The organism is Marinomonas gallaica (assembly GCF_001639745.1).
Taxonomy (GTDB): domain Bacteria; phylum Pseudomonadota; class Gammaproteobacteria; order Pseudomonadales; family Marinomonadaceae; genus Marinomonas; species Marinomonas gallaica.
In genome coordinates this window covers 57,672-115,342 of record NZ_LTAX01000007.1, presented here as the reverse complement: position 1 = coordinate 115,342, position 57,671 = coordinate 57,672, and the positions used below count along the sequence as shown (strand labels likewise).

Below are 57,671 nucleotides of genomic sequence, written 5' to 3'. Positions count from 1 at the left end.
CCGGCAAAACACTTTGACCAGAGGCAAGCATCAATTTATCTTCAGTTGCTTTAGGCGAAGCTGGTGTAGAGTTCGCTTTTGCCTGAGTATTCATTTGCTCTTTGGACACAATCTCATCAAGGCGCCCAGCTTGCTTTAAAGCCATCCAAGCCGAATGTTGACGTTCAAACTCTTTCTCTGAAGTAGCGCGATTAAATAAGGCTATTTGCTCTTGCGTCGGTAGGCGTAAAACCGCCCCCTCGCGCAATAGATTAATATTGTTTGCATAAAAAGCGTCTTGGTTTAACGCCTGGATCGCCATCATTGTCTGATAAATCGTCAACTGATTATTAGGACGATTAGAACCAGCAATGGACCAAAGGGTGTTACCCTTTTCAACGTTCAGCTCACCTTTTGCTGTAAGCGCTTTAGCTTGAGACGTTTCGCGGCGAAATACTTGATCTTTTGAAGAGGGTGCTTGAGGTGTAACAGATTGAACGACTTCAGGCTGGGATTTTTCCACCAGCGCAGGTTGGTTTAGCGGCGTTCGATATTCGCGAACCACTTGGCCGTTTGGCCAGCGCGCCGCCAACACAAAGTTGAGCTGATTAACCGTTAACGGAGCGTCCGTTTGAATCACTACCGCTAACTGACCATTCTCCCGAACCACATTGAAGTCGAGCTGGGATAATGTACTCGTCAGCGCAATACCAGCTTGTCGGAACTCACTTTCGGAGCCGAGACGAACATTAACGTCACTGGGAGTAAGACCATTAACGTCAGTTAACTGTATGCGCCCACGAAAAGGCTCATCCACCTGAGACTGGGAAGTTAGTTCGCCCAGCTCTAACGCATATCCATTGGACATGTATAGCGCGCTGGATACAGCCAAACTAATCAGCGTTTTTCTGAGCATAAGCTTCCCTTTCTTGTTAAAAACTGACGACAAGTATCGGTCAAGTATCTAATACAGGTCATGATTTATCAATAGCTTTAGAATCAATGGTTTGGCTAATATCAGACTTTCTTAACATTCTGGCATCTTATTGATAAAGTCAGGGCGATATATAAAGCCCTGAACGCAGTCTACACTGAGCATCCTAGCCATTTCTAAATCTGCTTGAGTCTCAACCCCTTCAAGTATAATCTTTTTATTTGTCGTCCGTGCAAACTCAATCATTTGGCGCACAAACTTCATAAACACCTCATTATGCGCCATTCGTAGCACACAACGATCTAGCTTTACCCATTTAACTAACTGCAAAACCGACACTGAAATCATTGAATGGGGATGACACAGATCATCTAAAGCCGTATCGATACCAAGTGCATCAAATGCTTCGATCATCGATAAGCTCATAATGGCATCATTTATCTCTGAGTTTTCAATTAACTCGACCACCACATTGCCCTCCTCTTGACCGCGAATCAGTTGGACAAACGGATTATTATAGACTTCAACATCGGTCGCAAAAAAAGCATCCTGGTCTAAATTTACGAACAAGGTTTCGGGCGGGCGATACTCAAGTTGCAGCTGCTTTTGCGCATACTCAACTTGAAACAGCGTAATAGGGTTTTCATGCAGAGAAGCGTAAACTAAATCGGGACGTATCGCCTCCCCCTCTGAACTGTAAAAGCGCGATAACGCTTCGTAAGCAATGATGTCATTTGTTGACAGATCTACGATTGGCTGATATTCCACACCAAATCGCTTAGATTGAATAATTTCCAATAATACGGATCGACTAAGCGCTCCCTGATTCAAACTCAATGATTTGGCTCCCTATGCTCACATAAAAGCAAAACATAGTAATGAGAATCAATATCATAATCAATGGAAAAGCATAAAAAAGCCCCGCGAAACGCGAGGCCTTTAAAGCATATAAATGCTTTTAAATCAAGAGGTTAATGTGTCCTTTCGGATCACATCATCCCTCCCATTCCACCCATGCCACCCATATCAGGCATAGCAGGAGCGCCTTCTTGAGGAAGGTCAGCAATCATTGCTTCAGTCGTGATCATTAGACCCGCAACCGATGCAGCCGCTTGAAGAGCAGAACGAGTTACTTTAGCTGGGTCAAGGATGCCCATCTCGATCATGTCGCCGTATTCGCCAGTCGCAGCGTTGTAACCGTAGTTACCTTCGCCTTGCTTAACTTTATCTACAACAACAGACGCTTCGTCACCTGCGTTAGATACGATCTGACGCATTGGCGCTTCCATCGCACGTAGTGCTAATGTAATACCAACGTTTTGATCTTCGTTATCGCCACGAAGTTCGCCAAGCTTAGACAATGCGCGAACCAATGCAACACCACCGCCCGCAACAACACCTTCTTCAACCGCTGCACGTGTCGCATGAAGAGCATCGTCTACACGAGCTTTCTTCTCTTTCATTGCCACTTCAGTCGCTGCACCGATCTTGATTACGCCAACACCACCAGCAAGCTTCGCAACGCGCTCTTGTAGCTTTTCTTTGTCGTAATCAGATGTTGAGTTCGCCATTTCAGCGCGGATCTGCTCAACACGAGCATTGATAGAAGCATTGTTACCTGCGCCATCAACGATCGTTGTATTTTCTTTAGTCAAGGTTACACGCTTAGCTGTACCAAGTTGCTCAACTGTTGTGCTCTCCAAAGATAGACCAACTTCTTCAGAAATGACGGTTGCACCAGATAGAATCGCGATGTCTTGTAACATTGCTTTACGACGATCACCGAAACCAGGCGCTTTAGCTGCCGCAACTTTCACAACACCACGCATAGAGTTAACAACAAGTGTTGCCAACGCTTCGCCTTCAACGTCTTCTGCAATAATCAACAGAGGACGAGATGCTTTTGCTGCAGCTTCTAGAGTCGGAAGCAAATCACGGATGTTTGAAATCTTCTTGTCTACCAAAAGGATGAATGGGTTTTCTAGTTCCGCACTCATTGTCTCTTGGTTATTGATGAAGTAAGGAGATAGGTAGCCACGATCAAACTGCATACCTTCAACCACTGCTAGCTCATCTTCAAAACCTGAGCCTTCTTCAACAGTGATAACGCCTTCTTTACCAACACGCTCCATTGCTTCAGCAATGATCTTACCTACTGAATGATCAGAGTTAGCAGAAATAGTACCTACTTGCTCAATCGCACGAGTATCAGAACAAGGCGTAGAAAGCGCAGCGATTTCTTCTACTACGGCATTTGCAGCTTTATCGATACCGCGTTTAAGATCCATTGGGTTACGACCCGCAGCTACCGCTTTAAGACCTTCAGTTACGAAAGCTTGAGCAAGTACTGTCGCTGTTGTCGTACCATCACCTGCAACATCGTTTGCTTGGGAAGAGACTTCTTTAACCATTTGAGCACCCATGTTCTCAAAACGGTCTTCAAGCTCGATCTCTTTGGCTACGGTTACACCATCTTTTGTTACTAGTGGCGCACCGAAAGATTTTTCGATTACAACGTTACGGCCTTTTGGACCTAGCGTTACTTTTACAGCATCAGCAAGGACGTTAACGCCTTTAAGCATTTTTTGGCGAGCGCTGTCTGAGAATTTTACTTCTTTAGCCATTTTCTCTAATCCTAAATTTTATTAATTTTGCTAATCGTTGATTAATCAGAAACAAGACTTAGGCTTCAATTACGCCGTAGATTTCATCTTCTTTCATGATCAGTAACTCTTCTCCGTTTAGCTTAACGGATTGACCTGAATACTGGCCAAACAACACAGTGTCACCAACCTTAACTGCCAATGCTTGCACATCGCCATTAGATTGAATACGACCCGTGCCCACAGCCAAAACTTCACCCTGAGTAGGTTTTTCTGCAGCAGAACCTGGCAGAACGATACCAGACGCAGTTGTTGTTTCTTCTTCTTTACGGCGAACAACGACGCGATCGTGCAAAGGACGAATATTCATTGATCTATATCTCCAAAGTTAATCAATACCAGGACTCCCCTGGCCGGATTAGCCCCACTCTTCTGGTGGGATTCGTTATCGAGTTCGTTAATGTGGTTGCCTAGGAATATTTCAAGGGCCATCAAAAACTATTTTTTCTCGATATGATCGTTTTTTTCTGATCCTGAATCGTTTTTCTCTGACTCTGGCCGGTAATCACCCTCAATAATATTTCCTTGAGTAAAATTACCATTCGCATCACGTTGGCTCCATTGAGCACGCATATTCATACGATTTTTAAGGAAATCTAACGACACTCTAGCAGCAACTGCCTGACGAAACGGCGTAATCAATAGCAATGCACCAAGCGCATCCGTTACAAAGCCTGGAATTAAAAGACAAACACCAGCAAACGCCAACATAATACCTTCGGCCATTTCTGAGGCAGGTAACTCACCACGACGCATCTTCTCTTGAGCCTTCATGGACGTTGCGAAGCCTTGGCGACGGATCAATGTCACACCGATGATGGCGGTTAGAAACACCAAGGCAATCGTTGTAAAACTACCGATTTTAGATCCAACCTGGATCAAAACGCTTAGTTCAACAATAGGAACTAGAATAAACAGCAATAATGCAAAACGCATGTTAACCTTCTTTTCTCTGTTTGTATGATAACTATCTAGGGGTGTTTTTTGGCGAATCAAGAGACCGAAGCATTTAAAGTTCAAGTTCTATTTATTCTTGCACACTTACCCAGCGGAGATGTCATTTCATACGGTGAATTGGCAAAGCAAGCAGGCAATACGCGATACGCGCGCCTTGTAGCTCGAATTTTAAAACACCTCCCTGGCGACACTACCATTCCTTGGCATAGAGTCATTAACAGCAAACAACGCATAAGCTTCAATGAAGGCTCTGATGCATATTTACGTCAAAAGTCTCGTCTTGAAGATGAAGGCTGGGAGGTCTCTGGACAGCGACTCATACAAAAAGAGGCACATTAAGCGCCTCTTTTCTCATTTCGAAACTGTCAAGCTAGTCTCGGAAGTTGTTAAACTGAACTGGCAATTCCAAATCCGCGCCACGCAGTAACTGCATCACTTGCTGCAATTCATCGCGTTTCTTACCCGTTACACGCAATTGCTCGCCTTGAATTTGTGTCTGCACTTTAATTTTGCTGTCTTTAATAATCTTAACGATTTTCTTCGCTTCCGCTTGATCAACACCTTCTTTAAGCTTGATCTCTTGTGTAGCGCGTAAGTTACCTTCAACGATAGGGCCACGTTCTAAGGTTTTTAGATCGATACCACGATTAACCAACTTTTGGCTTAAAATATCCATCATTTGGTTTAACTGCATTTCAGCCTTTGCCTCAAGCACAACAGCTTGCTTATCTTTGATCGTGAAACTTGCATCAACACCCTTAAAGTCGTAGCGTGTTATTACTTCACGATTAGATTGGTCTACGGCATTCGTTACTTCATGCCAATTTAATTCAGAAACAATGTCAAAAGATGGCATAATGGCCTCCTCCATTCGATATTTACTCTTTGGGGCGGCATAATAGCAGGCTTACTATTAAAAAACTTCTAGTACGAGGCTTAAATGACAAAAGATGCGTGGTTAGTTGTCGGTAATGGAGCGATCGGCTTACTTTGGGCGAGCAAGTTACGCCAACATGGAGAACAGGTGACTGTGTTGTGCCGCAGCGACATCCCTAATAGCCCGCTTAACGTCGAGGACATAGATGAAGAAGGCAATACTCGCAACACACAAAGCGATATCGAATTTGTCAGCCTTGATCAACTAGAAGGAAAATACACCAAGACTTTGCTTTGCACTAAAGCCTTTGATCTGGTGGCTGCCTACCTTGATGTGCGCAAGCACACAAAAAAACGTGGTTTAATTGCAACGCTTTGCAATGGCTTGGGTGCACAACAGGATTTGATCCCTCATCTTAAGAAGCAACAAAACTTATGGGCAGGTATCACGAGTGAAGGCGCTCTAAAACTCGACAGCAATCGAGTTAAAAAAACAGGCGATGGGGACAGCTTTTTCGGTCTATTAAAAGAACAAGACGATAATATGTTCGGTACAGACTTTCCTTTTCCAGACGTGCAAAGCCGAAACATCGAACGCCGATTGATTGAAAAGCTCGCCGTAAATGCAGTCATTAACCCACTCACTGCTATTTTCTCCATCAGAAACGGAGAAGTACTGGAAGCACCTATTCGACCCATTTTTGATGCTGCTGTGGATGAGCTAGCAAACGCCATGCACTGTGAAGAGTTTCGTTTCAAGCCGCTGGTTGAAGACATTACAGCTGAACATCTACATAGACGTATCGCAAATGTCGCTCGACTCACATCGATGAATTGCTCCTCAATGTATGAAGACATTCGCAATATTCGCCAAACTGAGAATGAATACATTTCTGGTTTTTTCCATCGTGAGACACCAAGAAGCGCCACTCCGATTCAAGATGCTTTTTACGCTGCTTTAAACGATACCGCTCATTTAGAAGACCACAAAAAAAAGCTCCTAAGTCAATTTTAGGAGCTTTAAATCAAAACTGATAACGCTGTCTAACTTATTTCTTCAACGTAATTTTATCTTTACCAAGGTTGATCTTCTGCTCTTTGTATAAAGCACCCAGTGCTTTTTTGAAGGTCGCCTTACTTACTTTAAACTCTTTGAAGATCGCGTCAGGTGCACTTTTATCAGTCAAATGCATTTCACCTTCATTTTGTTCTAAGTGCTCGATAATCTGGTCTAAGATGGTAACAACCTTCTTGTAACCCGTTTGCTGCAAACTTAGATCAATCTTACCATCTTCACGCACGCGTTTAATGTAAGCTTTCATGTGGTCGCCTTTATATACACGACCAACAAGATCTTGAAAGAATAAAACCCCCCAGTAGCGGCTATCCACAATACATTTATAGCCAATGTCCGTGCGATCACCCACGATAATATCTACTTGCTCACCAGTACGGTATTCTGGCTCTTGACGATTCAGTAGAGGGTCGACTTTTGTTGTGGCAACGATGCGATTCGTAATTTGGTCCAAGTACACAAACAGTAAATGAACCTGCCCTTCTTCAACTCGGGTTTTCTGCTGACTAAATGGTACTAAAAGATCTTTCGCCAACCCCCAATCAAAGAAAGCCCCCACTTGGTTAACCGCTAAAGCACGCAATGCTGCGAACTCACCGACTTGAACCTTAGGGATTAACGTTGTAGCAATCAGCTCATCCTCAGAATCCAAGTAAATAAAAACATCCACCTCCTCTCCAATACGAAGACCATTAGGTACATAGCGTTTTGGCAACAAGATTTCACCTAACTGCTCAGCATCGAGATAGACACCGAAATCTTTCTCTTTAACTACGCGCAAGCGATTCATGCGTCCGATATTGGTTGGCATATTGACTCCAAGGGGTTGAGTAAGGTCGCGCACTATACACGCGCGCTGGTAAAATTTAAATGTCTCTTATGACTGAACCATGCACTGCTGCATTAGCTTCGCCAGTGCTTCACGCCCAGTCTCTTCCATCAGCTTAATATTTCGCTCAGGAATCTCGGCCGTATCACCATAAAACTCGATGGCTTTTTCCAAACTGGCTTCTCTTAGTATATGTAACATCGGATACGGTGAACGATTGGTGTAGTTTGATACATCATCGTCTTCTGCCCCTGCGAAACAATACTTAGGGTGAAAGGTAGCCAATTGATAAACACCTTCACACTCTTGCTCAAACATTAATTGCTCAGAATCATCAACAAAGTCTAAGTAACTCAAGAAATCCGTAAACAGCGATGGAAAGATCATCAATGTTGTTTCTGCTTCAGGATGCTGATCCAGCCAGTCAATTTCGGCCATTAACTCTGCCAAAGCAACATTAGGCTGGCGCGAACGAATCACAACATATCGCACTGTGCCGAGATCAACCTCACGTTTAGCGAATGGACAAACATTCATACCGACAATGAACGAGCGCACCCAACTCTGGGTTTGCTCAATAACTAATTCTTCGCTTAAGTGCATGGATACAAGCCTCTATAATTTCCGCTATTTTATTTCATTCCCTAAAATCGGTCTAATGACTATCACTATTTAGTGAAATTAAATGAAAGAAACCAACGGATTGAAACAGACAATGGTACAATCACGGCACAATTTACGTTTCATTTGAGAGCATACATGTCCTTTTCCGAATTAGATCTGGATTTTACCATCACGCAAGCCATTGAAGACATGGGGCTGAGTGAGCCAACACCGATACAAGAACACGCCATCCCATTGGCTATGGACGCACAGGATATCCTTGCTTGCGCCGAGACTGGTACAGGTAAAACCATCGCATTCGCTGCGCCCGTCGTACAACACATTTTAGATCGTGGCGAAGAGTCAAGCCTTGCACCTAAAGCACTGGTGCTTGCGCCAAGTCGTGAATTAGCGCGACAAATTTTCCAAGTATTTGAGCAATTACTTGTTCATACACGCATCAAACTGCAGTTAATTGTTGGTGGTACGCCTTACGGCATGCAACAGCAGCTACTCAGTGAACCTTGCGACATTCTTGTTGCAACACCAGGCCGTTTGGTTGAGCTTGACGAAAAAGGCTGGATGGATTTTAGCGATACATCAATGCTGGTCATTGATGAAGCGGACCGCATGCTAGACATGGGCTTCATTGATACCGTTCGCCACCTTTCAAAGCAACTGCCCGAGCATCAGACGCTCATGTTCTCTGCTACCATTGACGGTGAGAAAATGGGGCGTTTTGCTAAGTCTTTGCTACGTGAAGAGTCCGAGACAATTCAACTGACTGATTCACCACGTAATGTACCTAGCCAAATCAAACAAGTGGCTTTTCGTGTAGACGATGATGCCCACAAAGAAGCCATGTTGAAGCATCTTGTAAGCCAAGAGCGCGTCCAACAAGCGGTTATTTTTGTATCCAACCGTGACCATGTTGACGTTTGGGTACAACGCATCCGTAAGTGGGGCTTCCGCTGTGATGGCCTACACGGCGAAATGAAGCAAAGCGATCGCAATGACCACTTGAAGCAAATGAAGAAGGGTCGCCTGCAAGTTTTGGTCGCAACCGATGTTGCCGCACGAGGCATTGATCTTCCTGAAATCAATACAGTCATTAACGTACGCTTACCACGTCGAGCGGATTCCTATGTCCATCGTGCTGGCCGCGCGTCACGCGAAGGTAACCCAGGCGAGTGCTATTCATTAGTAGACATTCACGATTTACCGATGATGGAAAAAATCCAGCGTTACATGCAAGCGCCAATTTCTTTCAGCAAGATTGCCGGAATGGAGCCAAAAACCAAAATCCGGTCGCCAAGTTTAACCAAAGGTAAAAAGAAACCGAGTGCTAAAAAAGCACCCGTTTCAAAAAAGGTTAAGAAAAAGAAATAACGTTTTGACCTACTAATAAGCATTAAAAAAGGGAGCCGAGACTCCTTTTTTTAATGCTTAAACCAACCCACTAATTCAATCGAATTTCAATGTATGATGCTTACGACGCGCTTTTGCTTCTAAGTAATTACGGTTGTGCTGATTGACATGTACGGCCGTCGGCACCAACTCCGTGACATTGATCTCATTGTGCGTCAGCTGCTCAGCTTTATCGGGATTATTAGTAAGCAGACGCACCTTTTCGACGCCTAATGCTTGTAGCATACGCGCCGCAATAGAAAAATCCCGTCCGTCATCCGGTAAATGCAACATTTCATTGGCTTCATAAGTATCGTAACCCTGATCTTGTAACGCATAAGCTTCTAGCTTTGCATACAGACCAATGCCACGTCCTTCTTGGCGCAAATACAGAATGTAGCCACCTTCGACATTAATGCGATCAATCGCCTCATCCAATTGCTCACCACAGTCACAACGCCCAGAACCGAATACATCACCGGTCAAACATTCTGAGTGGAGGCGCACCAGTGGTATGTCATTTTTCTCTGTCGTTGTGCCTGCAAATGAAATAGCAATGTGCTCTTTACCGCTTTCATCGCCATTAAAAGAAATGAATTCGGCCATGACGTCGCCAGCTCGCACCGGAATCACTACTCGACGTTTAACCGTTAATTGATTCATTGATACTGCTCTCTTACAAAAATTATGCTCTATATGCGAGCATTATAAAGTGTTTTCAATCCCCTGAGTAAGGAAAACTAAATTAAGTGTCCTAATGGTAAAGAGGTATTCTCTTTTACGCTGCGCAACAGGAAGCTTGATTGCACACCGCTCACTCCAGGAATGCGAGTTAACTGCCCTAATAGAAAATCGTGGTAATCCTCCATATCCTCGACCACAACTTCAAGTAAATAATCACAATTTTGGCCAGTTACTAAGTTGCAAGTGCGTACTTCTGGGAAAGAATTAACCTGCTCTTCGAAAACACTGAAGCGATCAGGGGTATGCCGATCCATACTAATCTGAATGTAAGCCGTTAACTTTAGGCCCAGTTCGGAACGTTTTAACAAAGTAACCTTTCGATCTATTATGCCGCTCTCTTCCAGAGCCTTCACTCGACGTAGACAAGGCGAAGGCGAAAGTCCCACTCGATCGGCAAGATCTTGGTTAGTTAAGCTAGAATCTTGCTGCAACTCTTGCAAAATGCGCACATCAATTTTATCTAGATTCAATTTCATAAGCAGCCCCAACCTAAAAAACAACAATTTGAGCAATTTTATTCCAAAAACCCCTTTAATTAATAGTTAAAACGCAATCATTTTCCGATAGAATTTGGTTACACTGTTTGTGTCGAAAGATGCTAACCGCATCTCAATCTACATAGGCTACCCGCCTACTCATTTTATGGAAGGAAAAGAATATGAGTTCTTTTAATCACACTAAATATCGTCCGTTTACACCGGTTGCCTTAGAAAATCGTACTTGGCCAGACCAAGAAATCACCACTGCGCCACTTTGGGCAAGTGTAGACCTGCGTGACGGCAACCAAGCATTGGTTGAGCCGATGACAGTGGAACAAAAGAAAGAATTCTTCAAACTTCTTGTCGATGTAGGCTTTAAAGAAATCGAAGTAGGCTTCCCTGCGGCGTCACAATTAGACTTTGACTTTGTTCGCTGGTTGGTTGAAGAAGATCAAGTGCCTGATGATGTTTACATTCAAGTCTTGACTCAAGCACGCCCTGAGTTGATCGAGCGTACCTACGAATCTTTGAAAGGTGCCAAAAAAGCCGTAGTTCACGTATACAACTCAACATCTACCACTCAGCGTGAACAAGTATTCCGCCTAGACAAAGAAGGCATTAAGCAAATCGCCGTCAAAGGCGCCCAATGTGTTAAAGACCATGCGGAAAAAAACCCAGGTACAGAATGGGTCTTCCAATACTCACCAGAAAGCTTCACCGGCACTGAAACAGACTACGCAGTGGAAGTCTGTGATGCCGTTATTGATGTATGGCAACCGACGCCTGAGCGTAAGTGCATTATTAACTTACCTGCTACTGTTGAAGTGACGACGCCAAACCGCTTTGCAGACCAAATCGAATATTTCTGCCGTAATGTTAAAAACCGCGAAAGCATTATTGTTAGCTTGCACACACACAACGACCGTGGTTGTGGCGTTGCTGCAGCAGAGCTTGGCTTAATGGCCGGTGCTGATCGTATCGAGGGCACCTTGTTAGGCAATGGCGAACGTACCGGAAACATGGACGTTGTAACCATTGCAATGAACATGTATAGCCAAGGCGTTGATCCTAAATTGTCATTAGGTGACATGGACCGTATTGTCAGTGTGGTTCAGTCATGCACACAGCTTCCTGTTCATCCACGCCATCCTTACGCTGGCGAATTAGTGTTCACAGCCTTCTCAGGTTCTCACCAAGATGCCATTAAAAAGTGCTTGGCCAATCAAACTGACGACAAAGCTTGGGATGTTGCTTACTTGCCAATCGATCCTATGGACGTTGGTCGCAGCTATCAAGAAGTTATCCGCGTAAACAGCCAATCAGGTAAAGGCGGCGTTGCATTTGCTCTAGAACAAGAATACGGCTTAGCGTTACCACGTTGGTTGCAAGTCGAGCTTAGCCCTATCGTTCAACGCTTCTCTGAAGAAGACGGTGGTGTTGTAAAATCTGCTGACATGAAGCGCCTATTTGAAGAAAGCTTCATGACGGCAAGCGCGCCTTATGCTTTAGGAAACTACGAGCTAAGCAAAAAGGATCACGACTCCGTGACCGCTGAACTAACCCACAAAGATGGCTCTATCAGCATTGAGGGTGAAGGAAATGGCGCGTTGTCTGCTTTCACAACAGCGCTAAGCAATCACTTTGGCATTCGTGTAGACATCGTACAGTATCAAGAACACGCACTAACAAATGGCAGTGACTCTCAAGCGATTGCTTACATTCAAGCCAATATTGATGGCGACCGCTTCAATGGCGTTGCAATCGATAACGACATCGTTTCTGCTTCCATTCAAGCCGTGCTAGCAACCGTAAACCAAAAAGTTGACAGCACCAACGAGCAAGCAAACGTGGCATAACCCCCCGCCACGTGAGTTTGAAGCTGGGGGCAGCGACACAATCACTCTCCCAGAAATAAGAAAGCCGAGCATTATCCTGCTCGGCTTTTTTTTAGAAAGTTTTTCTACTCACGAGCCTGCGTAATTTAAAACAACTCGGTCTCTACCCTGATGCTTGGCTTGATATAATGCGAGGTCAGCACATTTAATTAACTCAAGCTGAGTCTCTTCGTTATGATAAGCACTCACACCCACACTTACAGTAAGATTGATCCACTGCGACTCATATGAATATTTATCCGCTGATAACAACATACGATAACGCTCACATGCGGTGACCGCCTCTTGCGCAGTTGTGTAAGGAAGGAACAAACCAAATTCCTCTCCTCCGATGCGGCCAAACACATCGCCCGCACGTTTAAACCGATTAAAACGCTTGGCTATTTCTTTTAAAACGACATCCCCACCTTCATGACCATAGGTATCATTAATCTGCTTAAAATGATCTATATCGAAGACAGCAACGCTTAAGCTTTGACCATAACGAAGAGATTTAGCCATCTCATCTGATAAATTTTTTTCAAACGCTCGTCTATTAGGCAGACCCGTAAGGTAGTCCGTTGTTGATAAAGCCTCTAAGCTTGTATTCGCTAAGACAAGACGTTTACGCATATCAGCTAAGCGCACCATTGCTAAAAGCTTCGCCGCTAATACTTTATGCTGAATCGGCTTGGTCAGATAGTCGTCCGCACCAGCCTCAATACAACGAAAAACATCTTCGTCTGAGTCAGATCCACTCAAGATAATAATAGGCACCCAATTCGCATCGTAGTTGCCCTGAAGGCCCCGAATTTCAACGACCGCCTCAACACCTGTTTTATAAGGCATATTTAAATCAACGACCAACAGGTCTAAGTCATCACCATGACTCTTAAAATAATCAACTAACTCCTCACCATTGCTCGTCTCCACCACATCGTGGCAAAGCTTTTCTAAGTGAAGCTTCAACAACAAACGATCTGATGGCGCATCTTCTGCGATCAGTATCTTCAAGAAAGCCTCCCTATCCTTTTTAGATGGGATTTGACGTTGGAAAGTTCCTGTTTGATTTGATCGACAAACAGAGCTGGCTGAGTTACTGCACCCGCTTTCGCTTGATGCTCAAGCTCCGTGGCTAAACGGCTCAACTCCATCGCTCCAACGTTGGCACTTACAGATTTAAGACTGTGCGCTGGTCGAAACATGTCTTCGACATTGTCATTTGCTAACGCACTTTCTAGTCCTAAAACGACTTCGTCTGCATCTAGCAAAAAAGCCATGACAATATCTTGAACTTGTTCCCCTAAGATTTCTTCAAGAGCGGACAACACACTTTCGTCCAAGGAAACATTATTATTAGGTGTTGCTAAGTCCATTTTTTTACTTCCGAATTCAGCTGACGTTTCATTTTTAACTAACCATGAAGAGATGCTACTGATTAATTCTTGAGCACGAAAAGGCTTAGAAATAAAGCCATCCCCACCAATCTCTTTAACTTCGGCGACTCTCTCCGGTTGGATGTCCGCCGTCAACACTAAAATAGGCACACGCTGACCTGTATCCACTTCTTTTTTTCGTATCTCTTTAATAGCGGTTATTCCGTCCATAACTGGCATGTGAAGATCCATTAAGATTAGATCAGGTTTCTTGTGTTGCCAACATTCAATGGCCTCAACACCATTCTCAGCAATCAAAACGTCTGCATTTATTTGTGAAAGCATACCCTTTACAACGGCTTGGTTAGCTTTCATATCTTCCACAACCAGAATAGAAGCTGACACTTGAACACTAGATTCTAGATTTGTACAAACACCACTGTGATATGAAGATTGCTTAATAAAGGATGAATTAACGCTAGGACTGCTCAAACCATTGAGCCCTCTTTTTAAGTCTTGGATACTTGCCGGCTTATTCAAACAAACGTTAATCCCCGTGCCATCTAAATCCTGATTTTCCAAGTTTCCTGCAGAGGATATCATTAGCACTTTAGGATAATGTTCTTCATCCAGCAGTTCTCGAACACAATGACAAAGTGCCAGACCATCCATATCGGGCATCAAGTAATCCAAAATAAGCACATCGTAAGGCGTATTTTGCTTTGCGGCATCGACAATGCGAGTTAAAGCTTTGCTTGAATTTTGTTCGTAGGATGCATATAAATCGAACTGCTCCAACTGATTTCTTAAAATAGAAAGATTCGTTGCATTATCATCAACGACCAAGATTTTGGCAAACTCTTGAGTGGCCTGGGACTCGCCCGATACGAGTTGATCTGAGACCTCAAGTGGTAAAGTAACGGTAAACGTTGACCCTTTACCTAATTGACTCTCTAAACGGATCTCACCTCCCATCAGTTCTGTTAATTGCTTAGTAATCGCCAGCCCTAGTCCTGTACCGCCGAATTTACGGGTTGTAGAATTATCCGCTTGAGTAAAAGGTTGAAAAAGCTGCTCTTGTGCCTTCTCTGAGATACCAATACCGGTATCTTCAACCTCAAGAGCCACCTGAATACCAGATGGCTCTCGTCGTTCTGACCGCACTGAGATCATCACCTGACCAGATTCCGTAAATTTGATCGCATTACCAACAAGGTTCATGAGTATCTGACGTATACGATAAGCATCACCCCGAACCGAGTACATTTTAGAAACATCAAAGTTCACAAGAAAATCAATGTTTTTCGCTTCCGCCTTAATTACTAAAAGTTTTGATAAATCATAAACTAGCTGTTCTAAATCGAAGTCAATAGTTTCAATGGTTAAGTGACCTGCCTCAATTTTTGAGAAGTCTAATATCTCATTAATCAGCTCTAGTAAGCTTTCACCAGAATTACGTATAATATCCAGTTGGCTATGCTGTTGCTTAGTTAATGCCGACCCTGACAAGATTTCAGCCATACCAAGTACGCCATTTAAAGGGGTTCGTATTTCGTGGGACATGGTGGCTAAGAAATTACTTTTTGCCTGGCTCGCTCGAATCGCTTCTTCCCGAGCATTTCTTAAAACAGTTTCAGTTTCATACTGTTTTGTAACATCTAAATTTGTGCCAAACAGATGCGACGGCCGACCTTCACTATCAAACGCGGCACGACCATTGGCTTTGATGTATCGAATGGATCCATCTGTCCTAATAATCCTAAATTTGACACTTAAGATTTGGTGAGCCTCAAGTGCTTTACTAGATGCTTGCTGTACATGCGGCAGATCTTCAGGGTGAATCAGTGACACCCAATCATCGTATATTTTTGGTTCATCGGTGTACTCCAATCCATACAGCTCGCACATACGTTTATCCAGCCATATGGTCTGGCTATTTACATCACGCTCCCAAACACCAATACCGGCGGCCTCTGTTGCTACGCTTAACCGCTCTTTCGCTCTGACGATGTCCTCTTCAATGGCAAGACGTGCAGTAATATCGCGAGCATGAATAATAAAGCCTTTTAAACGCCCTTCAGAATCAGTAATTTTACTGCGTACATTATCTGCGACAAACTCTGAACCATCTGCACGCTTGTATACCATCCTGTACTCTTCACGATCTGGCGTATTCGGCGAGTCATAAGCCAAACCTATGCGTTCGAACCCACCCTTATCAGCGTACAAAAAATCAGGTGTACGCCCAACCAATTCATCTTCTTGATAATTAAATAACTCTAATGTGTGTGGATTTGCCATGACGATGCGACGATTGATGTCTGATACCACAATCGCTTCTGGCGCATTCATAAAGAGAGATTTAAAAAGCTCCATCTGAGTACGCAATGCATCCTGTGCGCATTTCTGCTGAGTAATATCTTGAAATGTTAGAACACAACTGATGTCATCACCGAACTCTTGTTCGACAGGCGTACACGAAAACTTAACGGAAAACGCGGTGCCATCTCCGCGGTAAAAGTCGGCATTAATATTCAATAATCTTTCATCATTTTCTGCTGCACGGATAATACTGTTTTCAACCTGTGACGATACAGCAAGTGGCTCTTTGGAGGTACGAAGTAACCGAAGCACAGACTCGCCAATCATGCTATGCGCATCAACACCGATTAAGGTTGAAGTCGCAGCGTTTACAAAAGTAATACAGCCAGTCCGGTCAATTCCTACTATGCCATCGCTGACAGCCCCTAAAATCAACCTTTGTTTTTGCTCTGCCGCGACAATAGATTGCTTAGTCTCTTCTCGCGTCAGCTCATTGGCGACCCATTGCCCAAACAACTTAACCAATTCATATTCGTCCTCACTAAAGTCTTCATCTCTTGGCTCTAGTCCAGAGAAATTAAGCGTCCCCCACACCAGATCATTTACTTTTAATGAGACACCTAAATACGCTTCTAATTGAAAGTTTTGATAACAAGGATGAGTTGCTATATCACTTTTACCTGCGTGGTAAAAACCGGTTACTTGATCTCTATTTAAGGTATGCACGCAATAACAGTTACCTAAATCAAACAGAGTACCGGGTAAAGGCTCACCATTTGGCGACTGACTGTAAGCCACTCTATAGCTTTCACCCTCGACATCGCTCACAATGCCGACCGGTAAATTCAAGATCTCACAACCTAGAGACAATACTTCATTGATTTTTTCGGTAAGCGACAACTCAGTCTTTGAAGTCAGATCATGAAAACGTTTTAATGCTTGTGTAATACGTTTTAAGGGTGTTTGATCTAAGATACTCGCATAAATGCCTACAACTTCGTCATTTTCAAAGCGCGGCTCATAGTGACACACAATGTATCTATGAGCCTTAATACCAAAGCTGGATTCATGCAAAACCGATGTTTGCATCTCGATCGACTCGCCAGATAGAGCCTTACGAAGATAGGGTTCGATGTTACAAAACTGCTCTTCTCCAATAACTGAACTGACCAGCTTACCAACAATGTTGGATTTTGAGATTTTAAAAGTTTCTTGGTAGCGGTTATTGACATATTGATAACGTAAATCACGATCAATGTAGGACACTAATAAGGGTAAGCTGTCAGCAATATTGACTACTTCCTCGAATAAAGCATCCTGTTTTATCTCATCAGCCGTAGGAATAAGCGCTGTGATAACAGGTAAAGCATCCTGAACAAACTGTGATTCAACGTATAAAGGAACGCCTAAATAGGCAACTTCATTTAACTCATACCATTCAAGAGACATTAAAGATGGTGTTGAAAACGATTGAACGATACCTTCTTCAACGTACAAGCCTTCACCACTATTAAGCACCACAGACCAATGTGAGATAGCGCCGGTTCGTTCAAATAAACTGGCTAGCGAGTGAAGTTTTGAAAAGACACCTGAAAAAGAGTCTGTCCAAGCAATTTGTGCCGAACAAAGAGGTACGTTTTTTAAAGTCATATTTTTACTATGGCCCGATCGTTTAATTCAATACTTCTGTATTCACTTTTTACCGACATAGTACGACAACATCAAGGTTTTACGGCGTTCAAAAAACAAAAGGCACACAAATATGCATGCCTTTTATTTGCCTAACTGATGCGTTATCAGATCTAAAACGACTTCGTATGAGCCAATTTTAGAGACGACTAAACAACGATAGGCAAGATATCCTTACAAATAGCCTCGACAACAGATGAACTTCGTCCCGCGACAATGACACCCTCACGAATAGCTGGCTTATAGGTTCGACCATCTAACATGCGCACAATTCCGCCAGCCTCTTGATAAGCCAAAATACCGGCCGCATGATCCCATGCATTGGTTTTTGGACTCACTGAAAAGTCTACATTTCCTTTCAGGAGAGTACGGTATTCATGACAACAGCAACGAAGTGCAATAGTTCGCGCATACTTAGGTTGTAAATCTGCCGCCTTTAAGCGCTGCTCGGCGTTTTTAAACAAGAAAGGGGAAAAAAAGCCGACTAATTTGTTGTCCGTGGGCTGCTCTTCAATGCGGTATGGGCGAGGTGCCTCGCCCGGTCGAACAAACCAAGCGCCTTCTCCTTTCGAGGCTTCGACCCAATCATCGTTTACCACATCGTATAGCACCCCGAAAATCGTCTCGCCTTGATAAACAACCGCGATCAATACACCAAAAATTGACAATCCATTAGCAAAGTTCCACGTACCGTCAATTGGGTCAATGATAAATACCAACTCTTGTGAATCAAGAATGTCTAATACACTCTCATCTTCAGCAACTGACTCTTCGCCTACAATCTGAGCATTTGGCAATAAATTTTGGAAACGTTGTGTCATCGCTTTTTCAGCCGCCAAATCGGCGACGGTAACCAAATCATCAAAGCCAGACTTTGTAGAGATGGCATCGTCAGACAATTCACGGAACCGCGGCAATATTTCTGCTTGTGCCACGTCACGAATAATCTCAATGACAGCATCTTTAGTTTCTCTGGATAACACAACAATCTCCTTATCAGGCTTAAATTAAAATGCGGGTATAAACAATACAGCTCTTTAGTAAAAACTATATTACAGTCAGCGACCCGCGACCAAATAAACCACCATGACTATCATTAGTGCGCTAATTTAAGAACGACAACACCGCTGATAATCAATAAAATACCTAAGTATCGAATAAGCGACGCAGGATCGTTAAAAAACATCACACCAATCATAAACGTACCCGCTGCACCAATCCCTGTCCACACAGCGTAAGCCGTCCCCATTGGAATATCTCTTTGCGCTAGCCATAGCAATACGCCACTGGTGATTAAAAAGAATACAGCCATCAATAGACCCGGCCATTTAGTAGACGATTCTTGTGCGATCTTCATGCCTAATGGCCAACCAATCTCAGTCAATCCAGCCAACAATAAATATATCCATCCCATTATTCACCTCCACTTATAGAGTTGTAGCCAGCAAACATGCCGTATTGCCCTTTATAATATCTGGATATATGATGGTTTAAAGTTAGTTACTATCGATTAAATAGATATGCAAAATTTAGAACACATCCGTATGTTAGTGCTATCCGCCGACTTAGGGTCCTTTTCCGCCTGCGCTAGACGCTTAGGAAAAGCTCAATCAGCAGTCAGTCACGCCATTAGCTCTCTTGAGATCGACCTGGATGTCGAGCTGTTTGATCGTAGCACACGAAAACCCATGCTAACCCCTGCTGGCGAACGCCTTTACCGCAGCGCAAAAGCCTTACTAGCGCAATCGGAAGAGTTTGTACAAATGGCTAAGGCAATCAACCAACAAGAAGAAAGTAATTTACGGATTGTATTAGACGATGCTTTGATGACACCTGCCGTTGCCTCTGTCTTAGCCACTTTTTGTCATAAGTTCCCATATACGCAACTAGACATTCAAACTCACCCCTCACCCGACATCATTCCACTGCTACTTAATAATCAGGCTTCTTTTGGCATTATGGTGTCTGAAATCAGTGCCATCAAAGAAGTGGATTTCTGTTACATTGGCCAGATACCAATGGTTCCCATCTGTCACCCTGATCATGAACTGGCGCGACGAGAAGCTATTAACGAACCCGATTTATACCCCTATCGGCAAATTGCCATACGTGGCAGCCAACAATTGGAATCCCCCATGTTGATGAGTGTGACACCTAACGTATGGTGGTGTTCAAGCACGCTTAACGCACTCACATTAGTCAAACAAGGCATTGGCTGGAGTTATCTTCCGCTTTACTTAGCCCAACCCTATATTGATAAAAAAGAACTAATTAAGCTTGATGTCAGCTTTGATCATCAAACTTGGCAAGCCCCTATTGATATTGTATGGCCCAGAGGTCTTACTAAAGGCCCTGCATTAACTTGGCTACAAAATGAACTAAAACGCGTTATGCCAAAAGACCAATGCTTAAGTTAACCGATCCGATTTCTCACCTTCTTCTATCGCCGTATTTTTCTAATTATCTAACTCGTTAATTTTTATAGATTTCTAGAACGCTCAGAGAAGCAGCGCTCACTCTGACTCATATTTTCTATAGATGCCTGTTGACGAGCAGCAAAAGTTACCGGTAACATTCACCCAAGTTACCGGTAACATATCCTCGTCACTTGTGACTTTATCTTCCTTCAAAACAATAAATAGCGGGAAAACATCATGAGCAAATTTGCTAAGACGTTACTTACTGCCACGATTGCAGGCGCACTTTCAACATCTGCACTGGCTGCTGATTTCACCTTTAAATTCCAATCATCAGACCCATCTGGCGACAAAAATTTCCAAGTTCAGAAAGAGTGGACTGAGCGCGTGGAAGAAATGTCAGGCGGTCGCATCAAAATCAACCTATTACCTGTCGGCAGTGTGTTCAAACACACAGAAACATTAGACGGTATTAAAATGGGCATTCTTGATGGCCAAGTAACGGCAACTGAGTTTTTCTCGGGTAAAGATGCAGCGTTCGGTTTAATTGGCAATACCGTTGGTGCTTGGTCTGATACAAGCCAATTATTGCAATACATTAATTATGGCGGCGGCTACGAACTAATGAACGAACTGTACGCACCCTATGGTGTAAAGTTCATTGGTGGCTCAACGACGGGCGTAGAGTCCTTCGTTTCGCGCGTACCTTTAGACGGTGTTGATGACCTAAAAGGCCTTAAACTTCGCGCTCCTGAAGGTTTAGTGCAAAAAGTATTCGCGGCAGCCGGTGCAACACCCGTTAACTTACCAGGTTCTGAAGTTTTCACAGGTCTTAGCAAAGGCGTTATTGATGCCGCAGATTACACTGTATTTTCGACAAACCAAAAAGCGGGCATGAATGATATTGCTCCCCATCCCGTTCAGCCAGGTTTCCATTCATTACCATTGATTGATATCTCAATGAGTTTGAAAAAATGGAACAAGCTGCCTGAAGATCTGCAAGCCATCATGACCGTTTCAGTACGTGACTTCGCCAACGATATTACAACACAGCTTCGTATTGCGGATCAGAAAGCCGTTAAAGCGGCTCAAGAAGACCCAAATATCACTATTCATGATTGGTCTGCAGAAGAACGTAAAAAATTCCGAGCGATCGCTCGTACGCAATGGGAAGAGTTTGCAAAAGAGTCTCCAAATGCACAAAAAGTGTATGACTCTGTAACAACTTACCTAGAAGAAAACGGCCTTCTTTAACACCTAAGAAGCCTTGATGCCAAACAAAACAGGCGCTGGACAACCGGTCATAAGCCGATTTCCTAGCGCCTGTTTTAAACTGGACCCTACCCCATGAAGAAAAATACTCCTATTCCGCAGACAGAAGATCCAACAGAACAGCCGCGAAACCTATTAGATAAAGCCATCGTACGCCTTGGTAACGCCTTGAGCTTGCTGTTTTTATTTACCGTCGGCATCTCTTTTTACGAAGTTGTCATGCGCTATGTGTTTAATGCCCCGACCATGTGGGTCCACGAATCGGCTTCATTTATCGGTGGCTGTTTATTCGTATTTGGTGGCATCTATGCCCTAGCCACCAACAAACACGTGCGCGTCGTCCTCATTTACGATGCTGTTTCAGACCGCACCCGTCAATATTTGAATGTTTTCCATCATATTATGGGGCTTATTTTTGCAGGGTTACTTGCGTATGCGGCGTATCAAATGACCGAAAGTGCTATTTTTTCCCCTTTTGGTGACATTCATTTTGAAACATCCGGTTCTGCTTGGAACCCGCCATTCCCTGCCTACGTGAAAATCACCATATTCATAACTGTATGTGTGATGTGGGTTCAGTTTGCTCTGCACCTAATCCAAGAAATACTGAACCTAAGGAAGTCATAGCATGTTTGATTTATCCGCTTTGGGCATAGGCTACGGCAGCCTACTAATGCTAGTTTCCATGATCCTTCTGTTGCTTACAGGTATGCAGTTAGCCATGGTAACCGGGCTGGTGGCACTCATTTTTGCCGTCGGCTGGTTTGGAATTGATGCTCTACCGTTGGTCACTAGTCGCTTATACAGCTTTGTTGGCAGCTATGTCTTTTTGGCCGTACCCATGTTTGTGCTCATGGCCGCCTTACTCGACCGCTCTGGCATTGCCAGAGACTTATTCGATGCCATGAAAGTCGTCGGGCGCAAGGTGCGTGGCGGTGTCGCTGTCCAGACCTTAGTGGTCGCGATCATACTTGCCTCTATGTCAGGGGTAATCGGTGGTGAGACTGTCTTATTGGGCATTCTTGCACTGCCACAAATGCTACGCCTCGGTTACAACCGAAAATTGGCGATCGGTACGACCTGTGCTGGCGGTGCACTCGGTACCATGCTGCCACCCAGTATCGTGCTGATTATCTATGGCCTAACAGCAAGTGTGTCTATTGGCGATTTATTTAAGTCGGCTTTTTTACCCGCCTTGATCCTAGCCTTTTCCTATATGGCTTATGTACTCATCATCAGTCGTATGCACCCAGAATATGCACCTCTTCCGAGTGACGAAGAGCTGGCTCAAGACAAGAACACCAACTATTTCAAAGCGCTATTCTTTCCCATCCTTTCCGTAGCCGTTGTTTTAGGCAGTATCTATACCGGTATCGCATCGGTAACTGAAGCCTCAGCTCTGGGTGTCGTCGGAATTATTTTCAGCGCTTGGGTTCGTGGCGAATTAACATTCGACATGCTCAAGGAAAGTGCTAAAGCGACTATGAGCACCTGCGGCATGATCATCTGGATCGGCATCGGTGCAACAGCACTGGTCGGCGTATATAACCTTATGGGCGGTATTGATTTCGTTGAAGAGACGATTCTATCCCTATCTGGCGGCAGCGTTATGGGCACCGTGCTGATCATGATGGCGATCTTACTGGTACTAGGCATGTTCCTAGATTGGGTCGGCGTGGCACTGTTAACCATGCCAATCTTTGTGCCAATTATTACCAATCTTGGACTAGACCCCGTTTGGTTTGGTGTTGTGTTCTGTCTAAACATGCAGGTGTCTTTCCTATCACCACCGTTTGGTCCGGCAGCCTTCTATCTTAAATCGGTTGCGCCAAAAGACATTAGCTTAGGAGAAATTTTCAGCTCATTGCTGCCTTTCATCGCCCTTCAAGTGACGGTACTGGCCTTGGTAATTTTCTTCCCTCAGCTGGCAATCTGGTGGAAATAGAAACGCTTATATTTTGAACAGAACTACTTAATTGCAACATCTACAGATATCGCGAAGCACGACCAGGTGCTTCGCAGGAGAGGCACTAATATGATAAAGAAAATCATTGTGATGGGCGTTTCTGGATGCGGTAAGTCCTCTATGGGACAAAAACTCGCGGACCATTACGGTTTTCCTTTTTTCGATGGCGATGATTATCATTGTGAGAACAATGTTAAAAAGATGCGTCAAAGTATTCCGCTCACAGACGAGGATCGTTACGGCTGGTTAAACACGCTTAACCACATTCTACGTGATAACGATTCAGCGGTGGTGGCGTGCTCAAGTTTAAAGCCATCTTATCGTGATATTTTGCGCAACAATATAGACGACCTTGCCATTGTCTATCTACAAGGAGATTTCGACACCATTTGGCAGCGCCACCAGAAACGTGATGGTCACTACTTTAACGGAAAAAGTATGCTGGAAAGTCAGTTTGAAACCTTAGTAGAACCAGAGAACGAACCGGATGTGATTGCAATCGACATTCGCCATTCGCTGGATGATGTTTTTTCGAAAAGCGTCTCAGAGCTGGCATTACGATAACTTGATAGCTGATACTGCGAAACGCAAGTGTCAGCTAACTTCTTATTATTGTTTGTGTTTTTGGTATCTGGTCGATACGCTCCGAACTCTCTATGTGGTAATGTGACCGCTAACAATACTTTAAAAAAGACCTAACAGGATGAAGAAAAAGCGCCCTACACTTCAAGATGTGGCCGAACGAGTCGGCGTCACTAAAATGACCGTGAGCCGTTTTATCCGTAACCCAGATCAAGTATCTGACCCGCTACGCGATAAAATTCAACACGCATTGGACGACTTAGGCTACATCCCTAATCGCGCGCCAGACATTCTCTCTAAATCCAAAAGCCACGCCGTTGGTGTATTGCTACCGTCACTAACAAACCAAGTCTTTGCAGAAGTCATTCGTGGTATCGAAACCGTCCTAGAGCCCGAAGGCTACCAAACCATGCTCGCTCACTTTGGCTACAGCCAAGACCTAGAAGAGCAACGCATTGCAACACTGCTATCTTATAACGTTGATGCCTTAATCATTTCAGAAAGCCAGCACACACCCAAAGCCCAAAAGATGCTTGAGAACGCTGGTATTCCTGTCATTGAAATCATGGACTCCACATCGACAAGTCCGCTGCATATCATTGGCATCAACAACAGCGCAGCGGCTCGAGAGATGACGCAAACCATGATTGATCATGGTCACCGCAATATCGTCTACTTTGCTGCCCGAATGGATGAACGTACCTTGCAAAAAATTGCAGGTTACAAGCAAGCAATGGCGGCTAATAACCTTACCGCTGCGATCAAAGAAACCCGATCAGCCTCTTCATTCACACTAGGCGCAAAATTTCTCGAAGAAGTACTGTCTGAGTATCCCGATATTGATGGCATCTTTTGCACCAATGATGACCTAGCCATCGGCGCGTTGTATGCTTGCCAAAAGAAAGGTTTACGAGTACCCGAAGATATAGGTATTGCGGGGTTTCATGGTCATGATATCGCCAGGGCAATGGTGCCACTGCTAGCAACGGTCGTAACGCCGCGAGAGGAAATGGGACGCTTAGCCGCCCAACAATTACTTAAAAATATTCACGGAGAAGCGCGACACGCCTCGGTGATTGAATTGGCCTACGAAATTGAATGTGGCGAAAGCATCAAGAAAATTTAGATAAAGTGGAGCTAAGAAGGGATAAAAAAAGGGAAGTATGCGGGGTGTTGAAGAGTCGCGCATACTTCCCTTAAAGGGTGACGTTAATCACTTTCGGCATACTCAGTGTAAAAGGACACTTCGTCTGCGGTCACCTAGCAATCCCCCATTTATGAAAGCTAGATAACCATTTGAAAGCGATCGAAATAGATCACCATTCCATAGAGGACTTCGCATACAATATCGGGCAGAGCAAATATATGACGCGATGTCGAGAGTAATAATATGCGCTTGCTGCCCTTATAGTCTTGCTAAATACGCCTCTCTTATCACCATTTACGACATTCAAGGAAATAGCGTCATGAGATGGTTGGTTTAAACCCACGCTATACGCACATGGCTAACTCAATGTAATAATAGCAATAATGCGCTGATGCTAAAGAACGACAACACAGTCGTCACCAACAAGGTGCTTGAACAGAAGCTTCGTTGCCCGTATTCACCGCCTAAAATCGGGAAAATACTGAACATCGGCATAGCCGCAAAAACAAGTACCGAAACTTGAAGCTCACTAGGCATATCTTGAAAAGCCTGTAAGCTAATAAATACGACCATTGGAAAGAGCAACAGCTTAATACTAGCAACGATTCCGGTTCGAACTTTGCTGCCAGCAATAGCAACACCCACCAAAGAACCACCAATCACAACCAGTGCACTTGGCGCCGCAGCCATTGCAAGAAGCTCAAGCCCACCACCTATAAAATGTGGTAATCGCAGATCCAGCAGAGACAGCATAATCCCAGCGAACACGGACAAAATAATAGGATTGCTTGCAATACGCTTGAGAACTTTCACAAACACCTGCTTTCCAACACCAGGCTGATGGTTGTAAAAGGATTCAATGAGCATCAGCGCTAAAGGCAAAAAGATAATATTCTCCACGACCAATGCCATAGCAAACGCTTGGGCAGGCGCATTCTCTAAATATTGAAGCAGAATTGGAAAACCAATAAAGGAGCTGTTGGGCATCATCGCCCCCATGCTACTAACCGCCGCCACACTCCAGACTTCTTTTAACACGTAACGAACAATGACTAATGTTATGAAAAAAGCCACCAGTCCACCTAGTGCATACACAAACATATACGGCACGTTGACAACCGCCCTTAAATCGAGCGCAGATATCTTGGTAATCATCACCGATGGCAAGGCAAAATAAAGAACAAAACGACTCAACGCTGGCAGAGCCTCTTTAGGCAACAATCCAAACCGCGTGCCAGCGAAGCCTAATAGGATAAGAAAGAAGATAGGAGCGGTAATATTAAGCACAACGTCCAAAGCAGATCCTTACTTTTGAGAGGATGTAAAGATCCTAATATTACCCTAAACAACCATTTAGAAATATAAAGCAGCACTTCATAATTCAACACACTTATTCAAAATAACGTACTGGCCATAATACAAAAAGCCCCACTTCTTTCGAAGCAGGGCAATTCTTATTTGATAATATTTACTGGTATTTAGGAATGGATGCTATTAATCGTGTTTTTTACCATGACGAGGCTTGTCACTTTTACAGGCCTCTGATGCTTCTTTTTTCAATGCTGTAAATTGCTCTTTTTGCTCAGGTGTTAGCACACCAAACATCTCATGTTGATGCATCATGCGCTGCACCATCATTCTAGCTTGCTGATCCGCCATACTTTGAGCAAACTTCTCGGCCGCTTTTTTATCAAACTTATCCGCCATGACCAACTCATCTGCAGCTTGACGATGTGATGATCGAACACCTTCTTTTGATTCATGACGAGCTTTCATGTTTTTATGAACTGACATGCGCAATGCTTTCATTTGAGCTTGCTGTTTATCACTTAAATCGAGTTTCTGCATAAGGTGAGCATCAGACCCACAATGTTCGCGCCCTTCTTTATCATGATTTTTACCGCCAGCAAATGCGCTGGCCGTACCAAGCATTAAAGGAAGCGCCAAACCTACAACCATCATTTTTTTACGGATATTCATAATTTCTTTTCCTTCAATAAGATACTGTGTATAAGGCTGTCTTCACAGCACATGAATCTAGAATAAGTTCTTCAAGGTAAAGCAACGTCCGCACAACGTAAAAGATCGTAAAGACATGACGCTTGTTTATATTTATCAGTAAACTAACTAGATCTAAACCGTATTAATGGGTTAACAATAATCACGCATGGCCAACATTCTTCTTATCGATGACGACACCGAATTAACAGAACTGCTGTCTGAAGTTCTAACGTATGAAAACTTCACCGTTTCAGTCGCCAGCAACGGTGAAGAAGGCTTAGAAATGCTATCCAGTAAAATTGATATCATTTTACTGGATGTCATGATGCCAAAATTAAATGGTATCGATACGCTAAAGCGACTTCGTGAAACTTCAGGCACGCCAGTGTTGATGTTGACAGCCAAAGGAGAAGAAATTGATCGTGTAGTCGGTCTTGAATTGGGTGCAGATGACTATTTATCTAAGCCTTTTAGTGAACGTGAATTACTTGCCAGAATACGGGCTATCTTAAGGCGTTCACAAACTCATCAACAAGAGCCATCCTCGCCTGCAGCGGTAGAATACTTCGACATCAAGCTTTACCCAGGCAAGGTCGAGGCTTACTGTAGCGACACCCTATTGGAGCTGACCAGCACCGAATTCGCACTGCTACATCATTTCATTTTACATCCCGGCCAAATTCTTACCAAAGAAACACTAAGCCTCGATGTACTTGGAAAACGCCTTGCTCCATTTGATCGTGCTGTAGACATGCATGTGTCGAATCTTCGAAAAAAGCTACCAGATTGGAACAACGGCAAAGCACGCATTAAAACACTTAGAGGTCGAGGCTATCTCTTAACAGAAGGCGGTGAATGATGCGCTTACCAAAAATAACCAGTTTGTATGGCCGTATCTTCGCCATCTTTTGGTTCACCATGTTTCTAGTATTAATGGCGGTACTTTCATTACCGCACTTTGATCCAAGAAAAGTAAGCGATATACCTGCCCCCTATTATCAACGTTTACTTCAAGCGCGTGACAACATCCAGCGACACTTTGCCGATCAAAGCTCTATCGAATCCATCGTCTCACAACTTTCAAGCAATCGTCGCAATAACGAACATGATGATCGCCACAATTCTAACAAACGCCGCGATTCCGGTTTTGATTTTTTTATTACCGATGCAGATGGCAACATTTTATCGCTACAAGGCCGGCCAACCCCCGAAGAGCGCGCAGTCCGAAATCTAGTGACGAACATTGAAAACGTAAATATTCCGCAGCAAAAATTGTATGGTCGCTACATGCTATCTGGCCCCATTCCAATTCGACTCGCACAAACGGATTACTATTTGTATGTTGGTGTCAAATGGAGCCGCCCTCCAAGCTTTTTAATTCAACTGTTCGATCATCCATTTCAACTGTTGCTAGCCACCATGCTCATCAGCACACCTTTACTATTATGGCTGGCGTGGGCATTAAGCCAACCTGCTCGTCGCTTAGAACGTGCCGCGAAACGTGTTGCCCGAGGTGAGTTTGACATCGACCCGAGCCTAGAGAAAGGCACCTCAGAGTTCCGCCAAGCAGGTGCCAGCTTTAATCAAATGGTCAAAGCCGTTAATCAGATGATCTCACGTCAACAGCGCTTACTGTCAGACATCTCTCATGAGCTTCGATCTCCTTTGACTCGTTTACGTATGGCCAATTCATTAGCACAGCGCAAACAAGGCCAAAGTCCTGAGCTCACTCGAATCGATACCGAAACCCAGCGCCTAGAATCCATGATCAACAATCTGCTCGATTTATCTCGGATGCAGATTGACAGCCACATGAATCGCGAGCACCAGCCGTTAGCCAGCCTATGGGAAGCGCTACTCGAAGACACTCAGTACGAAGCCGAACAAATGGAGAAGTCGCTTACTTATAATACTATTCCAGATAGAGCATTATTGTGTCACCCGCAGCTCATGATGAGCGCACTAGAAAACATTGTTAGAAACGCCATCTATTACGGTAAAACAACAATCTTGATCAATATGAAGGTAGATTCGAACCGCTTAACGCTAACGGTTGAAGACGATGGTGACGGCGTACCAAAGGAGGAACGCGAAGCAATTTTCCGTCCTTTCTATCGCGTTTCTACAGCACGGGATGCTCATAGTGGAGGTCGCGGATTAGGGCTTGCTATTACTGAAAATGCCATTCGACAGCATAATGGCTCAATCGAAGCGTCACAAAGCGACTTAGGCGGCCTGAAGGTTACCGTCGAACTGCCAATAGAACAAAAAGATAAATAATATACTTTATTTATCTTTAGTCTATAGATTGGCACGTTTACCTCTGCTCTTGCCAATTCACCAAGTTTTCAAACGCCACACCGAAATAGAGCTCGTAACTGTTATGCTCTACATAACCGATATGCGGTGTGGCCGTCACATTATCCAGCATCAATAGAGGCTCGTTAACTAATCGGGCTGGCTCCTCATCAAACACATCAATCGCTGCATGGCGTCTGGGAGAATGTCGCAAAGCATCGAACAGCGCACCTGGCTCAATCAACTCGGCACGACTTGTATTTACCAACAGCGCATCTTGCTTCATCAACGCCAAATCCTCCGCTGTTACACACCCTCTTGAGCGCTCACTCAAACGTAAGTGAAGAGAGATAATATCAGCATCAGCAAAGAAGTCTGCTTTCGAAGAAGCGGCTAACAAACCATCCTTTATAGCCTGCTCTCGAGAAGGCTCGCCACCCCAAATCAACACCTGCATATCAAAGGCCTGCGCATAACGCGCAATTTGCTTACCGATTTTTCCGTAACCCCAGATACCCAGCGATAGACCTTTTAAGGTACGACCCAGACCGAGCCCATTAGAGCTTTGCCACAGATCTCTTCGTAAAGCATTGGCATACTGCGGGATATAGCGTGAAGCGGACATTATTAATCCCCAACACAACTCTGCTGGCGCAACAGGTGAACCAACGCCCTCTAATACTTCAACCCCATAACGCTGACATAAAGCCACATCGATATGATTAGACACCTTTCCGGTTTGACTGATCACTTTCAAGCTAGGTAACTTTTTCAACAATGACTCTGTGATGACTGTACGTTCACGAATTAATACAATTGCTTCCACATCCATCAGCTGACTTACTAAATATTCTTCCGAGTAGGACTGGTTCAAAACGATGACATCATGACCACCTAATAACTCAAAAACATTTAATTCTTTTACAACATTTTGATAATCATCCAATACAGCAATTTTCAAGTGACCTTCCCCTAATAAATGAAAACCTTTAAATGACTTAAATACCTCATTCAAGTCTAGCAAGAGTATCAGGTTTCCACCGTTTAGAAGACAGAATGCTGTTTTCGCTAACGTCAATGCACGACAGAACTCTTCGTCATCAGCTTTCAAATGATCGCACAGTCCATCATAGATGCCTTAAAAAGCATTCACTAAATGAGTGATAAACTCTCGCCTATCTACTAACAACATAAAAAGTTACCATTCTTAACCATTCTTCAATGGTTCTTTTTTACTGCACAATTATAATAGATAAGTCACTTCATACTGAAAGATACAATCATCACACTTCAAAACAAAAAGAAGTTACTTACATGCTTAGCATCATAAGACAACATAGCCACAAAGCCTTTTTCGTTTTCACGGCTGCCTTTTGGGTTACCTCCGTATTGGTTGTTCAGTTTTATGCAGAGCTAAGTACAAACCGAATTACTCAGGAGGAGCAACAAAATCTACGTCGTGAAGCCGCGTTAATTCGATCGAAAATTGAATCCGCTATCTACGAAGATGTTTATATTGCAGGATCTTTAGCGACTGTACTAAGGGTCAGCACTAGTACCGTGACTGATAATTGGGACAGTGTAGCGTCGGATTTGATCCAGAAATCCACCCATATTCGAAACATAGGGATTGCACCTGACAATGTCATAAGCCACGTATACCCTTTGGAAGGAAATGAAGCCGCCATTGGCTTAGATTTCAGATCAGCGCCCGAACAATACGCAGCAGTAATGAAAGCAAAGGAATCGGGTGATGTATATTTGGACGGCCCTATTGAGCTTGTTCAAGGCGGGCAAGCTCTCATCGCAAGGTACCCTATATTTCTTGATTACCCAATCAACCAAAAGTATTGGGGAAGCACAAGCATTGTACTTAACTTTGCCGACATACTTCAGGAAAGCAATATTAGGGATTTAAAAAATGCCAATTTTGCAATACAGCGAACCACCGTCAGCGGTGCAGTGGATGTATTCTTAGGGACTGAAGAGGTATTCGAGTCACCAGACGAACTGTTACCCGTTTTCTTACCGAATAATCAATGGCTTATTGCAGTCAAAAGTACTGCAGGACTGTCTGATTTAGCCAAACTTGAGCGCAACATCACACAATTCTTTGGCTACACTGGCGCACTCATTCTCTATATCTCAGTATTTTTATTATATCGAGCTTACCAACTGGCTCATAAAGCATCACTCAAAGACGAGCTGACTCACCTCCCAAATAGACGATATTTATTCAATCAACTAGAACAGCGCATGAGGCCATCAAAAAGAAATACTGGCTTTGCCCTGCTAAACATTGATCTCAATGAATTTAAGCAGATAAATGACCAGTTTGGCCATGAAGCGGGAGATGCACTGCTAAAGCATATTGCACAGTTAACCAACAATATACTGAAGGGAACGGATTTTATTGCACGTGTAGGCGGCGATGAGTTTTTAATCGTTCTAGACTCATCCTATACAGAACTTGCGGCAAATGAGAGAGCAAAAGCGCTCAAACAACATATTGAGAATAGACCTCTACACTGGAAAGGTAGTGTCATCACGCCTTCAATCAGTATTGGTCTCGTGGTTTACTATCCCGACATACCTACTACACAAGAGGAGCTACTTCATACCGCCGATCATAATATGTACAAACAAAAAGAAGCACACAAAAATAACAGCCAGATACCGCACTATCCTCAAGGTCACATTATTTAAAAAACACTTAATGTGCTAGCTGCCCAGCGATACACTAGCGAACTGGTTTCTTCCTGCTTGCTTTGCTTGATACAGCAGACCATCCGCCTGATGAATCACATCTTCAAGCGGCATGTTTGCATCACGTCCAACAAAAGCGCAGCCTGCGGTCACCGTCACATACTCCGAACACAATGACTGCTCATGAGGAACTTTGAGATTGACAACACTTTTCAAGATGGATTTTATAACATCTTCGACCTTCTCTTCAGCAAGACCTGTTAGCATCATAACAAACTCCTCGCCCCCATAACGGGCAAGCTGCCCTTTCCCCTTTGGTATCTGCTGTTCCATGGTCGTAGCAACCAGTTTTAGACAATCATCTCCAGCTAAATGGCCATAACAATCGTTAAAACCTTTAAAAAAATCAATATCAAGCATAATAACAGCACAAGACAGGGCGTTATCTAAGCACATTTTAAACAATTCAGGAGACTGTATATCAAATGACCGTCGATTTCCCACACCGGTTAAGCCATCCGTTAGAGCGATACGGCGCAAGGCGTCAGACTGAAATTTAAGCGTCAGATGCGCCTTTACCCGATTGATAAGCGTATAGTTATTTATCGGTTTACGGACAAAGTCTACGCACCCAGCTTTCCAACATTCGATCTCATCGTCTGTATCTTCCAAGCCCGTAATAAAAATGACAGGAATATTCTCGTACAATGGATTTTGCTTTAATAAACGGCACACTTCCAAGCCAGACATTCCAGGCATCTTAACATCGAGCAGAATAATATCTGGAGCCTGCTTCTCAATTACTTCGAGCGCTTCTTCACCTGAGCGAGCCATAAAAATATTGTAATGATCCTTGAGCAACAAGTTCATCAGCTGAATATTCGATAGTTGATCATCGACAACTAAAACATCAGCATTTTTAAGGTTAAAAAAATCCATTAGCACTCACTTATCAAAAACCGCTCTAGACGAGCCTGTGCATTTCTAAAATCAAGGTTCTGAACATCCGCGTCAATCTCCGAAAGAACACCATGATATGGCCCTTGATCTTTACGTTTCAGCTCCAAGCAAATATCCAGTACCTTCATATTAGACTGTGCCAACATGTTACATAACTCGATGATCTCAAGACGAGTCACTGATTCCTTTTTTGGAACAACATGCCCTTGCTCTACACTTTTAGCCTGCCCCGAAAGATAGGCCCGTATTGCACTACAAGCACTAACAAGTAGCTCTGAAGTCTCATTTACTTTAGCAGAATAATGTTCGTATTTATGCCGCTTTAAGTCTACCTCTAATTCAGCCAACTTTTCAGCTATGCGCTCTGCGCCGATCGTTAAGGAAGCGCCTTTAAGCGAATGTATCGCACGCATCACGTCAGATACATTATCATCCGTCACAACTGTCGGTATGCTGCCCATCGCGGTCTCAGATTCTGCCAGATAAGACTCGGCTGCAGTACATAAAATCCCCTTGTTGTCACCCAGCCTCAACAGCGCAGCTTCGTGATTAAAATCACTTAGCTCTACTTGAGTTTTGCTGTCAGTATACATGACATCCTTTGATGAAACATTTGGCACAGTAAAAGTACTAATTATTCTAACCAACTGGGCAATATCGAATGGTTTACTTATATGATCATCCATACCTGCCTGTGCAGCCGCTTTTTTATCTGATAATAAAGCGTTCGCCGTCATTGCAATAATTGGAATATCACTAAAACTCTTTAATGCACGTATTTCTTTTGTCGCGGTATAGCCATCCATAATCGGCATTTGAACATCCATTAATACAACATCGATAACCGCACCACTTTCCTTTACTGCCGCCACTGCTTGCTCGCCATTCTCAGCCGTTAAAATTGTTGCGCCTTCCGCTTCCAGAGACTCTCTTGCTACGAGCCGATTAATTGGATTATCTTCCACTAATAATATCGTCACGTCCTGCAGTCTTTTTTCATACGTTAATACATGATCTGAATCTTGCTGACCCTGAGACGAACAAGATGACTCATCGCAGCCATCAATAAATGGGACATAAAATTTAAACGTTGATCCAGAGCCTTCAATACTTTCAAGGCTAATTTCCCCACCCATTAATTCAACCAGTGTCTTAGAAATAACCAATCCAAGCCCTGTACCACCAAACGCTCTGACGGTTGACGTTTCGGCTTGATTGAATGCCTCAAATACAGAAGCGTGTTTGTCTTTGGCGATACCAATACCCGTATCAACCACTTCAACATGCAAGATATGATCAGAAGTTTTATCAAGACTGAGCTTAATAGCCACATAACCTTTAGTGGTGAACTTAATTGCATTACCGGCAAGATTAATCAGGATTTGTTGTAACCTATATGAGTCCAAAGTCACAAATTTCGGCAACGCCGGATCAACGTCAATCCTCAATTCAAGCTCTTTCTTTTCTATAGACGTGCTCAAGAGTGATGCTACATTGCCGGCCAAATCATGTAAGTTGAATGGATGCGGATCAATGTCTAACTTGCCCGCTTCGATTTTCGATAAATCCAAGATGTCATTTAGAATTCGCAATAAAGAACGTGCTGCCAAATCCGATTTTGAAACGTAATCAATTTGCTTTTCAGTCAATGACGTTTTACGCAATAAGGCGAGCAGACCAATGATGGCATTCATTGGCGTACGAATTTCATGGCTCATATTGGCAACAAACTCTGACTTGGTCCTACTGGCTTGCTCGGAAGCATCTTTCGCTTCCTTCAAAGCATTTTCATACTGCGTCTGCTTTGTTATGTCTTTATTGATACCTATCAGTTTAACCGAATCATCAAACTGGTCACGTTCAATGGTAGCCGAGGCATGAATAGTCTTCCTATTTCCCTTGGCAGTAACAATATCGAATACGATAGATGACTCATCCCCATCCGTCGTAAAACGCTTAAAGTGCTCAATCGCCCTTTCTCTATCATTTTCAGAGACCATGGCCACCCAGTCACTAAAAGGCACTCGCATATTATTATTTTCGATTTCATATACGTCATACATCTTTTGATTCCAAGAAACGTCATTATTACTCGGATCCCAGCTCCAAATACCGATATCAGCAATTTCAGAAGCTTTCGCCAGTTAATCCTTTAGCACCTCCAGTTTCTTACGGCTGGACGATAACTCGGAAATATTAGTTGCCATTCCAAGAAAGCCTGAAACCTCGTCATTTTCATCGTAAAGTGCAGTTATAGATAAATAGACAGGGATTTTATGCCCTGTCTTAGAAACGTAAGTCCACTCTCTTTCATTACGTAACCCAGCTAACGTTTTAGCAACAAACACATCAAAACCGGGCTCAATCTTTTGCCCCAATTCATTTGATAACTCTATAGCGCGCGCCACCACCTCACTTTCAAGATGAAACAGCCCTGGAGTTTGTTTACCTATTAGTTCTTCGGCCGAGTATCCTAAGAGTTTCTCAGCGGCAGGATTGAAAAGCGTAATGTAGCCTTGCGCATTAGTAGCAATGATAGCAATAGCCGCTTTATCCATGATGGCGGCCTGCAAACTGTAGCTTTTGTTCAGTTCAACGGTGCGCTGCTGGACCTCTTTTTCTAAAGAGGCATTTAACAACTCAAGTTCATTCGATACTCGCTTCTGTTCAGTAATATCACGCATGATTTTCGAAAAACCGATGAGTTCGCCATGCTCATCGCAAATAGGAGAGGCCGAAACAGACACATCAAATACTTGACTACGTTTGGTTTGTCGCTTCGTTTCAAAGGGTTTCACCTTGTAGCCTTTGACAAACTGGCTAACTATATACTCATCTTCCGTTTGCACAGAGTCTGTTAAGAAAACATCCCGAGTGAATTCACCAATGACTTCATGACGACTTAACCCAAACATTTTTGTAGCACTATTGTTCCACTCGGTGATAGTACCGTCGATAGACACACCTAAAATTGCATCTTGGCTACTTTCAACAATCATGCTTTTTTCCGTTTTCTCGATTGACAAAGCAGCTTGAGCCTTAAGGCTTTTACGAAACGAAAAGATGACAAATATTAGACCAACAAAGATCACAAAAACCCAACCCACACTAAAAAAGGTAGCACTCATGGCTTTTAAGCGAATGTCATCAACATCTTTCTTCAAGATAATATTAAGCGAATTGAGCCCACTGGTAAGCGGGAGATTAACTTTCGCAATAATTGAGCGACTAGGATTGACCGAAGTGATCTTTGTGCCATCATTCAAAACAAACATTTCTTGAGACTCAGAATAGAGCTCATCCCAGACAGGGACATCAACATGCTCAAAGGCAAAATTCAAAGACTCATCAGGATAATAAAGCACCTCTCCTTTATCATTGGTGATGTACAAAGACGCATTTTTAGGAACCTTCGAAATCAATTCTTTGAAAATTGCATTCGCAGAAACATTAATAACAATAAAACCAAATGGTACTCCGTCACTCGCCATCACCTTTGCAGCGATTCTGACGGTTGGATTGTAGGGTATCGATATGCTATCGAAATCTCGATTTAACGAAATATCTGAAATGTATACGCCCGAAAATTGATTCAATCGAATCTCTGAGAAGTAGTCCCTTCCACTTTTTTCCTGAAGTAGGCGCTCCGGAATTACTTGGGCGACCCCCGCTTCTTTTTTCACGTTCACTATCTCTTTGCCATTCTCATCAAATCCGATATAACGCAACTGAAAAGCCATTTCATTCGCAGTCAAATAACTCTTAAATATGGATTTCAAACGCGACTTCCATATAGTTAAGACTTCAGAGTTTTGCGAATCAGACTTGGCTTGAATAATGGCTTTTACCGGTGGGATTGACTGAAGAATTGTGATGTCGCTAGCGTACTTATCTAATTTAGCCTGGAACAACAATCGCTCAGCTTCTAATGCACTACTAAGCGCTCTCTGCTCTCTCTCAAGAATTTGTTGATAATTGAAATCATAACTCACCCAAACACCCGCCACTAAGCTCATGACAAACATCGAGCTAGCGATAAACCAGCGATTCATTATCTTCATCTTTAAGTCACTCGTCACAGCTATAGAAAATAGATTAGAAATCTGCTTGCAACCCGTAACAACTAATCCAAAGTTTTAGAATAATGACAAAGCACCTTTAAGAGTAGGCTATAAAGCGTAGAGTTTTGTAAGCTTGTGTGATGAGAAAAAATGAAACTGACAAGATAAGACTAAGCGCAAAAACACACCGTCTTGGGTTAGTCATTAGCTCACCTGTTTGGTTTATGAGCTGAATGTATGACATCTAATCAAGTGGCCAAATTCACTACACCGCTACAAATGCCGATGGGTTGAGATTCAAAGAAAACTACTGAAGGGGAAAACTCAAGATGAAAACAAGCGTCAAACTCTAGACCACTTTCACACATGATGGTTGAGCGGTTCTTTCTACTCGCGAATTTGTAGATATTTTTGCTTGGACTTGGCTTACGTAAATTGCGGTTGTACATAACCGATACCAGTAAGTTGTAACTAAATAACAACTTAAAAATAGGTTATGTCAGCTTATACTGCAAATTTGACAACTTATGGTTCAAATTTGTCACTTTATGCTTCAATTTACAAAGGGGAATTAAGGTGGCATCTCCACCAGCCTCACCTCGGCACACAAGTCAATCGCTGTGGCTGCTTCCTTCCGGACCTGACCAGATTCACGATGTATTGTTGCGAGGGGACCAGCGGAGACACCATAGAGAAGGTGCCGTTGACCTTGGAAGCGAATTATACGCACCCTAATTCAAAGTGCAACCGATCTACTTATATTTTTCAGTCACTTAGCGCAGTTTTTTTCAATTGTGCTTAAATTAACATCTTTTGTATGGGAGCGTTGGTATCCGCAAGCGCATTTAGTACCATACCCGCCAATAAACTTTTGAGGATGTATCGTTGAAGCTGTTTGTTAAAAACTTAACCCACGTCGACCTTTCTTACTTCTGCCCTGTCCGTAGTGTGTTAGGAGAAAGCTGGCAAGCCGATATCGTGCTAACAGGGAAGCTAAACGATGAAAGCATGGTGTGTGACTTTAGCATCGTAAAAAAGATGATCAAGCAGTGGCTTGATACGCACATTGACCACAAACTGGCAGTACCAGCTAACCATGAAAGTAGCGTTATTAAAACTCTGGACGATGGCCGAAGCTCATTTGTATTCGAACATCAAAACGGCCAGCGCTTTGCCTGTACTGCACCAGAGCAAGCCTTTGCACAACTGCCTGTCGATGAGATCACAGCTGACAATGCTGCCAAATGGGTTGAAGAACAAATCCTAGACCTTTTGCCAGCAGAGTTGGAAGCCGTTTCAGTGCACTTCCACCCTGAACATTCAAACGAAGCTCAGTACCAATATAGCCATGGTCTAAAAAAGCACGATGGTAACTGCCAGCGTATCGTTCATGGTCATCGTTCGGTGATTGAAATCTTTCGCAATGGTGAACGTGACCGTACGCTCGATCAGGATTGGTCTGCCCGTTGGAATGATATTTATCTAGGTACTCATGAAGACTTGATTGGCATTATTGATGAAGATGGCCAACGCTATCACCACTTCAGTTATGCGGCTTCTCAAGGGCTCTTTGAACTGATTATCCGCAGCGATCAAGTCTACATGCTCGATTGCGATTCCACCGTCGAGTCATTATCGAGCCATGTGGCGCAACAACTCGCGAAAGAAAACCCAGGCGATACCATTGAAGTACACGCCTTTGAAGGCATCGGTAAAGGCGCCATCTCGGAAGTAAAGGTAGAGAAATGAGTTTAAAAGCATTTGAAATGTCGCCTAAAGGCACAGAGCTAAATTTAGACGACGTATTGGCCAATCTAAAAACGGATCAAGACGGATTGATCGCGGCGATCGCACAGCAGCATGACACGAAAGAAGTGTTAATGCTGGCTTACATGAACGAAAAATCCATTCGCGAGTCATTAGAAACGGGGCAAGTATGTTACTGGTCTCGTTCTCGCCAAACCTATTGGCGCAAAGGTGAAAGCTCAGGGCATCGTCAACGCCTTGTGTCTATGGCTTTTGACTGTGACGGCGATGCGCTCCTGTTACAGGTGGATCAGCAAGGGCCCGCTTGCCACACGAACCGTCGTGACTGTTTCTTTTTTGAAGTTAAAGATGGAAAAGTGTTAATCGAATCCGATCCGCAGTAATTTTTACCAAAACTGTCCACTTGCTTACCTGTGTAGGAAGTGGACTGTTTACTCCGCCTTAAACGCCTCTCTATCTGTTGCCCTCCATCTCTATTACATACCGACAAAGCAACACAATAGCACTGTCGCCACTTGTCTCTATTTCAACCTCCCCTTTAACTAGAAAAGTAACCACTCGCAACACAACGCGCCAAAAAACAAACCCAAGATATTGAAAAATAAAGAAAAAGTGGAATTAATCTTGCATTTATGGATAGATAACGTCATCACATTGGAACTGTGATGCCTAACATCAAAAGCATTATTATAAAGGCCTCCCCATGAAAAACTTATCCGTAAGAACAAAGATTTTATCGCTCGTACTGCTTTTTACTATCGCCATTCTCATCACGGCGATTAACTCTGCGCTAACCAGTAAAACCGTTGCACAAGACTTACAGTCAGTTTCCTCGCAAACTTTGACGCTGGTAAAAGACCTAGAAAAAACCCGACAATTGCTGTTAAAGCAAACCGTAGAATTTGAACGCGGGTATTTCCAAGTATCAATCGCGAAAACGATCGGCGGGTACGGAGTAGAACGGATTAAAGAATCGTCTGATAATTTTCAGGCCTATTCAGCAGAATTAAAAAACAGCCTTGAATCAGTTAAAAACTCATTGGCCGCGTTGCCAGCCAACGCGCTGCTGGATTCCCTTAACAGCCAAATTGAGGTGCTCGAATCACAACAAGCGGATTTTTTAAATGCGAGTACTGAAACTTATGAATGGTGGCTACAGCTTAAAACCATGCAAGCGAACAAGGCTCGCCGAAGTGCAGACAACACATTAACCAGCATTAATACCAGTATGGAGAGCATTATCTCCACTATTGACGAGTACAACACGCAAATCGCCACACACCAATCGACGAAACTTGAGCAAGGTCTGTACACCAATATAAGCGTCGCAGCGGTTTTAATTCTTATCGGCCTAGGTTTAAGCTTGATGATCATTAATGGCATTGTTCACCCTCTTAAAAAAGCGGTTAAACGTGCTGAGGAAATGGCATCAGGGACCTTAGTCCGAAACGAGCACCCAAGTGACCGAAATGATGAAATTGGCACTCTCGAAAATGCCTTCGACCAATTAGTCGATAAACTAAGAGACATCATGCAAGATGTTTCAACCTCTAGCCTAGCGCTTACCGATGCAGCAAACGATTTAAACCGAATCACGGATGAATCAACACAAATGGTAGGCACGCAACGAACTGAAACCGCTCATATATCCAATGCTATTCATGAGATTCAAAGCACCGCTGTACATGTATCTGAGTCGACAACAGAAGCAAGCCAAGCCGCCCATAACGCTGAGTCAGCAGCGGATAACAGCATGCGTATTGTTCATTCAACTATCGCTACCATTGAAGCACTGGCACAAGAAATCAGTCACTCATCCGACACCATCACCGACTTAAAACAAAATACAGATGAAATTAACAACATTTTAAATGTCATTCTGGGTATTGCTGAACAGACAAACCTCCTGGCATTAAACGCGGCCATCGAAGCCGCCCGAGCTGGCGAGCAAGGTCGCGGTTTTGCCGTTGTCGCCGATGAAGTACGCCATTTGGCGCAAAACACGCAAAATGCAACCCAGCAAATTGAAGCGATGATACAACAGTTGCAAACAGGTACAGCACAAGCCGTTGAAGCCATGAAACATAGTCATGAGCGCTCAACGAATGCGGTAAGCCAAGTGCGTGAAGAAGGTGCCACCCTCTCTGACATCAGTCAAGCCATCTCGCAAATTCGAACAATGAATGACGCGATATCAGCGACAGCCGAACAGCAAGCTACTGTCACAACGGAAGTACGACGCAATGTTGATACAATTACAGAAATAGCGGAACGTACGAATAATTCGATTAACGCCATCAGTCACAGATCAGACCAGCTAGCGTCTCTTGCCTCACAACTGACTAGCAAGATTGCTTACTTTAAGGTGTAATGAAAGTACATTATTTGGGTAGCTCTAGTGATCTACCCTACTATAATCAACTTTTGACGGAGGTTGTATGTGTCGTTGGATGGCCTATCAGGGCACCCCAATTTATTTAGAAGAGTGGCTGTTTGAGCCAGACCACTCCTTGATCCACCAAAGCTTAAGTGCTCGCAAATCTGAGGTGACTGTTAATGCGGATGGGTTTGGTTTGGGCTGGTACGATGAACGCGAAGAACCTGGCCTTTACCATGAAATTTTGCCTGCTTGGAGTGACTGCAATTTAAAAAGCCTTGCAAGACACATTAAGAGCGGCCTCTTCTTTGCCCACGTACGCGCCTCCACCGGAACCTCCACAGCTCGCTCAAATTGCCACCCTTTTGGTTACAATAACTGGCTGTTTATGCACAACGGTCAAATTGGAATGTACGAGCAAGTTCGTTGGCAAATTGATCGATGGATACCCGAACACCTTTACAATCATCGACGTGGCAGCACCGATTCAGAAGCTATCTTCTTACTGATGATTGCCAACGGTCTTGATAAAGACCCAGTGCAAGCTGTCACCCAAACACTGCAAATGATCCTCACATTAATGAAAGAAAAAGCGATCACTGAGCCACTGCGTTTCACCAGTATGCTGTCCGATGGCCAAAACATGTGGGCCATACGGTTCTCCAGTGATGATTACGCACCCTCTTTATATTATAAACAGTTTGAAGAACACGTAGTGATTGGCTCAGAGCCATTAGATCTGTCTGGTGATGGTTGGCAACTCGTCCAAAGTGGACACATGGTTAAGGTTGGCATTGATCACTACGAGAGTAAAATACTTAACATTGGACTGTGGTAAGCGCCAATCATAGTAACGTGCGGTGCCCATACATTCGCTCTAGCTTACAATCTCTTAAACAGCTCAACGGAGTAAACTCATGATTCATTACGATCTTATCGGTAAGGTGGCCGTCGTCACTGGCGGCGCTTCTGGCATTGGCTTGGCTTGTGCCAAACTGTTAGCAAGCTCTGGTTCTGCCGTTGCTATCTGGGACTTACACGAAGACGCGCTACAAACCGCTATGGAAGTGCTCTCTGATTACGAAGATCAAGTATTAACTGTTGAAGTCGATATTTCTGAGTCCAGCTCCGTTGAGGCGGCCATGCGTGTTACGGTAGAAGAATTTGGCCGACTGGATATTTTAGTGAATAATGCAGGCATCGGCGGCCCACTAAAACCCAATGGCGACTACACCGACGAAGATTGGCGCAAGGTCATGGCCGTCAACTTAGATGGCGCGATGTTCTGCCAACGCGCTGCACTGAAATACATGACCCAATTAAGTGGCGGCAGTATTATCAACATGTCATCGATCCTTGGCCAAGTGGGCTTCGCCAACGCGTCTGCTTATACCGCCACGAAACACGCGCTAATCGGCCTAACCAAGTCCACCGCGCTGGAGTATGCAGAATCAGGGATTCGCGTAAATGCCGTTGGTCCCGCTTTCATTCATACGCCTATGGTAGATGGCTCTTTAGATCAGAAGATGATTGAAGCACTTGCGTCTCAACATGCGATGAAGCGTCTAGGACAACCCGAAGAAGTTGCGCACATGGTTGCATGGCTAGCGTCAGACGGTGCTTCTTTTGTTACGGGCGGTTATTATCCTGTAGACGGTGGCTACTTAGCTCATTAAGTACTGCGAGTTTGAGCTTCATAAAAAACGCACCTTTCTAATGAAACAGTGCGTTTTTAACTTTATGAATAACTAATTAAGCAGGCTCTTGCTCACGATAAGCGTACGTCGCATCAAAGCGTGATTGAATCCAGTCACCGCTGTAGATTGGATCGTATTTCGCTGGTCGCTCTTTACTTTGGCAAGACGGCACGCAGACAACATTTGTCTCGTAATCTGGTTCAACAAAGAAAGGGAAAGAATAACGATGTATATCCGCCTCTGACGCCCGTACTCTATGAGCCGTCGATGTGTACTCATCATTGGTCCAACGTTGCATCAAGTCACCAATATTCACTACCAGTGAACCTTCCATTGGCGTCGCTTTTATCCACTCGCCGTTACGATGTTTTACTTCCAATCCACCTACTTCATCTTGTAAAAGCAGCGTAATGCACCCGTAGTCAGTGTGAGCGCCAGCACCATTATCATGGGTAACCGATGGACGTGGCGGGTAATGAATCATTCGTAAAACGGTCACGTGATCTTTGAAACAACGTGTAAAAAAGTCTGATTCTAACTTTAAAGCGTCGGCCATGGCCGTTAGAACATGTTGTGCCACACTAAACGCTGTCACGTAATAATCATGCAGTGTTTCTAACACCACTGGGTCATTTGGATTTTGATTTGGACCGTACATTTTTGGGTACTTAAGCGCCAATGGATGATCTGCTGACAAATCCAACGCCATATCAAACGTTTCTTTCCAGTCTGCTTTATTAAGTTCGTCAAGCTGCTCTTCACCAACGGCCCCGTAACCCCGATGATTGGTACTATTTTTGATATCAATCGCAAGTTTCTCATCCAATGGCTTATCAAAAAAGCGTTTCGCGGCTTTCATGATTCGCGACATCAAAGCCGTGTCGATGTCGGTGTTAATAAGGTAGAAGAAACCGATTTCCCGGCATGCTGTATCAAGAGAGCGTATTTCATGGCCACGTACGGCTTTGTCTGGACTGGTTAGTTTCGAGAAATCAATTAATGGAATACCCATGTTCACTCCGGTTATGCTTCATTATTACGACTGGCCAGCCTTACTAGCCGTGTATGCTTGGGATTAAAGCGCTTTAAGCCTTCTTCTGCGAAGTCGACATAGATCATCTTTTTGCCTGTGTCTTCTTGGCGTACGATTACCCCTTGACCGTATTGTTCGTGACGCACTTTATCTCCGGCTTTTAATGCACCTTTTACAGCTGTTTTAGACTGTTTAAATGTCACATTGGGGGCATCATCACCCAACTCGGCAAGATACGTGTGTAGAACGTCATCTAAGTCAGCCGATAACTCTAATGGCATTTTATCATGCCAATGCAAACTCATTTTTTGTATGGGCACTGGCTGAGCTTCATAAATAAAACGACTCATACTACCAGATCGGGCTGCCCCGCCAATCAAACCACCACTGCTTAAGCGACGAACGTCTTCACCCGCGGGACTTTCTAAAAATACCAATCGTTTGCGCGCGCGCGTCATCGCCACGTAAAATAGACGCCGCTCAGCTTGCATTTCAGCCGCTGCTTGACGATCAATGCTGCTTAAATCGTCGTCATAATAGGGAAATCGGCCTTCCTGCAATCCAGACATCATCACCAGATCAAATTCCAAGCCTTTCGACTTATGTATGGTCATCAGATGTACGCCATGCGTGTGTTGTTGGTCCTGCTCATTAAGCTTGACCAATTGTGCGATAATCGATCCAGCATCGCTAGCCATGCCACGCACATAACTCAGAAAAGACTCGCAGGTAGCGATCTTTTCTTGGGTTTGAATGTCTTTGCTGCTGGTGTGTTCAAAGTAACGATAAATGCCTAACTTATCGATGGTTTGCAATAACCCTTGGGCAGGATCATTTTTGTATAAACTCAAGCTGCGCAGCCAATCCGCTCGGTCGGCGATTTTCTTGCCTTTCCAGCCCTCTGTTTGATCAGCTAAGCGTTCTAAAAGCTCAGGAATTAAGTGAGGACTTTGCCTTGCTTGAGTCAACAATCGGTTTCGGTCCTGAGCCCCACTCGTCGCATTCGGCACGGTCACCAAGTACTCAACATCCGCTTTATCATAAAACAGCGAAGTATCTTGCAAGCCTCCTGCCATCACGGATAAATACGCCATCAGCATCCGAATCTGGCGATTTTCCAGTAATGGGGAATCACCGTGAAGTTGATACGGTACAGCTTTGTGCATCAGTGCTAACTGCACAGGCACCATATCACTATACAGTCGCACCAACACAGCGCAGCTTTCTAAATCACCGCCCTGCGCATGCCAATTTTTCAACTCACCTAATAGCGCTCGTCCAGGCAAATCCGAACGAGCAAAATCCACTTCGGTTTGTGCTCCGTGTCCTAATACGAGCTGTTGTACATTATTCTGTGACACCACACAGGTCGCCATCATGCCGATACTGTGACCAAAACGAAAACTACAAGCTAATGGATAGGTATCAACCGTCACAAAATCAGTGTCAAACTGACGTGCCATAATATCTGGCGAAGCGCCGCGCCATTCGTAAATACATTGCTGTACATCGCCGACAATCATCCACTGAGCGCGGTCTTGATAAAGCGCTTTAAGCAACTCGTACTGACAAGGATTGATGTCTTGAAATTCATCTATCAGAAGGTAGTCATACTCTGGTGCCATGGTCTGAATAAAATGCTGTTGCTCAGAGTCGGCGTACTGAATCAATTGAAATGGGTCCGCCAATAGATCAGCAAAAAAACGTAGATTAGACTGCTTCCTCAGACTCTCCAGTTGATCATAGAGTGCCACAAAATGATGGCACTCTTTTGACCAACTGCCATTTTCAAATACTTCTTGTGCTGTAATACTGGCCGCTTTCACTTGATCAATAAATAGCAGGAAGTCTTCCAACCAATCACGCTCATCATGCAGCTCTAACTCGATGTTTTCGCGCATTAAGCGGTGACGCGCTTCACGAATCAGTTTTACCAAAGAGAACTCATCGGTCACAAGCTTGGCGGCGGGTAATAATTGACGCTGCTCTAAGCGGCGGCTTAAACGCATGCCGAACGCATGGAAGGTCATGACATTGGGAACACGCGCCGAGCCAAATGGCGCAAGCGCTTTGGCCAAGCGTCCATTAAATTCTTCTTGAGCGCTTTTATTAAACATAAACACGCCAATTTTATCGGCGGCAACACCTTGCTCAAGCAAATGCGTAATGCGAGCAATCAAAGTTGTACTTTTTCCGGCGCCTGCCACCGCAATCACTTTGGCATGACGAGTTAAGTCGTGTTGTATGACCGCATTCTGCTCTGCGGTATAGGAATATTCGCTCACGTTCACCTACTATCTGTGACGTTATTTAATCTTCAAACAAATGACCAATTTCGCGGAACGCTAAATGCTCACGTCCGGCGATTTTAGCAATCGATTCACCGCATACGACTAAGCGTCGCTGAAAACGAGCAAAGAACACTCCGTCCGCTCGGGCTATCAATGGATAGGCACTTTGCATCACGTCATCGGCCATCAAATCCACTACTTCACCAATCACTTCGCCAGCCTCAACAGCCTCACCTAACGACTTATTAAAGCACGCGATACCCGCTACTGGCGCCTTGACTAAATCCATCGCATCGAGCGGATAAAACGTGACTTGACGGCTGTCTATCTTAGGCGCTTTCCCCTCAACCACTTGGCGATGAATGAAATACTTCATTAAGGCACTGGCATCTTGTTCAGCAAAGTCGCGAGATATATCGTTTTCACCACGAAGCTCTAGTGTTAATGATCGGCATCCCCAAGGCATTAAATGTGCATAATGCGTTTTTAAATGTCGCCAAACACTGGCATTGGTTTCATCGAAAGAATGCGCGCCGGTCTCAAGCTCTGACAAGGCAACGTCGGCACCCATTAGCCCTAATAAAGGCGTGAAATAGGCTTCAAACTCTTGCGCGACATAAGCATGCATACACGCCTCGCCAGAACAATGCAGATCAATCACTTCATCAGCATCCATGGACAGCGCCAATAAGGTTTTACGCAGCCCTTGTAATTCACTATTTTCAGGCAAAGCCATTAACTCTTGTCGAATTGCTTGACGCACTAAATCAATATTTTGATCAATATCACCGGTGACTTGCTCGTGAATTCGACGCTCCACCTTGTCACCCAATTGGGGCCAATTACGGTTGAAATTTCCCCCACCGTCTGAAAAAGCAAAACGTCCGGGGATATAGCCATGAAAATTTTGCCCAAGACCAATTGGATTCGCCACCGGCACAATGATAATTTCCCCTTTAATTAGACCCTTTTCATCGGCTTTTATCAGTTTTTTGATTAAGGTGTTGAGCACTAAAAAGCCTGGCCATTCATCTGCATGAAGTCCCGCTTGAAGATATATTTTCGGACGTGATCCAAGTTCACCAAAGTGATGCGCTTTGACCACTCTCTGAGTGCCCGGCGTCGCACTGGGCAGTGTGTGAGAAAACACTTGATGGCTCATACTCTTTCATCCTTTCATCAGGTCTCTGAAAAAAGCAAAATCAGATGATTACTTTTAGGACGTCATGGTACGCTAAAGCGCTATCGAATAAAAAATAAATCCTTGTAAGAAAACACCTTTTTGTACGTCTAAAGGATTAAGATAAACCGTTAAGGAGCCTTAAATGAAGCCACTGAATAGCCTCTATTCGGCCTGTATTTTAGCGATGGGGTTGAGCACATCCCTCTTTTCAATCGCGCAAACCGACAACAGTGAGTGGAATAAAACGCTCGAGCAAGCCAAAGGCCAAACTGTTTATTGGAATGCTTGGGGGGGTGCAGAAAACATTAACGCTTACATTGATTGGGTCGCCGATCACGTTGAAAGTGAGTATCAGGTCGAGCTCAAGCATGTTCGTATCCATGATGCGGCCAATTCGGTTAGTCGTGTTTTAGCTGAGAAAACCGCAGGCAAAGATTCCGATGGTTCGGTGGATTTGATCTGGCTCAACGGTGAAAATTTCCGCGCCATGAAAGAAAATGGGCTTCTATATGGACCATTTTCGAACGATTTACCCAATTACGCAGCCTATGTAAACCCAGAGGCCCGCCAGAGCTTATCGCAAGATTTCGGTACGCCAGTGGAAGGAATGGAATCACCTTGGGGCATGGCACAAGTTATTTTCATGTACGATACCGCGACGTTGGACGAGCCGCCGCGATCAATGCGCGAACTCTTGGCTTATGCAGAAAAATACCCTGGTCGCATCACTTACCCAGAGCCCCCACAGTTTTTGGGGTCTACTTTTTTAAAACAAGCACTGCACGAGCTGACAAGCAACCCTGTCTTATTGCTTAAACCGGTTTCTGAAGTGGATTTTGACCAAGTAACGGCCCCTCTTTGGCGTTTTTTAGATAAATTGCATCCTGTGGCATGGCGACGCGGGGCAGCATTCCCTGCCAACAGTCAAGAAATGATGCGTTTACTGGATGACCGTGAAATTGACATAGCATTAAGTTTTGATGTATCCGCTGCATCGGTTCAAATCGACCAAGGTAATTTACCGGACACCGTGCGTTCGTACGTCTTTAAATTTGGCACCATTGGTAATACTCATTTCGTGGCAATACCTTATAACAGCACTGCTAAAGCGGGCGCACAGGTCGTGGCCAACTTTTTATTGTCGCCTCAAGCGCAAGCGCATAAACAAAACCCGACGGTCTGGGGCGACTTAACGGTACTCGATTATCAGAAGCTCGCTCCGGCTCAACAAGCCGCCTTTGATGCGTTACCTAAGGGCGTTGCGACGCTGAGCTTAGATGAGCTTGGCACTACCCTACCTGAGCCGCACAGCTCTTGGATGGAAGCGCTAGAAACGGAGTGGCGTTCACGCTATGCACAGTAATGATGATTGATAGGTCTGTATGGGACATCGTGCGAATCAGTGGCTATATTGGGTGATCATAGGGGGATTGTGTCTCCCTCTTTTACTTGGTCTATTGGGCGTTTTACTGCCCAGTTTTGGCATTGACCCAGCACTAGGCTCATCACAATTTAGCCTAGTTCACTGGCATGAGCTTTTAAACCAGCCAGAATTTTGGTCAGGTTTAAAGCTAAGTGTTTTCACTGGGCTACTGGCAACCTTGCTGTCCTACTGGTTTGCTAGCAGCTTAGTGGTCTGCACTTATCAAACACGATGGTTTCAACGCTTACAAAGCACCATCACCCCCATTTTAGCCATTCCGCACGCCGCCATTACGATTGGCGCTCTGTTTGTTTTGTCGCCATCAGGTTGGTTGGTTCGCATGATCAGCCCTTGGCTGACACAATTTGACAGACCACCAAACTGGCTGACAGTGCAGGATCCAGAGGGCATTACTCTTATCATTGCCTTGGTCATAAAAGAAACGCCTTATCTGGTGTTTGCTATGGCAGCGGCGCTATCACAACTGCAACCTAACAAAACCTTACTCACCACACGTTTATTAGGTTACGACCCGATCACCGCGTGGCATTTCACACTGCTGCCACAGCTGTTCAAACTGGTGCGCTTGCCAGTATTTATGGTGTTAGCGTTTAACCTAACCGTCGTTGATGTCGCGACGATTATAGGGCCCAACACACCCTCAACTCTCGCGGTTACTTTGTTGCGCTGGTTTAATGATCCATCGCTAAGTTTACGCGGCCAAGCGAGTGCTGCGGCCATGATCTTGGCATTCAGTGTTGCTGTATGTATTGCAATCTGGTTATTAAGCGCACGGTGCTGTGGTTTGCTCAGAAAACGTTTGAGCTTGTTAGGTCAACGCCGATCATCGTTACGCTGGGCGACACTTGCCGGAATGCTAGGCGCTCTGGTTATTTTATCTTTAACAATACTGGCACTTTTCGTTTTGCCGTTATGGGCCTTCACACGTCGTTGGCGCTTTCCAGACAACTGGCCCAGCAGCTTCACTCTGGATAACGTCTTTCGCGCGGGTCAAAATTTGATTGAATTAAGCACTCAATCATTCTCTCTAGGCTTTTGCTGCAGTATAATCAGTCTTGGCTTGGCGCTGGTTTTATTAGAATGTGAACGACTTCGACCAAAGCAAAAGCTCGCAGTCATCATTGTCTTTAGCGCGATTCTGTTGCCACAGATAACGCTGTTGTTTGGCATCCAAGTTGGATTGCTGTATTTGGACTGGAATGGCACGTGGTGGAGCGTGCTTGGGCTGCACACATTATATACCTTGCCCTATGTCTATCTGACTTTAAAAGCTCCCTATTTGGCGTTTGATCAAGGCTATTTAGAGCAAGCCAATCGTCTTAGAACAACACCCGTAAGAAATTTCTGGCAAGTTAAACTCGCTTTATTAAAAGCGCCAATTGGGGCAGCGCTCGCCATTGGTTTTTCCGTTAGTATGGCGCAGTATTTACCCACACTGATTGCAGGTGAAGGCCGTATTAATACCCTCACAACGGAAGCGGTAGCAAGAGCCTCGTCAGGCAATCGAAAATGGGTCAGTGTGTTGGCACTGGCGCAAGCGATCTTACCACTACTGTGCTTTTATATGGCCACCCTGTTGCCGCGCTATTGGACCTTGTGGCGCCTTACGTTAAAGAGAGCTCTATGCTGACATTACAGTCTGTATTCATTGAAAGTCCAAACGGAGTCTTAATAGACGCCTTAAGCGAAACCGTCAACCAAGGAGAGTGTTTGGTATTGATGGGGCCTAGCGGGATCGGTAAATCCAGCTTACTGGGCTATGTGTCAGGCACTTTGCCTAAAGCGTTAACGGGTCGTGGCGAAGTATGGTTACAAAACAGCCGGATTGATCACCTATCTGCCGAACAACGTCACTTAGGTCTACTCCAACAGAGCCCATTATTGTTTCCACACATGACCGTAGAAGAAAACCTACTGTTTGCATTGGATCAAAAAGTAGCTAAAACAGAGCGCAGACAGATCGTCAAAGCGAAACTGAACGATATTGGCTTGCCTGGTTATGGTCATCGCTTACCTCAGGAATTGTCTGGCGGCCAACAGGCTAGGTTGGCATTACTTAGAACCCTGTTATCCAACCCTAGAGCACTCTTACTCGACGAACCGTTTAGCAAACTTGACCAAACGCTACGCCAAGAAATGCGTTCATTAGTTGACCAATGTATAAAAGAAGCCAACATCCCAGCTATATTAGTTACCCATGACGTGGATGACGCTAACGCGCTTGGAAATAGAATTATTGAGTTAAAGTCGGATTTTTAATAGATGGTAATTCGGCTACATCAAAAACGTAAACGGCTGTACCTTTTACGGCTGCAGGATGAATTGTGATCCCAGTCCCTAATCCAGATGAAAAACCTCGTGAACCACCTGAAATGCCTGTCGAGACTTGCGTGGAAATACCACCACTGTGATTTGGGAAGTTGCTAACAATAATGCCATTCGCACCTATTTCTGCGGCTTCTTCTTTTAAAGCCTCGATCGCCGAATCCATGCGCCCTTGTTGTGTCATTCCACGAGAGCTAGAAGCTTCAATGCTTCCTACAACCTCGTATTCGGTCTTGGGCGCTTCGGAATAAACCTTTACCACCTCCACATCAATCGCTGCGCGCTGGGTGCCAGTAACAACGTGTGATCCTGACGCACAAGCGGTCAGCAATATCGCCGAGGCACACAGACTTAAGCCTTTTTTCATAAACATACCCGACTCCATTTCTTAAGAGATAAGTTTATACATTAGCAACTAATGTGGGCGAATTGTTGAATAATCCGTGCAAGTTATAGAGACACAATGAAACTAGGCTACTCATGTGCATGGCTATCCTCTATTATCTTAGCGTTTCCCTCTTGCTCAATGAGACCTTATGATTATCCAAACAGACATTGTTGATTTAGACACAGCAACTGGCACCATGCGTTGTCATGTATACCGCCCGCAAGCATCGGGAACCTTTCCTTGTATCCTGTTTTATTCTGAAATTTTTCAAATCACAGCGCCTATTGAACGCTCTGCACGCATTCTAGCAGGGCACGGTTTTGCCGTGGTGGTTCCAGAAGTGTTTCACGAGTTAAATCCTATCGGGACGGTTCTTGCTTATGATGACGTTGGAAAGGATAAAGGGAATAACGATAAATTCACCAAACCTCTTGAACATCACGATAGCGACACAAACGCAATGATTGCTTACTTTGAACAGCAGAGTTATTGCACGGGAACCTTTGCTGCGATGGGGGTTTGCATTGGCGGTCACCTTGCCTTCCGCGCCGCGTTAAACGAACGTATTCTATCGACTTATTGCCTTTACGCTACCGACATCCACTCTAATGCTCTGCCATGCCAAGACGGAAATGACAGTTTTAGCCGCGCTGGTGATATACAAGGAGAATTGACAATGGTGTGGGGTAAACAAGACCCTCATGTGCCTACAGAAGGCAGACAGAAAATATATCAACAGCTTACGGAAACTGAACGACACTTTTCTTGGCATGAATTGAACGCACAACATGCGTTTATGCGCGATGAAGGTGATCGCTATGATGCCGAATTAGCCTTGTATTGTTACAAAATGGCCATCGATCAATTTCGTCGCACTTTATAAAGTGTAAAGAGTATTTTCTAAAAGCCCCTTTAATGGGGCTTTTTATTGCCAAAAACAAAGCGCTATGCCCTGCTACACGGGCATCTTTACATTCAGAGCGCACTGTTTATAAAAGAAGAAAGAAGTACCAAAATAATAATGTTTACAAAAACTTGAATTGATAATACTGCTGTTAAAAATAACAATACAAACCAGCTACAGGATATAGCATTTAAAAGTTATCAATATTCAAACACTCAATCAGATGTTTGGTTTTTAATTTCAACACTAAAGCGTTTAATTCAGTTATAGGACGTAACTCTATTAAGTACTAATTAATGAACATTCACCTGACGAATAAATAGAGGGAAGCATCATGGATACTATCAAATCAAAATACATCGTAGGCTTATTGGCTGTTGCTGCATTAACAACTGCATGCAGTGAAAAAATGCCTACTGTAAATCAAGAAAACTGTACTCAAGCAAATATTCAAAAAATTGAAGATTCAAAAGTGCGTGAAGATTTTTCTGATCAATGTTTTGATTTCCGTATCGAGCAGGGTAAGGAAAAAGCGTCTAGCTTACTTGAACAAGGTCAAGACAAAGCTGAAGAGCTTTATGATGACAGCGCTGATGCTATTGAAGACGGTGCTGACGCTGTAGGCGATGCATGGGATGACAGTGTTGACGCAGTAGAAGATGGTGCTGATGCTGCAGCAGATGAAATTGACGATGCGACAAAATAAACATCTGTAAAGCAATGTATTTCATATAACTACATTACTGAAAGATGCTTATTCATAAATAATAAAAAAGCCGAAAGATTATAATCTTTCGGCTTTTTTATAGTTTACTGACTTATTCTTTAACATCCATAAATCGACGTGCCCACTCACGACTTTCATCAAGAGTTGAATAACGCGTAGCAAGCTCAGAGGCATTTAATGTCCCCTCCGCAATACCTCGTTGCTCTCTTAAACAATCATATGTTGCTTTGATCGCTGCAAAATACGCAGCATGCCCATTAACAACAATACGTACGCCATTTTTGGCTAAGCGTTTTCGATCGTTTAATTCTGGGTTCCCATATGCAACTAACATAAGTGGGATGTTTACGTTTTTACTGATGGCTTCTAAATGCGCAAAATCTTTTATACCCACCATACAAATACCATCCGCACCGGCTACTTCATACGCTTTTGCTCGCTGAATCGTTTCCTCTACCGATAATTGAGCAGCGTTAGTACGTGCAATGATCGACATTGTTGGATCAATACGTGCTTCTAAAGCCGCTTCAATTTTACCAACCGCTTCATCCAGAGGGATTAAATCAGTCGATTTATGGCCATATTTAGCAGGCAAAAGGGTATCTTCTATCGTTAGCGCCGCAACGCCAGCGCGCTCTAACTCTGTAATCGTTCGCATAACATTTAAAGCGTTGCCATAACCATGATCTGCATCCGCAATAATGGGCAAACGAGCAACTCGCCCTATTCGAGTCGCTTGCTCGACAAATTCACTTAGCGTAATCAATGCAAAATCCGGTGCGGCCAATACTTGTAGGGATGCGACAGAACCACCGAGAATACCCACTTCAAACCCTAAATCTTCAGCGATACGAGCAGACATGGGGTCAAACGTTGAAGCCGTGTAAAAGCAATTGTCACTCTCAAGTAACGCGCGAAAGTCTTTACGCAGATCATGCTGCGAGGGTGTGGCCATGGTTGTACTCCTAGAATGGCCCAATTTCTGGCAGATGCATCGAAATTAGGCAAGCATACGAAATCCGTTGCATTCTAACCAAATCGATACTTTTCAGTCATCATTTTGAGCTTAATCAAACTTCCAAAAGCCTTATTCTTCAGTTATGTTGGAAATTTACCAGATTGATAATGTTAACTAATTGATCAATATTGACTTAAGTAGTATCAAGTAATGACAGATAGCGTCTAGCAAACTAGTTACTTGGGGGGACTGGAAGGCAATACATGCTCGCAAATGCTTCGATTGAAATAGGACGAGAGAATAAATAGCCTTGCGCTATATCTACATCATATTGCTTAAGCAGTGCCGCTTGAGCCTGCTCTTCTACGCCTTCCGCAACCACCTTCATAGCAAGATTTTGAGCCATTGCCACAATGGTTTTCACCAAAACCTGACTTGATTGGGACTCCAACATATCCATCACAAAGGAACGGTCAATTTTTAAAACATCGATTGGATAGCGTGATAAATAGCTTAACGAAGAATAGCCTGTACCGAAATCATCTAACGCAAATGTGAAGCCCAGTTCCTTAAGCGCTTTAATCTTATTGGCGAGACGCTCACAATGCACCATTAAAACCCCCTCGGTAATCTCAAATTCTAAGAACTGAGTACCACACTGATGTTTCTGAACGATTCCCTCAATAGTTGACACCAAATCTTCACGAGTAAATTGCATCGCAGATAAATTCACTGCAAACCGACTACCTGGAGCTAAATGAGACTGCCATACTTTGACGCAGCGGCATACTTCATCCAATACCAGCATATCAATCTCATTAATAAGCCCCAACTCCTCTGCAACAGGTATAAATGCATCGGGGAACACCAAGCCTCTAGTAGGATGATGCCACCTTACGAGGGCTTCGGCACCTTCCAAGGCATTGGTCTTAAGGTTAATCTTGGGCTGAAAGAAAACGCAGAACTGTTTATTTCTAATACCCGACTGTATTGAATTACGCAGTTCAAGTCGCTCTAGCGCCTTCTCAGTCAAATCGTGAGAATAGAAACGAATGCTTCCTCGCTGTGACGACTTAGCCGCAAATAAAGCGGAGTCGGCATAGCGCACCAAATCTTGGAGATCTTTGGCATCATCTGGGTATAAGCATGCCCCTATACTTGTCGATAGATGAATTTCCGTACCATCAACCAACATTGGTTTCGCTAAAGCTTTGTTGATTCGTTGCGCTTCTTTATAAAAGCTTTCTCGACTCATGACAGGCGACAAGAAAATACCAAATTCATCACCTGCAATACGAGCAAGATAGGACGTATTTGAAACGACAGACTGAAGTCTTTTACTTAAGGCGCACAGTACGCCATCCCCATGTTCATAACCATAACTGTCATTGAGGGTCTTAAAATGATCAACACCAAGCACCAAAAGACCTAGTTTAAAACGGCTAGGAGGAAATTGTATCAGTTGAGAAACTTTACTTAGCAAGCTGCTTCTGTTTGGTAAGCCCGTCAATGGGTCATACTTTGACAAATAGTGTACCTGCTCTTGGTACTCTTTTAATTCCGTAATGTCTCGCCCGATCACAAGTACAGAATTAAGCTCGCCCAACGAGTCGAATTCAGGTGTTAGGCTTACAAAGACATGCGCTTGCCCATTGGCAGTCGGACCCGATACTTCGCATTCTTTGCTGGTTTGTGTTGCAATAACTTGCTGTAACTGCCGATGCAAGTTTGTTTCGTTTCTTGGCACATAGCTTTCAAAGCAACTGTACAGATAAGCATTTAACTCTGTCGGAGTTAGCCCATAAAATCGCTCAACACTGGTGCCAAATAAGCCCTCCATGGCGGGATTCGCATAAAGCAAATGACAATCTAAGTCATAACGACAAATGTAATCTGGAGAGTTTTCAACCAATGTTCTGAATTGTTTTTCACTGACTTGAGTACGCTGCTTTGCCAACTCTTGCTGTGTCATGTCTCGGGCGATCAACAACGCCCCAGAAACTGAACCATGTTTATCAAATTCGGGTAAGCACCGGACTTCATGAATCACGCTTTCGGCATCTAGAACCTCAACATTCAAAATCTCAATTGCAGGTTGCCTTGTATTAATGGCTCTAAAAACCAACTCCTGAATTTTTTCTGCACTGCGCCCAGTGCTGGGAACTTCGGTAGGTGTCTTCCCTACTACCCTCTCTCGCGAAAGACCGGTTACATGTTCAAAGGTTTGATTGACGTAAGTGCGTCGACCTAAAGCATCATAGCGAACAATCATATCGGGAGAATTTTCGACTAAATTGAAAAAGTCTTGTTTATGCTGGGTCTCAACTATTTCTCGCTGAAAGTACTTAGTCACATTATACCAATTTGCAATGAACTGCTGCTTTTTGCTGGAGCCAAAGTTAACGGGATGGAAATAGATTTCGCAAGCTTGCTGATTAAATTCATCACCTAATAGCATACTGCAAGCAACAACGTCACACGCACCTAACAACGATCGCTCAAGCTCTACCCAGCTAGATTTTATACTGTCTGGCATAAAGTTTACGGCCAACTGCCCAGCTACGTTTGTATGGGGTGCAACATATCGCTTTGCTCGCTCGTTTAACCAGACAACTCGTAATTTACTGTGCTCACTTAGCTCGAAAAAACCAATAGATTCGTGAAGATTATTCAGAACTGAATGGTAAAACTCACCAAGTTCAAACGTACCTTTTACGGCCCTTAAGTCAGCTGCGCCATAAGTCACATGCTGACTATTTAGGAGCATCCCCGCGATAAAAGCTTGCCCATTATGATCGAATGACGTGAAACAAATCTCTTCGAAAAGGATGTCATGCTCATGAGGCAACTCTGGCATTGACATTTGTAGCGTATGTGCTTGCCGAATCTCTTTGACGAATTGATCTCGCCACCCTTTATCCTCTGCGTTGGGCCAAGTATGCTGGAACCATTGCCGAGGAACATCACCCATAACATTAAAGTAACGTTGCGCAGCGGCATTGAAGGATACAACAATGAGATCACGGTTAGGGTCGATGATAAAAAAAGGGGCTGATGAGGTAGAGGCAAAAAATGACTCTGACAAATCATTAAAAGAAGGGTAAACCGATTTATTTATACCACGCTCTAACAACATGCTCGACAGCTCCCACATACAGGCAGCGCAACAATACACGTGCTACCTAACTTTTCATAAAGTGTACTGTCTGCTAAATCGATGAAGATTACATTGCAAATCCTGTTACCAATTGTATACACATGTAACACGATGAAATTAATGTATATTGATAAGAGATTAGCGCCACTTAGAAAGTGGCGACGCTGCTGCTGCAACAATTTTAGAATGGATTAAGCAATCAC

50 protein-coding genes and 1 other RNA gene (2 of these 51 cut by a window edge) are annotated in these 57,671 nt (G+C 44.0%); 23 read left to right on the top strand and 28 right to left on the bottom strand.

All coding sequences use genetic code 11. The annotated features are described in order from the left end of the window. From AYW76_RS08880 to AYW76_RS08860, 5 genes are all read right to left on the bottom strand, one after another. A protein-coding gene (locus AYW76_RS08880; protein WP_067218688.1) for a FimV/HubP family polar landmark protein crosses the window boundary here: on the bottom strand, window positions 1-895 show its 5' portion. The gene continues 1,424 nt to the left of window position 1, outside the view; the window shows 895 of its 2,319 coding nt (coding positions 1-895); its start codon is at window positions 893-895; the stop codon falls past the left edge of the window. Between the two features lie 111 nt (window positions 896-1,006). Further along, window positions 1,007-1,750, bottom strand: coding sequence for an EAL domain-containing protein (locus AYW76_RS08875; protein ID WP_231872579.1), 744 nt, complete (start codon window positions 1,748-1,750; stop codon window positions 1,007-1,009). Between the two features lie 152 nt (window positions 1,751-1,902). Next, entirely contained in the window at window positions 1,903-3,537 is a 1,635-nt protein-coding gene (groL, locus tag AYW76_RS08870) for a chaperonin GroEL (protein ID WP_067038280.1), read from the bottom strand. A gap of 58 nt (window positions 3,538-3,595) precedes the next feature. Next, the gene (locus tag AYW76_RS08865) at window positions 3,596-3,886 is read right to left on the bottom strand and encodes a co-chaperone GroES (RefSeq protein ID WP_067038281.1); all 291 of its coding nucleotides are present in this window, start codon (window positions 3,884-3,886) and stop codon (window positions 3,596-3,598) included. A gap of 128 nt (window positions 3,887-4,014) precedes the next feature. Further along, window positions 4,015-4,512: an FxsA family protein gene (locus AYW76_RS08860; protein WP_067218684.1), complete on the bottom strand. Its 498-nt coding sequence runs from the start codon at window positions 4,510-4,512 to the stop codon at window positions 4,015-4,017. 48 nt (window positions 4,513-4,560) lie between these two features. Here AYW76_RS08860 and AYW76_RS08855 point away from each other — a divergent pair, with 48 nt between their 5' ends. Beyond that, window positions 4,561-4,872 (top strand): MGMT family protein, encoded by a 312-nt coding sequence (locus AYW76_RS08855; RefSeq protein ID WP_067218681.1) that lies wholly within the window; start codon window positions 4,561-4,563, stop codon window positions 4,870-4,872. 31 nt (window positions 4,873-4,903) lie between these two features. On the opposite strand, the gene AYW76_RS08850 is transcribed toward AYW76_RS08855, so the two are convergent. After that, complete coding sequence (locus tag AYW76_RS08850; protein ID WP_067038328.1) at window positions 4,904-5,389, bottom strand: YajQ family cyclic di-GMP-binding protein; 486 nt, start codon at window positions 5,387-5,389, stop codon at window positions 4,904-4,906. An 84-nt stretch (window positions 5,390-5,473) separates the two neighbouring features. On the opposite strand from AYW76_RS08850, the gene AYW76_RS08845 reads away from it, so the two are divergent. Beyond that, entirely contained in the window at window positions 5,474-6,424 is a 951-nt protein-coding gene (locus AYW76_RS08845; RefSeq protein WP_067218678.1) for a ketopantoate reductase family protein, read from the top strand. A gap of 34 nt (window positions 6,425-6,458) precedes the next feature. Here AYW76_RS08845 and AYW76_RS08840 read toward each other — a convergent pair whose 3' ends face one another. Both AYW76_RS08840 and AYW76_RS08835 read right to left on the bottom strand, forming a co-directional pair. Continuing rightward, a complete protein-coding gene (locus AYW76_RS08840) occupies window positions 6,459-7,295 on the bottom strand; it encodes a CvfB family protein (RefSeq protein WP_067218674.1) in 837 nt (278 codons plus the stop codon). Between the two features lie 66 nt (window positions 7,296-7,361). Next, window positions 7,362-7,916: a DUF1415 domain-containing protein gene (locus AYW76_RS08835; protein ID WP_067218671.1), complete on the bottom strand. Its 555-nt coding sequence runs from the start codon at window positions 7,914-7,916 to the stop codon at window positions 7,362-7,364. 156 nt (window positions 7,917-8,072) lie between these two features. On the opposite strand from AYW76_RS08835, the gene AYW76_RS08830 reads away from it, so the two are divergent. Beyond that, window positions 8,073-9,305, top strand: a complete 1,233-nt coding sequence (locus tag AYW76_RS08830) for a DEAD/DEAH box helicase (RefSeq protein ID WP_067218668.1) — start codon at window positions 8,073-8,075, stop codon at window positions 9,303-9,305. Window positions 9,306-9,380: 75 nt separating this feature from the next. Here AYW76_RS08830 and ribA read toward each other — a convergent pair whose 3' ends face one another. After that, window positions 9,381-9,986, bottom strand: coding sequence for a GTP cyclohydrolase II (gene ribA, locus AYW76_RS08825; RefSeq protein WP_067038288.1), 606 nt, complete (start codon window positions 9,984-9,986; stop codon window positions 9,381-9,383). Window positions 9,987-10,063: 77 nt separating this feature from the next. After that, window positions 10,064-10,537, bottom strand: coding sequence for an Lrp/AsnC family transcriptional regulator (locus AYW76_RS08820; protein WP_197467796.1), 474 nt, complete (start codon window positions 10,535-10,537; stop codon window positions 10,064-10,066). A 188-nt stretch (window positions 10,538-10,725) separates the two neighbouring features. Here AYW76_RS08820 and leuA point away from each other — a divergent pair, with 188 nt between their 5' ends. Continuing rightward, a complete protein-coding gene (gene leuA / locus AYW76_RS08815) occupies window positions 10,726-12,402 on the top strand; it encodes a 2-isopropylmalate synthase (RefSeq protein ID WP_067218659.1) in 1,677 nt (558 codons plus the stop codon). A gap of 108 nt (window positions 12,403-12,510) precedes the next feature. On the opposite strand, the gene AYW76_RS08810 is transcribed toward leuA, so the two are convergent. The 4 genes from AYW76_RS08810 to AYW76_RS08795 form a co-directional block, all read right to left on the bottom strand. Beyond that, window positions 12,511-13,434, bottom strand: coding sequence for a GGDEF domain-containing response regulator (locus tag AYW76_RS08810; RefSeq protein WP_067218653.1), 924 nt, complete (start codon window positions 13,432-13,434; stop codon window positions 12,511-12,513). Next, on the bottom strand, window positions 13,431-17,768 hold the full coding sequence (locus tag AYW76_RS08805) for a PAS domain S-box protein (protein ID WP_067218650.1): 4,338 nt from the start codon (window positions 17,766-17,768) through the stop codon (window positions 13,431-13,433). The genes AYW76_RS08810 and AYW76_RS08805 overlap by 4 nt, the downstream gene beginning before the upstream one ends. A gap of 188 nt (window positions 17,769-17,956) precedes the next feature. Beyond that, the gene (locus AYW76_RS08800) at window positions 17,957-18,790 is read right to left on the bottom strand and encodes an inositol monophosphatase family protein (protein WP_067218649.1); all 834 of its coding nucleotides are present in this window, start codon (window positions 18,788-18,790) and stop codon (window positions 17,957-17,959) included. 113 nt (window positions 18,791-18,903) lie between these two features. Further along, complete coding sequence (locus AYW76_RS08795; RefSeq protein ID WP_067038294.1) at window positions 18,904-19,221, bottom strand: DMT family transporter; 318 nt, start codon at window positions 19,219-19,221, stop codon at window positions 18,904-18,906. 106 nt (window positions 19,222-19,327) lie between these two features. On the opposite strand from AYW76_RS08795, the gene AYW76_RS08790 reads away from it, so the two are divergent. The 6 genes from AYW76_RS08790 to gntR all read left to right on the top strand — a co-directional run bounded on the left by AYW76_RS08790 (window position 19,328) and on the right by gntR (window position 25,170). Next, a complete protein-coding gene (locus AYW76_RS08790) occupies window positions 19,328-20,224 on the top strand; it encodes a LysR family transcriptional regulator (RefSeq protein ID WP_067218646.1) in 897 nt (298 codons plus the stop codon). Between the two features lie 237 nt (window positions 20,225-20,461). Beyond that, a complete protein-coding gene (locus tag AYW76_RS08785) occupies window positions 20,462-21,478 on the top strand; it encodes a TRAP transporter substrate-binding protein (protein WP_067099254.1) in 1,017 nt (338 codons plus the stop codon). Between the two features lie 93 nt (window positions 21,479-21,571). Then, window positions 21,572-22,123 carry a TRAP transporter small permease subunit gene (locus AYW76_RS08780; protein WP_067033836.1) on the top strand — a complete coding sequence of 184 codons (552 nt, stop codon included), beginning with the start codon at window positions 21,572-21,574 and terminating at the stop codon, window positions 22,121-22,123. Window position 22,124: 1 nt separating this feature from the next. After that, window positions 22,125-23,441 carry a TRAP transporter large permease gene (locus tag AYW76_RS08775; RefSeq protein WP_067218642.1) on the top strand — a complete coding sequence of 439 codons (1,317 nt, stop codon included), beginning with the start codon at window positions 22,125-22,127 and terminating at the stop codon, window positions 23,439-23,441. 90 nt (window positions 23,442-23,531) lie between these two features. After that, window positions 23,532-24,026, top strand: a complete 495-nt coding sequence (locus AYW76_RS08770) for a gluconokinase (protein ID WP_067033831.1) — start codon at window positions 23,532-23,534, stop codon at window positions 24,024-24,026. A gap of 139 nt (window positions 24,027-24,165) precedes the next feature. Further along, window positions 24,166-25,170 (top strand): gluconate operon transcriptional repressor GntR, encoded by a 1,005-nt coding sequence (gene gntR, locus AYW76_RS08765; protein ID WP_067218639.1) that lies wholly within the window; start codon window positions 24,166-24,168, stop codon window positions 25,168-25,170. Between the two features lie 384 nt (window positions 25,171-25,554). Here gntR and AYW76_RS08760 read toward each other — a convergent pair whose 3' ends face one another. Beyond that, complete coding sequence (locus AYW76_RS08760) at window positions 25,555-26,478, bottom strand: AEC family transporter (RefSeq protein WP_231872582.1); 924 nt, start codon at window positions 26,476-26,478, stop codon at window positions 25,555-25,557. A 207-nt stretch (window positions 26,479-26,685) separates the two neighbouring features. Next, window positions 26,686-27,171, bottom strand: a complete 486-nt coding sequence (locus tag AYW76_RS08755) for a Spy/CpxP family protein refolding chaperone (protein WP_067218632.1) — start codon at window positions 27,169-27,171, stop codon at window positions 26,686-26,688. A gap of 187 nt (window positions 27,172-27,358) precedes the next feature. Here AYW76_RS08755 and AYW76_RS08750 point away from each other — a divergent pair, with 187 nt between their 5' ends. Then, window positions 27,359-28,051, top strand: coding sequence for a response regulator (locus AYW76_RS08750; RefSeq protein WP_067218630.1), 693 nt, complete (start codon window positions 27,359-27,361; stop codon window positions 28,049-28,051). Further along, window positions 28,048-29,472, top strand: a complete 1,425-nt coding sequence (gene cpxA, locus AYW76_RS08745) for an envelope stress sensor histidine kinase CpxA (protein WP_231872578.1) — start codon at window positions 28,048-28,050, stop codon at window positions 29,470-29,472. Before AYW76_RS08750 ends, cpxA begins: the two co-directional genes overlap by 4 nt. Before the next feature lie 37 nt (window positions 29,473-29,509). Here cpxA and AYW76_RS08740 read toward each other — a convergent pair whose 3' ends face one another. After that, window positions 29,510-30,601 carry a D-2-hydroxyacid dehydrogenase family protein gene (locus AYW76_RS08740; RefSeq protein WP_331709444.1) on the bottom strand — a complete coding sequence of 364 codons (1,092 nt, stop codon included), beginning with the start codon at window positions 30,599-30,601 and terminating at the stop codon, window positions 29,510-29,512. 203 nt (window positions 30,602-30,804) lie between these two features. Here AYW76_RS08740 and AYW76_RS08735 point away from each other — a divergent pair, with 203 nt between their 5' ends. Next, window positions 30,805-32,196, top strand: coding sequence for a diguanylate cyclase domain-containing protein (locus AYW76_RS08735; RefSeq protein ID WP_197467793.1), 1,392 nt, complete (start codon window positions 30,805-30,807; stop codon window positions 32,194-32,196). A gap of 15 nt (window positions 32,197-32,211) precedes the next feature. Here the strand turns inward: AYW76_RS08735 and AYW76_RS08730 are convergent, their stop codons facing one another. From AYW76_RS08730 to ffs, 4 genes are all read right to left on the bottom strand, one after another. After that, window positions 32,212-33,135: a diguanylate cyclase domain-containing protein gene (locus AYW76_RS08730; protein WP_067218623.1), complete on the bottom strand. Its 924-nt coding sequence runs from the start codon at window positions 33,133-33,135 to the stop codon at window positions 32,212-32,214. Next, on the bottom strand, window positions 33,135-35,267 hold the full coding sequence (locus AYW76_RS08725) for a response regulator (protein WP_269448098.1): 2,133 nt from the start codon (window positions 35,265-35,267) through the stop codon (window positions 33,135-33,137). The genes AYW76_RS08730 and AYW76_RS08725 overlap by 1 nt, the downstream gene beginning before the upstream one ends. A 33-nt stretch (window positions 35,268-35,300) precedes the next feature. Beyond that, window positions 35,301-37,208: a PAS domain-containing protein gene (locus tag AYW76_RS08720; protein WP_067218616.1), complete on the bottom strand. Its 1,908-nt coding sequence runs from the start codon at window positions 37,206-37,208 to the stop codon at window positions 35,301-35,303. Between the two features lie 592 nt (window positions 37,209-37,800). Next, window positions 37,801-37,897, bottom strand: an RNA gene (ffs, locus tag AYW76_RS08715) — signal recognition particle sRNA small type. A gap of 205 nt (window positions 37,898-38,102) precedes the next feature. Between ffs and AYW76_RS08710 the strand changes: the two genes are divergently transcribed. The 5 genes from AYW76_RS08710 (at window position 38,103) to AYW76_RS08690 (ending at window position 43,037) form a co-directional block, all read left to right on the top strand. Next, on the top strand, window positions 38,103-38,966 hold the full coding sequence (locus tag AYW76_RS08710; RefSeq protein ID WP_067218612.1) for a 6-carboxytetrahydropterin synthase: 864 nt from the start codon (window positions 38,103-38,105) through the stop codon (window positions 38,964-38,966). Beyond that, complete coding sequence (gene hisI / locus AYW76_RS08705; protein WP_067033802.1) at window positions 38,963-39,367, top strand: phosphoribosyl-AMP cyclohydrolase; 405 nt, start codon at window positions 38,963-38,965, stop codon at window positions 39,365-39,367. The genes AYW76_RS08710 and hisI overlap by 4 nt, the downstream gene beginning before the upstream one ends. Window positions 39,368-39,687: 320 nt before the next feature. Then, window positions 39,688-41,355: a methyl-accepting chemotaxis protein gene (locus tag AYW76_RS08700; protein ID WP_067218609.1), complete on the top strand. Its 1,668-nt coding sequence runs from the start codon at window positions 39,688-39,690 to the stop codon at window positions 41,353-41,355. Between the two features lie 67 nt (window positions 41,356-41,422). Continuing rightward, a complete protein-coding gene (locus AYW76_RS08695) occupies window positions 41,423-42,199 on the top strand; it encodes a class II glutamine amidotransferase (protein ID WP_067218604.1) in 777 nt (258 codons plus the stop codon). Window positions 42,200-42,278: 79 nt separating this feature from the next. Then, window positions 42,279-43,037 (top strand): SDR family NAD(P)-dependent oxidoreductase, encoded by a 759-nt coding sequence (locus tag AYW76_RS08690; protein ID WP_067218600.1) that lies wholly within the window; start codon window positions 42,279-42,281, stop codon window positions 43,035-43,037. A 76-nt stretch (window positions 43,038-43,113) separates the two neighbouring features. On the opposite strand, the gene AYW76_RS08685 is transcribed toward AYW76_RS08690, so the two are convergent. Genes AYW76_RS08685 through AYW76_RS08675 form a run of 3 tightly spaced genes read right to left on the bottom strand, consistent with a single transcriptional unit; the run spans window position 43,114 to window position 47,544 of the window. Further along, window positions 43,114-44,070, bottom strand: a complete 957-nt coding sequence (locus AYW76_RS08685; protein WP_067218596.1) for an isopenicillin N synthase family dioxygenase — start codon at window positions 44,068-44,070, stop codon at window positions 43,114-43,116. An 11-nt stretch (window positions 44,071-44,081) separates the two neighbouring features. Then, complete coding sequence (locus tag AYW76_RS08680; protein WP_231872577.1) at window positions 44,082-46,376, bottom strand: ATP-dependent helicase; 2,295 nt, start codon at window positions 46,374-46,376, stop codon at window positions 44,082-44,084. A gap of 25 nt (window positions 46,377-46,401) precedes the next feature. Beyond that, a complete protein-coding gene (locus AYW76_RS08675) occupies window positions 46,402-47,544 on the bottom strand; it encodes a succinylglutamate desuccinylase/aspartoacylase family protein (RefSeq protein WP_067218589.1) in 1,143 nt (380 codons plus the stop codon). 163 nt (window positions 47,545-47,707) lie between these two features. On the opposite strand from AYW76_RS08675, the gene AYW76_RS08670 reads away from it, so the two are divergent. The 3 genes from AYW76_RS08670 to AYW76_RS08660 are packed head-to-tail and all read left to right on the top strand — an operon-like array spanning window position 47,708 to window position 51,268. Further along, window positions 47,708-48,928, top strand: a complete 1,221-nt coding sequence (locus AYW76_RS08670; RefSeq protein WP_067218586.1) for an ABC transporter substrate-binding protein — start codon at window positions 47,708-47,710, stop codon at window positions 48,926-48,928. 19 nt (window positions 48,929-48,947) lie between these two features. After that, window positions 48,948-50,639: an ABC transporter permease gene (locus AYW76_RS08665; protein WP_067218582.1), complete on the top strand. Its 1,692-nt coding sequence runs from the start codon at window positions 48,948-48,950 to the stop codon at window positions 50,637-50,639. Then, window positions 50,633-51,268: an ATP-binding cassette domain-containing protein gene (locus tag AYW76_RS08660; RefSeq protein WP_067218578.1), complete on the top strand. Its 636-nt coding sequence runs from the start codon at window positions 50,633-50,635 to the stop codon at window positions 51,266-51,268. Before AYW76_RS08665 ends, AYW76_RS08660 begins: the two co-directional genes overlap by 7 nt. Here AYW76_RS08660 and AYW76_RS08655 read toward each other — a convergent pair. Continuing rightward, complete coding sequence (locus AYW76_RS08655) at window positions 51,243-51,707, bottom strand: hypothetical protein (RefSeq protein ID WP_067218574.1); 465 nt, start codon at window positions 51,705-51,707, stop codon at window positions 51,243-51,245. The genes AYW76_RS08660 and AYW76_RS08655 overlap by 26 nt on opposite strands. A 163-nt stretch (window positions 51,708-51,870) precedes the next feature. On the opposite strand from AYW76_RS08655, the gene AYW76_RS08650 reads away from it, so the two are divergent. Next, window positions 51,871-52,605, top strand: a complete 735-nt coding sequence (locus tag AYW76_RS08650) for a dienelactone hydrolase family protein (protein WP_067218570.1) — start codon at window positions 51,871-51,873, stop codon at window positions 52,603-52,605. Between the two features lie 355 nt (window positions 52,606-52,960). Then, the gene (gene trbK, locus AYW76_RS19090; protein WP_156489048.1) at window positions 52,961-53,332 is read left to right on the top strand and encodes an entry exclusion lipoprotein TrbK; all 372 of its coding nucleotides are present in this window, start codon (window positions 52,961-52,963) and stop codon (window positions 53,330-53,332) included. A 112-nt stretch (window positions 53,333-53,444) separates the two neighbouring features. Here trbK and AYW76_RS08640 read toward each other — a convergent pair whose 3' ends face one another. From AYW76_RS08640 to AYW76_RS08630, 3 genes are all read right to left on the bottom strand, one after another. Next, window positions 53,445-54,308: an isocitrate lyase/PEP mutase family protein gene (locus tag AYW76_RS08640; RefSeq protein WP_067218566.1), complete on the bottom strand. Its 864-nt coding sequence runs from the start codon at window positions 54,306-54,308 to the stop codon at window positions 53,445-53,447. A gap of 235 nt (window positions 54,309-54,543) precedes the next feature. Further along, a complete protein-coding gene (locus AYW76_RS08635) occupies window positions 54,544-57,447 on the bottom strand; it encodes a sensor domain-containing protein (protein WP_067218563.1) in 2,904 nt (967 codons plus the stop codon). Between the two features lie 212 nt (window positions 57,448-57,659). Beyond that, a protein-coding gene (locus tag AYW76_RS08630) for an STAS domain-containing protein (protein ID WP_067038367.1) crosses the window boundary here: on the bottom strand, window positions 57,660-57,671 show its end. Its footprint extends 279 nt past the window's final position; only the last 12 of its 291 coding nucleotides appear in the window; the start codon falls outside the window, past its right edge; the stop codon is at window positions 57,660-57,662.

Coding starts and splice junctions, on each gene's coding strand:
- groL (WP_067038280.1), bottom strand. CDS start 3,537: ATGGCTAAAGAAGTAAAATTCTCAGACAGCGCTCGCCAAAAAATGCTT.
- AYW76_RS08865 (WP_067038281.1), bottom strand. CDS start 3,886: ATGAATATTCGTCCTTTGCACGATCGCGTCGTTGTTCGCCGTAAAGAA.
- AYW76_RS08860 (WP_067218684.1), bottom strand. CDS start 4,512: ATGCGTTTTGCATTATTGCTGTTTATTCTAGTTCCTATTGTTGAACTA.
- AYW76_RS08850 (WP_067038328.1), bottom strand. CDS start 5,389: ATGCCATCTTTTGACATTGTTTCTGAATTAAATTGGCATGAAGTAACG.
- AYW76_RS08845 (WP_067218678.1), top strand. CDS start 5,474: ATGACAAAAGATGCGTGGTTAGTTGTCGGTAATGGAGCGATCGGCTTA.
- AYW76_RS08840 (WP_067218674.1), bottom strand. CDS start 7,295: ATGCCAACCAATATCGGACGCATGAATCGCTTGCGCGTAGTTAAAGAG.
- AYW76_RS08835 (WP_067218671.1), bottom strand. CDS start 7,916: ATGCACTTAAGCGAAGAATTAGTTATTGAGCAAACCCAGAGTTGGGTG.
- AYW76_RS08830 (WP_067218668.1), top strand. CDS start 8,073: ATGTCCTTTTCCGAATTAGATCTGGATTTTACCATCACGCAAGCCATT.
- ribA (WP_067038288.1), bottom strand. CDS start 9,986: ATGAATCAATTAACGGTTAAACGTCGAGTAGTGATTCCGGTGCGAGCT.
- leuA (WP_067218659.1), top strand. CDS start 10,726: ATGAGTTCTTTTAATCACACTAAATATCGTCCGTTTACACCGGTTGCC.
- AYW76_RS08805 (WP_067218650.1), bottom strand. CDS start 17,768: ATGACTTTAAAAAACGTACCTCTTTGTTCGGCACAAATTGCTTGGACA.
- AYW76_RS08795 (WP_067038294.1), bottom strand. CDS start 19,221: ATGGGATGGATATATTTATTGTTGGCTGGATTGACTGAGATTGGTTGG.
- AYW76_RS08790 (WP_067218646.1), top strand. CDS start 19,328: ATGCAAAATTTAGAACACATCCGTATGTTAGTGCTATCCGCCGACTTA.
- AYW76_RS08785 (WP_067099254.1), top strand. CDS start 20,462: ATGAGCAAATTTGCTAAGACGTTACTTACTGCCACGATTGCAGGCGCA.
- AYW76_RS08780 (WP_067033836.1), top strand. CDS start 21,572: ATGAAGAAAAATACTCCTATTCCGCAGACAGAAGATCCAACAGAACAG.
- AYW76_RS08775 (WP_067218642.1), top strand. CDS start 22,125: ATGTTTGATTTATCCGCTTTGGGCATAGGCTACGGCAGCCTACTAATG.
- AYW76_RS08770 (WP_067033831.1), top strand. CDS start 23,532: ATGATAAAGAAAATCATTGTGATGGGCGTTTCTGGATGCGGTAAGTCC.
- gntR (WP_067218639.1), top strand. CDS start 24,166: ATGAAGAAAAAGCGCCCTACACTTCAAGATGTGGCCGAACGAGTCGGC.
- AYW76_RS08755 (WP_067218632.1), bottom strand. CDS start 27,171: ATGAATATCCGTAAAAAAATGATGGTTGTAGGTTTGGCGCTTCCTTTA.
- AYW76_RS08750 (WP_067218630.1), top strand. CDS start 27,359: ATGGCCAACATTCTTCTTATCGATGACGACACCGAATTAACAGAACTG.
- cpxA (WP_231872578.1), top strand. CDS start 28,048: ATGATGCGCTTACCAAAAATAACCAGTTTGTATGGCCGTATCTTCGCC.
- AYW76_RS08735 (WP_197467793.1), top strand. CDS start 30,805: ATGCTTAGCATCATAAGACAACATAGCCACAAAGCCTTTTTCGTTTTC.
- AYW76_RS08730 (WP_067218623.1), bottom strand. CDS start 33,135: ATGGATTTTTTTAACCTTAAAAATGCTGATGTTTTAGTTGTCGATGAT.
- AYW76_RS08720 (WP_067218616.1), bottom strand. CDS start 37,208: ATGAATCGCTGGTTTATCGCTAGCTCGATGTTTGTCATGAGCTTAGTG.
- hisI (WP_067033802.1), top strand. CDS start 38,963: ATGAGTTTAAAAGCATTTGAAATGTCGCCTAAAGGCACAGAGCTAAAT.
- AYW76_RS08700 (WP_067218609.1), top strand. CDS start 39,688: ATGAAAAACTTATCCGTAAGAACAAAGATTTTATCGCTCGTACTGCTT.
- AYW76_RS08695 (WP_067218604.1), top strand. CDS start 41,423: ATGTGTCGTTGGATGGCCTATCAGGGCACCCCAATTTATTTAGAAGAG.
- AYW76_RS08690 (WP_067218600.1), top strand. CDS start 42,279: ATGATTCATTACGATCTTATCGGTAAGGTGGCCGTCGTCACTGGCGGC.
- AYW76_RS08685 (WP_067218596.1), bottom strand. CDS start 44,070: ATGGGTATTCCATTAATTGATTTCTCGAAACTAACCAGTCCAGACAAA.
- AYW76_RS08675 (WP_067218589.1), bottom strand. CDS start 47,544: ATGAGCCATCAAGTGTTTTCTCACACACTGCCCAGTGCGACGCCGGGC.
- AYW76_RS08670 (WP_067218586.1), top strand. CDS start 47,708: ATGAAGCCACTGAATAGCCTCTATTCGGCCTGTATTTTAGCGATGGGG.
- AYW76_RS08665 (WP_067218582.1), top strand. CDS start 48,948: ATGGGACATCGTGCGAATCAGTGGCTATATTGGGTGATCATAGGGGGA.
- AYW76_RS08660 (WP_067218578.1), top strand. CDS start 50,633: ATGCTGACATTACAGTCTGTATTCATTGAAAGTCCAAACGGAGTCTTA.
- AYW76_RS08655 (WP_067218574.1), bottom strand. CDS start 51,707: ATGTTTATGAAAAAAGGCTTAAGTCTGTGTGCCTCGGCGATATTGCTG.
- AYW76_RS08650 (WP_067218570.1), top strand. CDS start 51,871: ATGATTATCCAAACAGACATTGTTGATTTAGACACAGCAACTGGCACC.
- trbK (WP_156489048.1), top strand. CDS start 52,961: ATGGATACTATCAAATCAAAATACATCGTAGGCTTATTGGCTGTTGCT.
- AYW76_RS08640 (WP_067218566.1), bottom strand. CDS start 54,308: ATGGCCACACCCTCGCAGCATGATCTGCGTAAAGACTTTCGCGCGTTA.
- AYW76_RS08635 (WP_067218563.1), bottom strand. CDS start 57,447: ATGTTGTTAGAGCGTGGTATAAATAAATCGGTTTACCCTTCTTTTAAT.